Origin of the sequence: Agrobacterium sp. SOY23, assembly GCF_027212525.1 — a bacterium.
GTDB lineage: Bacteria > Pseudomonadota > Alphaproteobacteria > Rhizobiales > Rhizobiaceae > Agrobacterium > Agrobacterium tumefaciens_I.
The window spans coordinates 1-57,145 of the sequence record NZ_JAPWDT010000001.1; the positions used below are offsets into that span (position 1 = coordinate 1).

At 59.7% G+C, this 57,145-nt stretch carries 55 protein-coding genes (1 of these 55 cut by a window edge); 42 read left to right on the forward strand and 13 right to left on the reverse strand.

Features of this window, described 5'->3' with window-relative positions; genetic code table 11:
- Nucleotides 1-110: 110 nt before the first annotated feature.
- From O3S81_RS26585 to O3S81_RS00025, 6 genes are all read right to left on the reverse strand, one after another.
- Entirely contained in the window at nt 111-563 is a 453-nt protein-coding gene (locus tag O3S81_RS26585) for an FCD domain-containing protein (RefSeq protein ID WP_442864870.1), read from the reverse strand.
- Complete coding sequence (gene folD, locus O3S81_RS00005; RefSeq protein ID WP_269340114.1) at nt 511-1,410, reverse strand: bifunctional methylenetetrahydrofolate dehydrogenase/methenyltetrahydrofolate cyclohydrolase FolD; 900 nt, start codon at nt 1,408-1,410, stop codon at nt 511-513. Before folD ends, O3S81_RS26585 begins: the two co-directional genes overlap by 53 nt.
- Before the next feature lie 23 nt (nt 1,411-1,433).
- Nucleotides 1,434-1,970, reverse strand: coding sequence for a sarcosine oxidase subunit gamma (locus O3S81_RS00010; RefSeq protein ID WP_269340115.1), 537 nt, complete (start codon nt 1,968-1,970; stop codon nt 1,434-1,436).
- Nucleotides 1,963-4,926 carry a sarcosine oxidase subunit alpha gene (locus O3S81_RS00015; protein ID WP_269340116.1) on the reverse strand — a complete coding sequence of 988 codons (2,964 nt, stop codon included), beginning with the start codon at nt 4,924-4,926 and terminating at the stop codon, nt 1,963-1,965. The genes O3S81_RS00010 and O3S81_RS00015 overlap by 8 nt, the downstream gene beginning before the upstream one ends.
- On the reverse strand, nt 4,923-5,198 hold the full coding sequence (locus tag O3S81_RS00020; protein ID WP_269340118.1) for a sarcosine oxidase subunit delta: 276 nt from the start codon (nt 5,196-5,198) through the stop codon (nt 4,923-4,925). The genes O3S81_RS00015 and O3S81_RS00020 overlap by 4 nt, the downstream gene beginning before the upstream one ends.
- Before the next feature lie 77 nt (nt 5,199-5,275).
- Nucleotides 5,276-6,526 (reverse strand): sarcosine oxidase subunit beta family protein, encoded by a 1,251-nt coding sequence (locus tag O3S81_RS00025; protein WP_269340119.1) that lies wholly within the window; start codon nt 6,524-6,526, stop codon nt 5,276-5,278.
- An 89-nt stretch (nt 6,527-6,615) separates the two neighbouring features.
- On the opposite strand from O3S81_RS00025, the gene O3S81_RS00030 reads away from it, so the two are divergent.
- From O3S81_RS00030 to O3S81_RS00170, 29 genes are all read left to right on the forward strand, one after another.
- Complete coding sequence (locus tag O3S81_RS00030) at nt 6,616-7,590, forward strand: GlxA family transcriptional regulator (protein WP_269340120.1); 975 nt, start codon at nt 6,616-6,618, stop codon at nt 7,588-7,590.
- Nucleotides 7,591-7,624: 34 nt separating this feature from the next.
- Nucleotides 7,625-8,302 carry a helix-turn-helix domain-containing protein gene (locus O3S81_RS00035; protein WP_269341364.1) on the forward strand — a complete coding sequence of 226 codons (678 nt, stop codon included), beginning with the start codon at nt 7,625-7,627 and terminating at the stop codon, nt 8,300-8,302.
- A gap of 96 nt (nt 8,303-8,398) precedes the next feature.
- Nucleotides 8,399-9,304, forward strand: coding sequence for a class II glutamine amidotransferase (locus O3S81_RS00040; RefSeq protein ID WP_269340121.1), 906 nt, complete (start codon nt 8,399-8,401; stop codon nt 9,302-9,304).
- 37 nt (nt 9,305-9,341) lie between these two features.
- Nucleotides 9,342-10,028, forward strand: a complete 687-nt coding sequence (locus O3S81_RS00045) for a GXGXG domain-containing protein (protein ID WP_269340122.1) — start codon at nt 9,342-9,344, stop codon at nt 10,026-10,028.
- Nucleotides 10,029-10,044: 16 nt separating this feature from the next.
- Nucleotides 10,045-11,373, forward strand: coding sequence for an FMN-binding glutamate synthase family protein (locus O3S81_RS00050; RefSeq protein WP_010973662.1), 1,329 nt, complete (start codon nt 10,045-10,047; stop codon nt 11,371-11,373).
- A gap of 85 nt (nt 11,374-11,458) precedes the next feature.
- Nucleotides 11,459-12,766: a type III glutamate--ammonia ligase gene (gene glnT / locus O3S81_RS00055; protein ID WP_269340124.1), complete on the forward strand. Its 1,308-nt coding sequence runs from the start codon at nt 11,459-11,461 to the stop codon at nt 12,764-12,766.
- Nucleotides 12,767-12,855: 89 nt separating this feature from the next.
- Nucleotides 12,856-13,740, forward strand: coding sequence for a formyltetrahydrofolate deformylase (gene purU / locus O3S81_RS00060; protein ID WP_269340125.1), 885 nt, complete (start codon nt 12,856-12,858; stop codon nt 13,738-13,740).
- A 154-nt stretch (nt 13,741-13,894) separates the two neighbouring features.
- Nucleotides 13,895-14,590 carry a GntR family transcriptional regulator gene (locus tag O3S81_RS00065; RefSeq protein WP_173989702.1) on the forward strand — a complete coding sequence of 232 codons (696 nt, stop codon included), beginning with the start codon at nt 13,895-13,897 and terminating at the stop codon, nt 14,588-14,590.
- A gap of 184 nt (nt 14,591-14,774) precedes the next feature.
- Nucleotides 14,775-15,635 (forward strand): ABC transporter substrate-binding protein, encoded by an 861-nt coding sequence (locus tag O3S81_RS00070; RefSeq protein WP_269340127.1) that lies wholly within the window; start codon nt 14,775-14,777, stop codon nt 15,633-15,635.
- 75 nt (nt 15,636-15,710) lie between these two features.
- Nucleotides 15,711-16,400, forward strand: coding sequence for an amino acid ABC transporter permease (locus tag O3S81_RS00075; RefSeq protein ID WP_269340128.1), 690 nt, complete (start codon nt 15,711-15,713; stop codon nt 16,398-16,400).
- 29 nt (nt 16,401-16,429) lie between these two features.
- The gene (locus O3S81_RS00080; RefSeq protein ID WP_269341365.1) at nt 16,430-17,161 is read left to right on the forward strand and encodes an amino acid ABC transporter ATP-binding protein; all 732 of its coding nucleotides are present in this window, start codon (nt 16,430-16,432) and stop codon (nt 17,159-17,161) included.
- Between the two features lie 80 nt (nt 17,162-17,241).
- Nucleotides 17,242-18,420, forward strand: coding sequence for an iron-containing alcohol dehydrogenase (locus tag O3S81_RS00085; RefSeq protein WP_269340130.1), 1,179 nt, complete (start codon nt 17,242-17,244; stop codon nt 18,418-18,420).
- A gap of 117 nt (nt 18,421-18,537) precedes the next feature.
- On the forward strand, nt 18,538-19,140 hold the full coding sequence (locus O3S81_RS00090) for an amino acid synthesis family protein (RefSeq protein WP_006316014.1): 603 nt from the start codon (nt 18,538-18,540) through the stop codon (nt 19,138-19,140).
- Between the two features lie 11 nt (nt 19,141-19,151).
- Nucleotides 19,152-19,997 (forward strand): alpha/beta fold hydrolase, encoded by an 846-nt coding sequence (locus tag O3S81_RS00095; protein ID WP_269340132.1) that lies wholly within the window; start codon nt 19,152-19,154, stop codon nt 19,995-19,997.
- Nucleotides 19,994-20,932, forward strand: coding sequence for a flavin reductase family protein (locus tag O3S81_RS00100; RefSeq protein ID WP_269340133.1), 939 nt, complete (start codon nt 19,994-19,996; stop codon nt 20,930-20,932). The genes O3S81_RS00095 and O3S81_RS00100 overlap by 4 nt, the downstream gene beginning before the upstream one ends.
- Nucleotides 20,929-21,969 carry an LLM class flavin-dependent oxidoreductase gene (locus O3S81_RS00105; protein WP_269340134.1) on the forward strand — a complete coding sequence of 347 codons (1,041 nt, stop codon included), beginning with the start codon at nt 20,929-20,931 and terminating at the stop codon, nt 21,967-21,969. Before O3S81_RS00100 ends, O3S81_RS00105 begins: the two co-directional genes overlap by 4 nt.
- Before the next feature lie 4 nt (nt 21,970-21,973).
- Nucleotides 21,974-23,440 (forward strand): aldehyde dehydrogenase, encoded by a 1,467-nt coding sequence (locus tag O3S81_RS00110; protein WP_269340135.1) that lies wholly within the window; start codon nt 21,974-21,976, stop codon nt 23,438-23,440.
- Nucleotides 23,441-23,444: 4 nt separating this feature from the next.
- Nucleotides 23,445-23,759 carry an NIPSNAP family protein gene (locus O3S81_RS00115; RefSeq protein ID WP_269340136.1) on the forward strand — a complete coding sequence of 105 codons (315 nt, stop codon included), beginning with the start codon at nt 23,445-23,447 and terminating at the stop codon, nt 23,757-23,759.
- 56 nt (nt 23,760-23,815) lie between these two features.
- Nucleotides 23,816-24,826, forward strand: coding sequence for a polyamine ABC transporter substrate-binding protein (locus O3S81_RS00120; protein ID WP_269340138.1), 1,011 nt, complete (start codon nt 23,816-23,818; stop codon nt 24,824-24,826).
- Between the two features lie 60 nt (nt 24,827-24,886).
- Complete coding sequence (locus O3S81_RS00125; protein WP_269340139.1) at nt 24,887-25,762, forward strand: ABC transporter permease; 876 nt, start codon at nt 24,887-24,889, stop codon at nt 25,760-25,762.
- Between the two features lies 1 nt (nt 25,763).
- The gene (locus O3S81_RS00130; RefSeq protein ID WP_173989717.1) at nt 25,764-26,564 is read left to right on the forward strand and encodes an ABC transporter permease; all 801 of its coding nucleotides are present in this window, start codon (nt 25,764-25,766) and stop codon (nt 26,562-26,564) included.
- Nucleotides 26,561-27,643, forward strand: a complete 1,083-nt coding sequence (locus O3S81_RS00135) for an ABC transporter ATP-binding protein (protein ID WP_269340140.1) — start codon at nt 26,561-26,563, stop codon at nt 27,641-27,643. Before O3S81_RS00130 ends, O3S81_RS00135 begins: the two co-directional genes overlap by 4 nt.
- A gap of 12 nt (nt 27,644-27,655) precedes the next feature.
- A complete protein-coding gene (locus O3S81_RS00140) occupies nt 27,656-29,110 on the forward strand; it encodes an NAD-dependent succinate-semialdehyde dehydrogenase (RefSeq protein WP_269340142.1) in 1,455 nt (484 codons plus the stop codon).
- A 534-nt stretch (nt 29,111-29,644) separates the two neighbouring features.
- Nucleotides 29,645-30,337 carry an aspartate/glutamate racemase family protein gene (locus O3S81_RS00145; protein WP_269340144.1) on the forward strand — a complete coding sequence of 231 codons (693 nt, stop codon included), beginning with the start codon at nt 29,645-29,647 and terminating at the stop codon, nt 30,335-30,337.
- A gap of 209 nt (nt 30,338-30,546) precedes the next feature.
- Nucleotides 30,547-31,137: a TetR/AcrR family transcriptional regulator gene (locus O3S81_RS00150; protein ID WP_269340145.1), complete on the forward strand. Its 591-nt coding sequence runs from the start codon at nt 30,547-30,549 to the stop codon at nt 31,135-31,137.
- Nucleotides 31,138-31,206: 69 nt separating this feature from the next.
- The gene (locus O3S81_RS00155; RefSeq protein WP_269340146.1) at nt 31,207-31,836 is read left to right on the forward strand and encodes a hypothetical protein; all 630 of its coding nucleotides are present in this window, start codon (nt 31,207-31,209) and stop codon (nt 31,834-31,836) included.
- Nucleotides 31,837-31,928: 92 nt separating this feature from the next.
- A complete protein-coding gene (locus O3S81_RS00160) occupies nt 31,929-32,777 on the forward strand; it encodes a cytochrome b/b6 domain-containing protein (RefSeq protein ID WP_269340147.1) in 849 nt (282 codons plus the stop codon).
- Complete coding sequence (locus O3S81_RS00165; protein ID WP_269340149.1) at nt 32,774-33,550, forward strand: molybdopterin-dependent oxidoreductase; 777 nt, start codon at nt 32,774-32,776, stop codon at nt 33,548-33,550. The genes O3S81_RS00160 and O3S81_RS00165 overlap by 4 nt, the downstream gene beginning before the upstream one ends.
- Nucleotides 33,551-33,644: 94 nt before the next feature.
- Complete coding sequence (locus O3S81_RS00170) at nt 33,645-34,220, forward strand: DUF308 domain-containing protein (protein WP_269341366.1); 576 nt, start codon at nt 33,645-33,647, stop codon at nt 34,218-34,220.
- A 74-nt stretch (nt 34,221-34,294) separates the two neighbouring features.
- On the opposite strand, the gene O3S81_RS00175 is transcribed toward O3S81_RS00170, so the two are convergent.
- On the reverse strand, nt 34,295-36,331 hold the full coding sequence (locus tag O3S81_RS00175; protein ID WP_269340151.1) for an NADH:flavin oxidoreductase: 2,037 nt from the start codon (nt 36,329-36,331) through the stop codon (nt 34,295-34,297).
- A gap of 144 nt (nt 36,332-36,475) precedes the next feature.
- On the opposite strand from O3S81_RS00175, the gene O3S81_RS00180 reads away from it, so the two are divergent.
- The 4 genes from O3S81_RS00180 to O3S81_RS00195 all read left to right on the forward strand — a co-directional run bounded on the left by O3S81_RS00180 (nt 36,476) and on the right by O3S81_RS00195 (nt 40,298).
- The gene (locus O3S81_RS00180) at nt 36,476-37,114 is read left to right on the forward strand and encodes a TetR/AcrR family transcriptional regulator (protein ID WP_269340153.1); all 639 of its coding nucleotides are present in this window, start codon (nt 36,476-36,478) and stop codon (nt 37,112-37,114) included.
- Nucleotides 37,115-37,271: 157 nt separating this feature from the next.
- On the forward strand, nt 37,272-37,946 hold the full coding sequence (locus tag O3S81_RS00185) for a response regulator transcription factor (RefSeq protein WP_269340154.1): 675 nt from the start codon (nt 37,272-37,274) through the stop codon (nt 37,944-37,946).
- A complete protein-coding gene (locus tag O3S81_RS00190) occupies nt 37,943-39,394 on the forward strand; it encodes a sensor histidine kinase (RefSeq protein WP_269340155.1) in 1,452 nt (483 codons plus the stop codon). Before O3S81_RS00185 ends, O3S81_RS00190 begins: the two co-directional genes overlap by 4 nt.
- 274 nt (nt 39,395-39,668) lie before the next feature.
- Entirely contained in the window at nt 39,669-40,298 is a 630-nt protein-coding gene (locus O3S81_RS00195; RefSeq protein WP_269340156.1) for an outer membrane protein, read from the forward strand.
- Nucleotides 40,299-40,432: 134 nt separating this feature from the next.
- Here the strand turns inward: O3S81_RS00195 and O3S81_RS00200 are convergent, their stop codons facing one another.
- On the reverse strand, nt 40,433-40,819 hold the full coding sequence (locus O3S81_RS00200; RefSeq protein ID WP_269340157.1) for a hypothetical protein: 387 nt from the start codon (nt 40,817-40,819) through the stop codon (nt 40,433-40,435).
- 142 nt (nt 40,820-40,961) lie between these two features.
- Nucleotides 40,962-41,393: a MarR family winged helix-turn-helix transcriptional regulator gene (locus tag O3S81_RS00205; protein WP_269340159.1), complete on the reverse strand. Its 432-nt coding sequence runs from the start codon at nt 41,391-41,393 to the stop codon at nt 40,962-40,964.
- 205 nt (nt 41,394-41,598) lie between these two features.
- On the opposite strand from O3S81_RS00205, the gene graD reads away from it, so the two are divergent.
- From graD to O3S81_RS00240, 7 genes are all read left to right on the forward strand, one after another.
- Nucleotides 41,599-42,138 carry an FADH(2)-dependent resorcinol hydroxylase reductase component gene (graD, locus tag O3S81_RS00210; RefSeq protein WP_269340160.1) on the forward strand — a complete coding sequence of 180 codons (540 nt, stop codon included), beginning with the start codon at nt 41,599-41,601 and terminating at the stop codon, nt 42,136-42,138.
- 38 nt (nt 42,139-42,176) lie between these two features.
- Entirely contained in the window at nt 42,177-43,406 is a 1,230-nt protein-coding gene (gene graA / locus O3S81_RS00215) for an FADH(2)-dependent resorcinol hydroxylase oxygenase component (protein WP_269340161.1), read from the forward strand.
- 46 nt (nt 43,407-43,452) lie between these two features.
- Nucleotides 43,453-44,436: a gamma-resorcylate decarboxylase gene (gene tsdA, locus O3S81_RS00220; protein ID WP_269340163.1), complete on the forward strand. Its 984-nt coding sequence runs from the start codon at nt 43,453-43,455 to the stop codon at nt 44,434-44,436.
- A 3-nt stretch (nt 44,437-44,439) separates the two neighbouring features.
- The gene (locus tag O3S81_RS00225) at nt 44,440-45,495 is read left to right on the forward strand and encodes a maleylacetate reductase (protein ID WP_269340165.1); all 1,056 of its coding nucleotides are present in this window, start codon (nt 44,440-44,442) and stop codon (nt 45,493-45,495) included.
- Between the two features lie 12 nt (nt 45,496-45,507).
- Nucleotides 45,508-46,395 carry a hydroxyquinol 1,2-dioxygenase gene (graB, locus tag O3S81_RS00230; RefSeq protein ID WP_269340166.1) on the forward strand — a complete coding sequence of 296 codons (888 nt, stop codon included), beginning with the start codon at nt 45,508-45,510 and terminating at the stop codon, nt 46,393-46,395.
- Nucleotides 46,392-46,721 carry a YciI family protein gene (locus tag O3S81_RS00235; protein WP_269340167.1) on the forward strand — a complete coding sequence of 110 codons (330 nt, stop codon included), beginning with the start codon at nt 46,392-46,394 and terminating at the stop codon, nt 46,719-46,721. The genes graB and O3S81_RS00235 overlap by 4 nt, the downstream gene beginning before the upstream one ends.
- A gap of 229 nt (nt 46,722-46,950) precedes the next feature.
- Nucleotides 46,951-48,237, forward strand: a complete 1,287-nt coding sequence (locus O3S81_RS00240; protein WP_269340168.1) for an MFS transporter — start codon at nt 46,951-46,953, stop codon at nt 48,235-48,237.
- A gap of 98 nt (nt 48,238-48,335) precedes the next feature.
- Here the strand turns inward: O3S81_RS00240 and O3S81_RS00245 are convergent, their stop codons facing one another.
- The 3 genes from O3S81_RS00245 to mprF all read right to left on the reverse strand — a co-directional run bounded on the left by O3S81_RS00245 (nt 48,336) and on the right by mprF (nt 53,927).
- Nucleotides 48,336-49,664, reverse strand: coding sequence for a telomere resolvase (locus O3S81_RS00245; protein WP_269340169.1), 1,329 nt, complete (start codon nt 49,662-49,664; stop codon nt 48,336-48,338).
- Nucleotides 49,665-49,944: 280 nt separating this feature from the next.
- Nucleotides 49,945-51,330, reverse strand: coding sequence for a virulence factor (locus O3S81_RS00250; RefSeq protein WP_269340170.1), 1,386 nt, complete (start codon nt 51,328-51,330; stop codon nt 49,945-49,947).
- Complete coding sequence (gene mprF / locus O3S81_RS00255; RefSeq protein WP_269340172.1) at nt 51,327-53,927, reverse strand: bifunctional lysylphosphatidylglycerol flippase/synthetase MprF; 2,601 nt, start codon at nt 53,925-53,927, stop codon at nt 51,327-51,329. The genes O3S81_RS00250 and mprF overlap by 4 nt, the downstream gene beginning before the upstream one ends.
- Nucleotides 53,928-54,204: 277 nt before the next feature.
- Between mprF and O3S81_RS00260 the strand changes: the two genes are divergently transcribed.
- Nucleotides 54,205-54,498, forward strand: a complete 294-nt coding sequence (locus O3S81_RS00260; protein ID WP_269340173.1) for a hypothetical protein — start codon at nt 54,205-54,207, stop codon at nt 54,496-54,498.
- Nucleotides 54,499-54,557: 59 nt separating this feature from the next.
- Here the strand turns inward: O3S81_RS00260 and O3S81_RS00265 are convergent, their stop codons facing one another.
- Nucleotides 54,558-55,598: a dipeptidase gene (locus O3S81_RS00265; protein ID WP_269340174.1), complete on the reverse strand. Its 1,041-nt coding sequence runs from the start codon at nt 55,596-55,598 to the stop codon at nt 54,558-54,560.
- A 234-nt stretch (nt 55,599-55,832) separates the two neighbouring features.
- On the opposite strand from O3S81_RS00265, the gene O3S81_RS00270 reads away from it, so the two are divergent.
- On the forward strand, nt 55,833-57,145 hold the 5' portion of the coding sequence (locus O3S81_RS00270) for an ABC transporter substrate-binding protein (RefSeq protein ID WP_269340175.1). The gene runs 283 nt beyond the window's last position; only the first 1,313 of its 1,596 coding nucleotides appear in the window; the start codon lies at nt 55,833-55,835; its stop codon lies off the right edge, out of view.

Consider the following 57,145-nt stretch of genomic DNA (forward strand, 5'->3'; position numbering starts at 1 on the left):
GATATCACTACGCTATATCATAGGGCTCCGGGGAAACTCGGAGCCCTTTTTGCGTTGGTGCTCCAGCTCAAACTCGCCGGCGCGGAGCTTTGCCAGATAATCGTGCTGCTTCAGCACCTCGGACTGCTTATCCATGATCGTCGGTGATACCTTTTTCTGGGTTGTGTTCTTGCGATGATCCGGTCGCTTGCGAATGATACGGGTAGTCCAATTGGAATGGTATGCGACTGTTTTAAAGGTCGTCGGGCTTGGGGGCGTGACCATCGGAATAGATTGTCGAGAATGGCGCCCAGCCGGCGGCTGCCGGCCATCGCCGCGATCTGCCTGTGAAAACGGGCGTTTGGCTCAAGATGGGCTCGGGCATTACTGCGCTCGAGCCGATAGGCGTCGGTCAATTCGTTGTGGTGGCTTTGCAGCTTCTTGATGGTAGCGGCTTCCGGGCGGCGCGATAGGCGGCCGGAATTTCCAGAAGGAAGCGAAGCGAGAACAGCAGCGTATCCTTTGCCAAAATCAGAGCAGCGGTGGTTTCTCGCCAGCGGCTCGATATGCAGAAATCGCAGTATTTGCCATCAGCATGGCGATCGTCATCGGCCCGACGCCACCAGGAACCGGCGTTATGGCGGCTGCGATGGTCCTGGCTTCATCAAAGGCAACGTCGCCCACAAGGCGTGTCTTGCCTTCTCCCTTTTCGGGTGCGGGTATCCGGTTGATACCGACATCGATGACCGTTGCGCCAGGCTTCACCCAATCACCCTTGACCATCTCAGGGCGGCCGACGGCTGCGACGAGAATATCGGCGTTGCGGCAGATGGCCAGCAGATTCTTGGTACGCGAGTGAGCGATGGTAACTGTGGCGTTGGCGTTTAGCAGTAGCTGCGCCATCGGCTTGCCGAACAGGTTCGAGCGGCCAATGACGACGGCGTTGAGGCCTGAAAGATCCTCCCCGTGCGTGCGACGAACGAAGACCATGGCGCCGGCCGGCGTGCAGGACACCAGGCCGGTTTCAAGATCGCCGGTGGCGAGTTTGCCGGCATTGACGACATGCAGGCCATCGACATCCTTCTCCGGCAGGATTGACTGAATGATCGGCTCGCTGTTCAACGGCTTCGGCAGCGGTAGTTGCACGAGGATGCCGTGGATCGACGGATCGGCATTCAACGAGGCGACAAGCGAGCCTAGTTCCTTCTGGCTGGTTTCCGCAGTCAATGTGTGCTGCACGGATTTGAAGCCGCATTCCCTGGCAATTCGGCTTTTGGAGTTAACATAAGCATGGCTCGCCGGATCGTCACCGACTATGATGACGGCCAGTCCTGGCCTGACGCCGCTGCGTTCTTCGAGCGTAGCGCTTGCCTGCCTGACGGTATCGATCACCGAACTGGCGGTTGCTTTTCCATCAATGATTATTGTCACGTCCGTATCTCTAATTGCGCGTCTCAATTGAACTCGAGGCTCATCCGGGCAAGATCGTCCCACAGGCTTTCGGCAAAACCGCGTAGCACGATGACTTCGAAGACCTGTCCGTCAACGCGGGTGAGGTGGGCGGCGATGTGGCCGATCAGCGTCGTGGTGGAGTGTCCCACCGGGAAGGCTGCGAGAGACAGGTCGACCGCCGTGCCTTTGGCCAGTACCCGGTCGCTCAGCCTGCCTTCGATGCGGATGCGCACGCGCCCCTGGCTCTGGTCGACACCCGTTGCCTGAGGTTCGAGCGCTGTAAGAAGCGCTTTCATATCAGCGTGAGGCAGAGGCTGTTCACCGACGATGAACCATTGGCCCGGTGAGACCGCGCGTACATCGCCTATGGTGAGGCCGCGAAGGCGGGCTTCCAGATCCGCTGCGCCGGGTGCGGCCAGAACGTGGATGATCGCGCCTTCCGGCAAAGGGAAGAGTTTGATGGCGGTGGAGGCAATCGCTCCCTTTGCGCCCAGCACCGGGCGGAGCGCCGGCCGGAAGTCAGACTTGAAATCAGACATGGAGTTTCTCGTTTTGAGGATCGACAAAAACCGGGTTGCAAAGGCGGGCTTGGGTAAATTCGTTGCGCAGGCCGTTCCAGACCATGACCTCCTCACCATGTCTTTCCGGACCGTTCTTGACGAGGGCGAGACCGATGGTTGAGCCTAGATGGGGTGAGAATGCGCTGGAGGTGACATAACCCTGATCGTTCTCCAGCGTTGCCGCGGCATCTCTGGCGAGAATATGCGAACCGGTGCGGAAGGACTGTTTTGGATCAAGCGGCAGGACACCGACGAGGCTCGGACGGTCGGTGGCGGAAAGCCCCTCGCGCTCCAGCATCCGCCGGCCAATGAAATCGGCCTTGGTGGTGGAGACCATCTTGCCGAAGCCGAGGTCGGCGGGCACCGCCGTGCCGTTGATCTCGTTGTGGGTGACATGGCCTTTTTCGATGCGCAGCACGCCAAGCGCCTCGACACCATAGGGCATGATGTTCTCCGGCTTTCCTGCTTCCATCAGTGCATCGGCAACGCTTTCACCGTAACCGGCCGGGACGGCAAGCTCGTAGGCCAGTTCGCCGGAGAAGGAAATCCGGAACAGGCGTCCGTGCAATTGCCCGCCAAATAGTGAGACTTCTTTGGCCGCAAGAAAGGGGAAAGCCTCGTCGGAAATATCCTCATCGACGATTCTTTGCAGAATGGCGCGTGCCTTCGGCCCGGCAATCGCCATTTGCGCCCATTGATCGGTGACGGAGGCAAGCCGAACGTCGAGACCCGGCCAGAGCGCCTGGGCGCAGAATTCCAGATGGTTCATGACACCTGCCGCATAGGCCGTGGTGGTCGTCATGAAGAAGCGGTTTTCCTCCAGCCGGCTGGTGGTGCCGTCATCATAGATCATGCCGTCTTCACGCAGCATCAGGCCATATCGTGCCTTGCCGATGGGCAGCTTTAGGAAAGCGTTGCAATAAACCCGGTTAAGGAATTCGGCGGCGTCGCTGCCGCAAATCTCGATCTTGCCGAGCATTGAGACATCGCAGAGGCCGGCATTTTTGCGCACATTCAGAACTTCGCGGTCAACGCTTTCCCGCCAGCTGCTTTCACCTTTGCGGGGAAACCAGGAGGAGCGATACCAGAGACCGGTTTCAACGAAGATGGCCCTATTTTTTTCGGCCCAACCGTGCAGCGGCGATTTACGTACCGGCTGGAAATGACGGCCGTGATAAGCGCCGGTGAGCGCACCAAAGGAGACGGGCGTGTAGAACGGCCGAAACGTGGTGGTGCCGACATCCGCCGGGGAAACGCCGCGCGCTTCGGCCAGCAGCCCGATGGCGTTGACGTTGGAAAGCTTGCCCTGATCAGTCGCCATGCCGTTCGTGGTGTAACGCTTGGCCAATTCGACATGGCCGTAACCTTCGCTGACGGCGAGACCGAGATCTTTGCGATGAACATCATTCTGGTAATCGACAAAGGCTTTGGCCTTGATGCCGGGGATGGACCAGAGTGCTTTCGCGGGCGGGACAACGACATCGTTTTCCACGCCGCCGAATGTCGGTGTTGTCGCTGTAAAACCGAGATCCTGCGCAAGCGCCGCACCCTTTCGCGCGCCATCCTCAAGGCAGGCGGCGATGCCATTTGTCGCGGAGACTGCGCCGGCGAGTTCTAGCCCCTTGAGATTGGCGGGTGCGAGGAAGGCAACATTGTCTTCCGACCAGACCGGTTTTCCGCCGCGATGGCAGGCAAGATGGACAACGGGGCTGAAACCGCCCGACATGGCGAGCGCATCGATATTCATGCTTTCCGTGCGGCCATTTGCATATATCTCAATGGCGGAAAGCGCCTTGCCACCCTGCGCATTCGAGACGACGCCACCTTTGATGACACGCGTCTTGCCTTCGTAGCGCGGATTACCCTGCTCACGGCTGTCGATGATGGCGGCAAGAGCGATGCCCTGCGCCTCCAGATCGCGGGCAAGCGCATATCCGCTGTCGTTGGTGGTGAAAATCGCCGTCGTCGTACCGGGGCTTACGGCATAACGGTTGAGATAGCTGCGCATGGCGCCCGCCATCATCACACCGGGAACATCGTTACCGCCGAACACCAGCGGCCGTTCTTCCACACCGGTTGCAAGCAGCGCTCGTTTGGCGACGATGCGCCACAGGCGCTCCACGGGCACATGTGCTTTCGGATCGGGCAGGTGCTTTTGCACCCGTTCCACCGCGCCGAAGACGTTGCCGTCATACCAGCCGAAGGCCGTGGTTCGCGTCAGCACCGTTACATTCGGCAAAGCGTCGAGTTCGGCGAAGCATTGCGCCGCGAAATCCGGAGCGCTCTTGCCGCCGATGGCCGCTGTCTCGGAAAGAAGCCCGCCGCCTGCGAGGGAATGTTCATCCACAATGATGACGCGCGCGCCGGCGCGTCCTGCGGCAAGGGTTGCGGCGAGCCCGGCCGCGCCGGAACCGATCACCAGCAGGTCGCAATGCGCCCAGCATTTGTCATAGGTATCCGGATCGGCTTCGTAGCTTGCTTTGCCGAGACCGGCGGCTTTGCGGATGAAGGGTTCGTAGATTTTTTCCCAGAAGGCGGCAGGCCACATGAAGGTTTTGTAGTAGAAACCCGCGCCGAGGAAGGGCGACAGCAGGCCGGTCAACGCGCCGATATCGAAATCCAGCGAGGGCCAACGGTTCTGGCTTTTCGCTTCCAGCCCGACATAAAGATCCTGCATGGTGGCGCGTGTATTCGGCTCCGTTCGGCCGCCGCTGCCGATGGTCATCAGCGCATTCGGCTCGGCGGCGCCTGCCGTCAATATGCCGCGCGGGCGGTGATATTTGAAACTGCGGCCGACAAGTTGCTGGCCATTGGCGAGCAGGGCGGAGGCGAGGCTGTCGCCCGCAAAGCCTGACATCGGCTTGCCGTCGAAGGTGAAGGAAAGTGGTTTGGAGCGGTCGATCAGACCGCCGGTCTTCAGGCGGTTGGAACTCATGCGCTTGTCACTTTCGTCTTGTCGGCCGTGTCGCGGCAGGCGGATATCTCATGGGTGACGGTATCGCGGGCGACGACCAGCCAGCGGCGGCAACCGGAGGTGTGGTGCCAATATTCCTCATAGGCTCCGCGCGGATTGTCGCGCAGATAGACATAGTCGAACCATTCCTCAGTGCCAGCATCTGCCGTGGGCCGGGCGAGGGCAGCACCCTTGATGGTGAATTCTTCCTTGGGTCTTGGCCCGCAATGCGGGCAGGGCACGAGACTTGCCATTTCGAATGTCCTTGATCCGCGAGATAGCGGGATGGCGAAAAGTGTGAGCGGTTTTCGCCTGAAATCCCGCTACAGATTTAGTGGAGGTTGGGCTGCGCGCCCTGGCCCTTTTCATCGATGAGATAACCGCGCCGGAAGCGGTCCAGCCGGAAGGCCGTTGCCGTTTCCTGCGGCGCGCCGCGTGCGAGAAGATGGGCGAAGCAGAAACCGGAGGCGGGCGTCGCCTTGAAGCCGCCGTAACACCAGCCGGCATTGAGATAGAGATTGTCGATCGGGGTCTGGTCGATGATCGGCGAACCATCCATCGACATATCCATGATGCCGCCCCAGGAGCGCAGCACCCGGACGCGGGAGAGTGCGGGTATCATCGCCTTGCCGGCTTCCGCCACATGCTCGACCGTCGCCAGATTGCCGCGCTGGGCGTAGGAATTATAGCCGTCTATATCGCCGCCGAAGACGAGGCCGCCCTTGTCTGATTGCGAGACGTAAAAATGGCCAGCCCCGAAGGTGACGACGCCGTCGATGAAGGGCTTCAGCCCTTCCGACACGAAAGCCTGAAGGACATGGCTTTCGATTGGCAACTTCAGCCCGGCCGTGGCGGCGACCTGAGAGGAATTGCCCGCCGCCGCCAGCGCCAGCTTGCCGCAACCTATGAAGCCGCGGCTCGTCTCGACGCCCACGACCGCGCCGTTTTCCCGGCGAATGCCCGTCACCTCGCAGCCCTGGATGATATCGACGCCGCGGCTGTCTGCGCCGCGCGCATAACCCCAGGCCACGGCATCGTGACGGACGGTGCCGCCGCGCCTTTGCAGCAATCCACCCTGAACGGGAAAGCGTGCATTATCGAAATCGAGAAACGGCAGCATGGTCTTTACCGAGGCGCGGTCCAGCAACTCGGCGTCGACACCGTGCAGCCGCATGGCATTGCCGCGCCTCGTATAGGCATCACGCTGCGCATCCGAGTGAAAGAGGTTCAACACACCGCGCTGGGAAACCATGGCGTTGAAGTTGAAATCCTGCTCCAGCCCTTCCCACAGCTTCATCGAAAGCTCGTAGAACGGATTATTGCCCGGCAGCAGGTAATTGGAGCGGATGATCGTGGTATTGCGGCCGACATTGCCGGAGCCGATATAGTTTTTCTCCAGCACCGCGACATTGGTGATGCCGAATTCCTTGGCGAGATAATAGGCCGTCGCCAGCCCATGCCCGCCGCCGCCTACGATGATGACGTCATAATGCGGTTTCGGTGACACATCCCGCCATGCGGGTTTCCAGGATTTGTTGCCAAAAAGGCCGTTCTTGAAAATGGAAAAGGCGGAATAGCGCATCTGCGTACCTCGAACGATATCGCACAAGCTTACTGAGGCCATTCGAAAGACGATTGCAGATAAGGGACATTATGATCTAGAAAAGAGACATGACGGCTATCGAGCAAAAAAACACGCAGCGTATCGGTTTTATCCTTGTCCCGAATTTTGCGCTGATGTCCTACGCCTCGGCGGCGGAGCCGCTTCGGGCCGCCAATCTCATCGCCGGGACTGATCTTTATGAGGCCGTGCCTTTGTCCTTCGGTGGTGAAGCCATCAGAAGTTCGTCGGGAATCCTCGTTGACTGCCAGTCACTCGCCGTGGTGGGCGAGCGATGCCATACGATCTTCGTTTGCGCCGGCGGTGGACCGCAGGACTGGGTGGTGGCGGAAGGTTCGTTCGGCATGTTGCGGCGACTGGCGCGCCAGGGCGTCAGGATTGGCGGTATTTCCAGCGGCGCTTACCTGCTGGCGGCGGCAGGCCTGCTGGATAATCGCGATTTCACGATCCACTGGGAACACGCGCCGGTGCTCCGGGAAGCGTTCGCCCATCTCACGCCCAGACAAGCCCGCTTCGTCATTGATGGAGACCGCATCACCTGCGCCGGCGGCGTCGCGCCCCTCGACATGATGCATGCGATGATTTCGCAGAGAATGGGCGCCCATTTTGCAAGGCGTGTCAGCGACTGGTATCTGCATACGGCCGTGGCCGAACCCGGTGCACCACAACGCGGCTCTTCGGCGGAGCGTTATGGTACCAACCATCCGGCCTTGCTGACCGTGCTGGAAAAAATGGAAACGACCATTGAAAGCCCGCTCGACCGGCAGACCATGGCAAAGCTGGCGGGCACAAGCGCGCGCCACCTCGACCGGCTTTTCGCGACGCATATGAAGTCGACATTTCTGGAGACATACCGCGCAATCCGCCTCGACCATGCTCGGCGATTGCTGGAGCAAAGCCCGCTCTCCATCGCGGAAGTGGCCTTCGCCACCGGCTTTTCCAGCGCCGGACATTTTTCGGGAAGTTTTAAGGCCCGGTTCGGTCAAACGCCGAATGCCATGCGGCAAAGATTTCCTCGGGATTAAAATAGTTTTCCTGTAAGGAAGGGAAAACACGATACTGCCGGAGGACACCATGGCCAAGGATGCCACCAAGACCGAAGCTGCGTTCCCGTCGCAGGACCCGCATGCCGTTCGCGAGCCAAGGGTCAACAATCTGGAAATGGCGATCGGCCACGAGGTGCGCGCCTACCGCAAGAAGCTCGGCATCACTGTCACCGATCTTGCTTCGGCCACCGGCGTTTCCGTCGGCATGCTTTCCAAAATCGAGAACGGCAATATCTCCCCGTCGCTCACCACGCTGCAGACGCTTTCAAAAGCGCTCGGCGTGCCGATCACGGCCTTCTTCCGCGGTTTCGAGGAGCCGCGCAGCGCCACCTTCGTCAAGGCGGGGCAGGGCGTGAATATCGAGCGCAGGGGCACCCGCGCCGGCCATCAATACAGCCTGCTTGGCCATATCGACAACAATACCAGCGGCGTCACAGTCGAGCCTTATCTCATCACGCTGACCACGGATTCGGATGTGTTCCCGACCTTCCAGCATGAAGGCATGGAGTTTCTCTACATGCTGGAAGGCGAGGTGGTTTACCGCCACGGTGAGCAGCTTTTCACCATGCAGGCCGGCGACAGCCTGTTTTTCGACGCTGATGCGCCGCACGGGCCGGAAGAGCTGGTGAAACTTCCTGCCCGTTATCTGTCGATCATTTCCTATCCGCAAAGGCGGATGACCAACGATTGAGAATTTGCCTTAGAAGAAAAAAATATTCCTGATAGTTGACGGAACGGAATTCCATATGTTAGCCCTTCATTCAGAAACGAATGGAGGTGCCTGTCGATGTGCGGCATTGTTGGACTATTCCTGAAAGACAAAAGCCTTGAACCGCAGCTGGGTCAGCTGCTCTCGGACATGCTGGTCACCATGACCGATCGCGGGCCGGATTCGGCCGGGATCGCGATCTATGGAAGTGCGGCCGATGGCCGTGCGAAAGTGACGATCCAGTCTGCCGATCCCGCCGCTGATTTTTCCGGTCTCGCCGAGGCGCTGAAGGAAAACGGCGTTGACGCCTCGGTCACGGTGAAAAGCACCCATGCGGTTCTGGATATTCCGTCCGAAAAGCTGGATGGTATCCGTGCGGTTCTTGCCGCTATCCGCCCGAATGTGCGGGTGATGGGCTCCGGTGATAGCGTAGAAATCTACAAGGAAACCGGCCTGCCGAAGGATGTGGTCACCCGCTTTGACGTGCGCTCCATGGCTGGCACCCATGGCATCGGCCACACCCGCATGGCAACGGAATCGGCAGTGACGACGCTTGGTGCGCATCCCTTCTCCACCGGCGCCGACCAGTGCCTGGTGCATAACGGTTCGCTTTCCAACCACAATAATCTGCGCCGCGCACTGGTGCGCGAAGGCATGACGTTCGAGACCCAGAACGACTCGGAAGTCGCCGCCGCCTATCTCACGGCGGAGATGGCCAAGGGCAAGGATCTGGGCGAGGCGCTCACGGGCGCGCTCGATGATCTCGACGGTTTCTTCACCTTCGTTGTCGGCACCAAATCCGGTTTCGGCGTGGTGCGGGATCCCATCGCCTGCAAGCCTGCGGTGATGGCCGAGACCGACCAATATGTCGCTTTCGGTTCGGAATACCGCGCGCTCGTCAACCTGCCCGGCATTGAAAACGCCCGCGTGTGGGAGCCGGAACCGGCGACCGTCTATTTCTGGGACCATGAAAAGGCCGCCTGAGACCCGTCATCGGCGCCTGTTTTGAAAGTCATAATCCATGCCAGTTTTTGATCTCTCCCACACGCCTTTGCGTGAATTGAATAGCGCACTTCACGGCCTTTCCTCCGGTGTCAACGATACCGAATTCGAAGTCGTCAATCCGCGCGGCCACCATGCCGTCGCTGTCGGCATCGACAGCCCCGTCACCGTCGATGTGCACGGTTCGGTCGGTTATTATTGCGCCGGCATGAATGATGGCGGTACCGTCACCGTTCACGGCTCGGCCGGGCCGGGTGTCGCTGAAAACATGATGTCCGGTACCGTCGTCATCGAGGGTGATGCTTCGCAATATGCCGGTGCCACCGGGCGCGGCGGGCTTCTGGTCATCAAGGGCAATGCCGCTTCCCGCTGCGGCATTTCCATGAAGGGCATCGATATCGTCGTGAAAGGCAATATCGGCCACATGTCCGCCTTCATGGGCCAGTCCGGTCACCTCGTCGTCTGCGGCGATGCGGGCGATGCGCTGGGTGACAGCCTTTATGAGGCAAAGCTTTTCGTGCGCGGCTCGGTGAAGAGCCTGGGTGCCGATTGCATCGAAAAGGAAATGCGGCCCGAACATCTCGAAAAGCTTGCAGAACTCCTCGAAAAGGCCGGCGTCACGGATGTCAGCCCTGGTGAGTTCAAGCGCTATGGCTCGGCCCGCACGCTCTACAATTTCAACATCGACAACGCCGACGCGTATTGAGGCGAGGGATATTCCGATGAGCTATCACAACCCCTTCACCCCGCCGCGCAAATCCGCAACCTTTGACGATCATACGCTGGCGGAAATCCGCCGCGCGGCGGCGACCGGCATTTATGACATTCGCGGCGCCGGCACGAAGCGCAAGGTTCCGCATTTCGACGACCTGCTGTTTCTCGGTGCTTCCATCTCGCGTTATCCGCTCGAAGGTTACCGCGAGAAATGCGATACGACCGTCACGCTCGGCACACGTTTCGCCAAAAAGCCGATCACGCTGAAAACGCCGATCACCATTGCCGGCATGAGCTTCGGCGCCTTGTCAGGCAATGCTAAGGAAGCGCTCGGCCGCGGCGCGACCATCGCCGGCACGTCTACGACGACGGGCGATGGCGGCATGACGGATGAGGAGCGTGGCCACAGCCAGACGCTGGTCTATCAATATCTGCCCTCGCGTTACGGCATGAACCCGAAAGACCTGCGCCGTGCGGACGCCATCGAGGTCGTGGTCGGCCAGGGCGCGAAGCCGGGCGGCGGCGGCATGTTGCTTGGCCAGAAGATTTCTGATCGTGTCGCCAATATGCGCAACCTGCCGAAGGGCATCGACCAGCGCTCCGCCTGCCGTCATCCCGATTGGACTGGCCCGGACGATCTGGAAATCAAGATTCTCGAACTGCGCGAAATTACCGACTGGGAAAAGCCGATCTATATTAAGGTCGGCGGCGCGCGGCCCTATTACGACACGGCGCTGGCGGTAAAGGCCGGTGCCGATGTGGTGGTGCTGGATGGCATGCAGGGCGGCACGGCGGCCACGCAGGATGTCTTCATCGAAAATGTCGGCATGCCAACGCTGGCCTGCATTCGGCCAGCTGTTCAGGCGCTGCAGGACCTCGGCATGCACCGCAAGGTGCAGCTCATCGTCTCCGGCGGCATCCGTTCGGGTGCCGATGTTGCCAAGGCACTCGCACTCGGCGCCGATGCTGTCGCCATCGGTACTGCGGCGCTGGTTGCACTGGGCGACAATGATCCGCATTGGGAAGAGGAATATCAGAAACTCGGCACAACGGCCGGCGCTTATGATGACTGGCACGAGGGCAAAGACCCCGCCGGCATCACCACGCAGGATCCGGAGCTTGCCGCCCGCCTCGACCCCGTCGCGGCCGGTCGCCGCCTTGCCAATTATCTGAAGGTCATGACGCTTGAAGCGCAGACCATCGCGCGCGCCTGCGGCAAGAACCATCTCCACAATCTGGAGCCGGAAGATCTGGTGGCGCTGACCATGGAGGCGGCTGCCATGGCGCAGGTTCCGCTGGCGGGAACGAACTGGTTCCCGGGGAAAGGCAGCTTTTAAGCCATAAAGAACGGACGGGCGCATTTGGGAGGATGTGCCCGTCTTTTTTCAATGAAGTGTCTGATACCAAAAAAAGGGGAATGACGTGACACTGGACCTCTCCAAATTTGCTGCCGAAAAGGGCATCAAATATTTCATGATCAGCTATACCGATCTCTTCGGCGGCCAGCGCGCCAAGCTGGTGCCGGCGGAAGCGATCGCCGATATGCAAAGGGGCGGCGCGGGTTTTGCAGGTTTCGCCACATGGTTCGATCTGACGCCTGCCCATCCTGATCTTTTCGCCGTGCCCGATGCCTCTTCGGTCATCCAGCTTCCCTGGAAAAAGGATGTCGCCTGGGTCGCTGCCGATTGTGTCATGGAAGACCAGCCGGTGGAGCAGGCGCCGCGTGTGGTTCTTAAGAAGCTCATTGCGGAAGCGGCGGGCGAGGGGCTGCGGGTCAAGACAGGTGTCGAGCCGGAATTTTTCCTGATTTCGCCTGACGGTGCGAAAATCTCCGACGAATACGACACGGCGGAAAAACCCTGCTACGATCAGCAGGCCGTCATGCGCCGTTACGATGTGATCGCCGAGATTTGCGATTACATGCTGGAGCTTGGCTGGAAGCCCTATCAGAACGACCATGAGGACGCGAATGGCCAGTTCGAGATGAACTGGGAATATGACGACGCGCTGCAGACCGCCGACAAACATTCCTTCTTCAAATTCATGGTCAAGTCCGTTGCCGAAAAGCACGGACTGCGTGCCACCTTCATGCCCAAACCGTTCAAGGGGCTGACCGGCAACGGCTGCCACGCCCATATCTCGGTCTGGGACCTCGACGGCAAGGTCAATGCCTTCGCCGACAAGGCAATGCCGTTCGGACTGTCGGCCAAGGGCAAGACCTTTCTTGGCGGCATCATGAAACACGCATCCGCTCTTGCGGCCGTCACCAATCCGACGGTCAATTCCTACAAGCGCATCAACGCGCCGCGCACCATTTCCGGCGCGACCTGGGCGCCGAATACGGTGACCTGGACCGGCAATAACCGCACCCATATGGTGCGCGTGCCGGGGCCGGGGCGTTTCGAACTGCGCCTGCCGGATGGTGCGGTGAACCCCTATCTGCTGCAGGCCATCATCATCGCCGCCGGCCTCTCCGGTGTCCGTTCCAAGGCCGATCCCGGACGGCACTATGATATCGACATGTATCGTGAAGGTCATACCGTCACGGATGCACCGAAGCTGCCGCTCAATCTTCTCGATGCGTTGCGCGAATATGAGAAGGATGCGGAGTTGCAGCAGGCGCTCGGCATGGAATTCTCGAAGGCCTATCTGAAGCTCAAGCAGGGTGAGTGGAACAGCTATTGCGCGCAGTTCACCGCCTGGGAGCATCAAACCACGCTCGACGTCTGAGCCCGGTTTTCCCCGCCGCCCTTGCGGCTTTTCCCGCGCGCCTCAAACCGCGCGGGTTTTTCCCATATCGATGACAGAGAGATCGCCAGATGACGAACTTCGTCCTGACCGTAACATGCAAATCCACCCGTGGCATCGTTGCCGCCCTTTCAGGCCTGCTGGCGGAGAAAGGGTGCAACATCGTTGACAGTTCGCAGTTCGATGATCTCGGCACAGGTCGCTTCTTCATGCGCGTGGGTTTCATCTCCGAGGAAGGCGCGACGCGGGATGAGCTGATGGCGGGGCTGGCACCGATTTCGAAGACATTCGGCATGGAGGTGGCGCTGCACGATCAGGCTGAACGGATGAAGGTTCTGCTGATGGTCTCGCGCTTCGGCCATTGCCTCAATGACCTGCTCTATCGCTGGCGTATCGGCGCCTTGCCGATCGATATTGTCGGCGTCGTCTCCAACCATTTCGATTACCAGAAGGTGGTGGTCAATCACGACATTCCCTTTCACCACATTCCGGTGACGAAGGAAAACAAACCGCAGGCCGAAGCCCGGATCATGGAGATCGCGGAAAGTACCGGCACGGAACTCGTCGTGCTGGCGCGCTACATGCAGGTGCTTTCCGACAGGATGTGCGAGGCCATGTCGGGCAAAATCATCAATATCCATCATTCCTTCCTGCCTTCCTTCAAGGGCGCAAACCCTTACAAGCAGGCCTATCAGCGCGGGGTGAAGCTGATTGGTGCGACCGCACATTATGTGACGGCCGATCTGGATGAAGGGCCGATCATCGAGCAGGATATCGTTCGCATCACTCATGCTCAGTCGGCCGAGGATTATGTCTCGCTCGGCCGTGATGTGGAGGCGCAGGTGCTGGCGCGCGCCATCCACGCCCATATTCATCGGCGCGTATTTTTGAACGGCAGCCGAACGGTGGTGTTTCCGCCCAGCCCTGGCTCTTATGCATCGGAAAGGATGGGATGAGGCATTCTGGGCTGGTCAGGCTGCCCGCCGTGCGTCCGCTGTTGCCATAAAGGTGATGCACGGCTAAATAAGTTGGTACGCCATAATATCAAGAGCCAGAACCTGCTTCGGCGTGCGGCGAGCGCAGGCGGGATGTGCCAAACGAGGTGATACCATGACCGGTGCTTTGCAGGGAACTGCCATTCGTGTTGAGCGTCCGACAAAGACGCTGAGGGAACTCGCGCTCGACAAGGTGCGGGACGCGATCGTGAATGGTTATTTCCGCCCCGGCGACCGTCTCGTGGAGCGTGATCTCTGCGCCCAGCTCGGTGTTTCCCGCACCATCGTGCGCGAAGTTCTGCGGCATCTGGAATCCGAAGGGCTGGTGGCGAACCTGCCGAACAAAGGCCCGATGGTTGCGCTGCTCGATCTCGACGAGGCCAAGCAGATCTACGAAATCCGTGGTGCGCTGGAGGGAATGGCGGCGCGTCTTTGCGCCGAACGCCGGGACCCGGCCATTGTCGAGGCACTGGAGGTTTCGCTCAAGCACATCCGCGAAAGTTATGTCGCAAAGGACATGCCGGGCGTGCTGGCGCATACCTCATCCTTTTACCAGACATTGTTCAGCAAGATTGACCGACATGTCGCCTGGGGCGTCGTCAATCTGCTGACGGTGCGGATCAATCATCTGCGCTCCATGACGATCAAGACGAAAAGCCGTGATACCGAAGGTCCGGCCCAGATGGAAAAGATCGTCGAGGCCATCCGGAAGGGTGACGGGGACGCCGCTTATAAAGCCGCGCTTGATCACGTGACCAGCGCCTGTGCCATTGCCGAAGCCGTTCTGACGGCGCAAAAAACCGCCGACTGACGGATTTTTCGGCTGAAATCTACCCATCCTTGTGGCTTCCCGCCGGGAGCCGCACGGATGGGGTTTTTCTTATTTTATTGTTGTTTTACAATAATTTAGAAAATCAATTTTCCGCTTCTTGACAGGCTAAACCATTTGATGTGATGGTATGCCATAATCAATAATATAAAGAGCGGAGCTTAATATGAACTGGAATCCGATTTCCCGGAAATGCATAGCCGTGCGCGCCAAAACCCTCTTGGCTGGTGCCGCACTCACTCTTTTTGCCGGTGCCGCCGTGGCACAGGACTGCACGCCGAAAATATCCGACGACCACCTCATCAAGCCCGGTCATCTCGTCATGGCCACCAGCCCGACCCTGCCGCCCATGGCCTATGCCGATCAGCAGGGTGTCCTTAAAGGGCTGCGCATCGAGCTGGGATATGAGATCGCCAAGCGGCTCTGCCTGAAACCGGAATATATCAGCACTGAATATGCCACCATGGTGCCGGGTCTGCAGGGCGGGCGCTGGGACATGATCAACGCCGGCCTGTTTGTCACGGCGGAGCGGCGCAAGATCCTGTTCATGATCCCCTATGAAAACCTTGCCATCAGCATTTCCACGGCCGTCGGCGCGTCCGATCCCATCACCAAGGTCGATGATCTCGCGGGCAAGGCCGTCAGCACCGATATTGGCGGTTATGCCGAGCGCAAGATCAAGGAACTGAACGAGGACTTCAAGAAGCGCGGTCTCGCGCCGATGACGATCAATCTGTTCGATAACTACGCGACGGTTTATCAGGCGCTGCGCGCCGGTCAGGTGCAGGCGGCGGTCTCTATCGATCCTGTCGCCAAGCAATATCAGGATCGCGGTGAATTCACCCACGCGCTATCAGGCATGTATCCGACCCCCGGTTCGCTTTCTTTCGGCAGCAAGGACGTGGCCGATGCCGTCTCCGCTGCGCTGAAGGAGATGAGGGCAGACGGTTCGCTCGAAAAGCTGATGGGCGGTTACGGCGTCAGCATGGCGCCGGGCGACCTCGCCGTTCTCGGCCCGGAAGGCTGAATTCCATCCATCTGAACTGTCATCGCGGCGGAAAAGCTTTCGCCGCGACCGTTCCCGCATGAATTGGAGAAAGACGTGAAGGGTTGGAACTGGGAAGGTTTCTTCGAATATCTGACGAATTATTATCTGTTCGAGGGCGCGCTGGTGACGCTCGGCCTCACGGTCTTCGCCATGACGGCGGGTCTTGCGCTAGGCTTCGTCATTGCTGTCATGCGCATGTCGAAATACCGCATCCTGTCCGGGCCGGCCTATTTCTACACCTGGATCTTTCGCGGCACGCCGCTGCTGGTGCAGCTCATCATCATCTATACCGGCCTGCCGCAGATCGGCATCAAGCTGACGGTGCTGCAATCCACGCTGATCGGCCTGTCGCTCTGTGAGGCCGCCTATCTCTCGGAGATCGTCCGGGCGGGTATCGCAGCCGTTCCGAAAGGCCAGATCAATGCGGCGCGCGCCATCGGCATGACCGAGGCGCAGGTGATGCGCTACATCGTTGCCCCGCAGGCCTTCCGCATCATCATTCCGCCGCTCGGCAATTCCGTCAACGGCGTGCTCAAGACGACGTCGATCGCGTCGATCATCTCCATGGAAGAGCTTCTGCGCCGCACGCAGGTGCTCATTCAGGAGAAGTTCCTTGTTCTGGAGCTCTTCATGGTCGCGGCCCTTTATTACCTTGCCATGACGACCGCCTGGGAACTGATCCAGCGCCGGATCGAGAAGCGGTTCGGCAAGGCCTATGGCCCCATGTCGACTGATGTACATTAAGGAGCGGTCCGATGTCGCAAGCAACCAGCATGATCGAACTGCAATCCGTCAATAAATGGTACGGGCCAAGTTTTCAGGTTCTGACCAATTGCAGCCTGAATGTCGCCAAGGGTGAAGTCGTCGTCATCTGCGGCCCATCCGGCTCCGGCAAATCGACCCTGATCAAATGCGTCAACGCGCTGGAGACGATCGGCAACGGCGTCATCATGGTCAACGGGGTGGAGGTGACCAACCCGAAGACCGACATGCCGAAACTGCGCTCCAAGGTGGGCATGGTGTTCCAGCATTTCGAACTTTTCCCACATATGACGATCCTCGAAAATCTCTGCATCGGGCAGGAGAAGGTTCTGGGCCGCTCACCCGCGGAAGCGCTGGCCAAGGCCAATGCGCTGCTTGAGAGGGTGGGGCTGACGGCGCATGCCAAGAAATATCCCGGGCAATTGTCGGGCGGGCAGCAGCAGCGTGTTGCCATTGCCCGCGCGCTGGCGATGGACCCGGTCGCCATGCTCTTCGATGAACCGACATCGGCGCTCGATCCGGAAATGATCAACGAGGTCCTCGACGTCATGGTTTCGCTGGCGCAGGAAGGTATGACGATGATGGTGGTGACGCATGAGATGGGATTTGCCCGCAAGGTGGCGGACCGCATCGTCTTCATGGATGGCGGCGAGATCGTAGAGATCGGGGAGGGTGACAGTTTCTTCACCGATCCGAAAACGGATCGTGCGCGTTCCTTCCTGTCGAAAATCCTGGCCCACTAGGTCCATGCATGCCGGAGCAGGTGTCTAAACCCGCTTCGGCCATTCCGAACAACACAGTCCGATAGTGGCGGAGAACCGCAATGATAAACCGTGTCCTGATGCCCCGCGAAATGCTCATCGGCGGCGGCAGCCGTTTTCGATTGCCGGCCGTGGTAAAATCGCTTGGCGTCCATCGGCCGCTGCTGGTCTGCGATCCTGTGATGCAGAAGCTTGGCCACGCAGAGGCGCTTTTGCAGGCGCTTGCCGGGGAGGGCATCGAAGCCGCCGTGTTCTCCGACGTTGTCGAAGACCCGACGGATATATCCATCGCCGCTCTGGTGAAACGTATTTCCGATGGCGGCCATGACAGTCTCGTCGCACTCGGCGGCGGCAGCGCCATGGATACGGCCAAGACGGGCGCCATCGTTGCAACGAGCGGGGAGGATCTGCGATCCCTGAAAGTGCCGCGGATCGTGGATTTCGCCGTCATGCCGGTGATTGCCATTCCCACGACGGCCGGAACCGGCTCGGAAGTCACGCGCGCCGCCGTCGTGACGGATACGGTCGCGAGTGAAAAAATGCTGATCCTCGGCACTGCCGCTTTGCCGGTCGCGGCCATCATCGATTATGAGCTGACGCTGACATGCCCTTACCGCGTTACGGTCGATACTGGCATCGATGCGCTGACCCATGCACTGGAGGCGCTGGTCAACCGCAACGGCAACGCCCATTCCGAGGCGCTGGCGCTTTCCGCGCTGAAGCTGATCGGCGCCAATCTTGAGAGAGTGGCTGTTAACCCGGATGACAGGGATGCGCGTGAAGCGATGATGCTGGGCGCGACCCATGCCGGGCTTGCCGTCTCCAATACGTCCACCGCACTGGTCCATGGCCTTAGCCGGCCGGTCGGCGCCTTTTTCCATGTGCCGCATGGCATGTCGAATGCGATGGTGCTGCCGCTGGTCACGCAGTTTTCGCTGAACTTCGCCCCTCCGCATTATGCGGCGGCCGCACGGGCGCTTGGCTGTGCCACCGCGGCCGATAGCGACCAGATCGCCGGCGCGAAGCTGATTGAGGCTTTCATCGGACTGAACAGGCGGCTGAAGGTGCCGACCCCGCAGGAATTCGGCATCGACAGGAGCCGTTATGTCGCCCTTGTGCCGGAAATGGTGCGCCAGGGCCTCGCTTCCGGCACACCGGCAAATAACCCCCGGGTGCCCACAGTTGCGGAAATGACGCGTTTGTACGAGCTCGCCTATGACGGAAGCATCGCGGAATTTTAGTCCATAAGTCGCTGTTAAAATTTATGATTTTCGACTTTCTGACGAAAAATCACACGGTACTTGACAGTCATATATTATGGCATACCATAAGACATCATATTTACGGAGAGAACGCCCATGTCCATCCAGATCCGCAAGACCCTGCTGCAGGTCGAAACGACGTTGATTGAGGGAGGCAAGGCCGCCGCAACGCCTCTGAAACTGTTCAGCGCCATCGCGGTGGTGAAAAATCCGTGGGCGGGAAAAGGCTTCGTGGAAAATCTGAAGCCTGAAATTCATGCGGGTGCGCCCGTGCTCGGTGAGTTGCTGACGAAGATGATCCTCGATGCGGTCGGTTCCGGCGAAGCTGTGGAGGCTTACGGCAAGGCGGCGGTCGTCGGGCTGGATGGCGAAATCGAACATGCTTCCGCGCTCATTCACACGCTGCGCTTCGGCAATCACTATCGTCAGGCAGTGGGTGCCAAGTCCTATCTCGCCTTCTGCAACACCCGCGGTCCGGGCAATGCGCCGATCATGATCCCGCTGATGGACAAGAACGACGAAGGTCGCCGTTCGCATTATCTGACGATCCAGACCGCCATTCCCGATGCCCCGGCCGCCGATGAGATCGTTGTGGCGCTTGGTGCCTCCGTTGGTGGCAGGCCCCATCACCGCATTGGCGACCGCTACCAGGATCTGCAGGATCTCGGTCAGGACGTCGCCAATCCGGCCGGCGTCTGAGGGCGCAGCCAATGCAAGATGCCGCCGCTACCTCACGGGTCAATGTTGCAAAGGCAGGTGCTGCCGCGCTCCCTCGCAGGACGACAGAGGGTGGGGCGGCCTATTTTGAAGCCGGTGCCGGCGAGGACCTGATCCTTATCCACGGCGTTGGCATGCGGCTCGAAGCCTGGGAGCCGCAGATCGACGTCTTTTCCCGCACGCACCGCGTCATCGCGGTCGACATGCCGGGTCATGGCGGCAGCGAACGGTTACCTGCGGGCAGCACGCTTACGGATTTTGTCGGCTGGTTCGGCCGTTTTCTGGACGATATGCGGATCACCCGCGCCAATGTCGCCGGGCATTCCATGGGGGCGCTGATTTCCGGCGGTGCGGCTGCGAGCTTCGGTGATCGTGTCGCGCGCGTCGGTTACCTGAATGGTGTCTATCGCCGTGATCCTGCCGCGAAGGCGGCGGTGCTCGCGCGGGCTGCGGCCATCCGCACCGAGGGCGTGGACAAGGAAGGCCCGCTGCTGCGCTGGTTCGGTGATGATGCCAAGAGCCAGCATGCGCGGGAACTGACACGCGGCTGGCTGGAAATGGTCGATCCGGAAGGTTACGCGGTCGCCTATACGGCTTTTGCCGGTGGGGACGAGACCTATGCGGATCGCTGGCCATCGGTCACCTGCCCGGCGCTTTTCCTGACCGGCTCCGACGACCCGAATTCGACGCCGTTGATGGCGGAGCAGATGGCGGCGATCACGCCGCGCGGTTACGCTCGCATCGTCGAGGCGCACCGGCATATGGTCAATCTGACCGCACCTGAAACTGTCAATGCATTGATGGCCGAATGGCTGGCTATTGAGGAGGAGCCGCAATGACTGTTGCAACGCTTGACCCGCGCGCCCTGCGCGACGCCTTCGGCGCTTTCGTGACGGGAGTAACGATCGTGACCACGCGGGATGATGCGGGAAAGCCCGTGGGCTTCACCGCAAATTCCTTCACCTCGGTATCGCTTGATCCGCCGCTGCTGTTGATCTGCCTCGCACGCACCTCGCGCAATTTCGCGACGATGACCGGCGCGCAAAATTTCGCCGTCAACATTCTGTCGGAAAGCCAGAAGGACCTGTCCAATACCTTCGCACGCCCGGTGGAGGATCGTTTCGCCGCCGCTGAATGGTCGGATGCGCCGCAGGGTTCACCCGTGTTCGCCGATGTCGCTGCCTGGTTCGAGTGCACCATGCAGGAGGTTATCGAAGCGGGTGACCATGTCATCCTGCTCGGCCGCATCGGTGCTTTCGACAATAGCGGCCTGAATGGTCTCGGTTATGCGCGTGGCGGTTATTTCACGCCGATGCTGGCCGCCAAGGCGGTGTCGGCGGCGGCTGAGGGCGAAATTGTCGTCGGCGCGGTGCTGGAACGGCGTGGCGAGATTTACCTTGTCGGCGAGGATGTGTTGTCGCTTCCCGGCTGTGTTGTGGCGGGTGGCGATCCGGTCGCTGCGCTGACATCGCGGCTTGAAGAGCTAACGGGATTGTCGATCCGGACAGGCTTTCTCTATTCGGTTTACGAAAACAAGGCGGATGGCCGCCAGCATATCGTCTACCACGCACTTGCCGAGGGTGACGATGCACCGCGTCAGGGTCGCTTCCTGTCGCCCGGCGCGCTCGGCTCCGCAAAATTCGACTCCGGCGCAACAGCGGATATCGTCAATCGTTTCGCGCTGGAAAGCTCCATCGGCAATTTCGGCGTCTACGTCGGCAGCGAGACCGCCGGCAAGGTCCATCCCATTTCCATGAAGGGGGCAAACCCATGAAATTTTCGCTCTTCGTCCACATGGAGCGGCTGGACGCCTCGCAGGATCACAAGACCCTCTATGAGGAGTTCGTTACCCTTTGCGAAATCGCCGATCGCGGCGGCATGCATGCCATCTGGACCGGCGAACATCACGGCATGGATTTCACCATTGCCCCGAACCCCTTCGTGACGATCGCCGATCTGGCTCGTCGCACGAAGACGGCGCGTCTTGGTACCGGCACTATCATCGCGCCCTTCTGGCATCCGATCAAGCTTGCCGGCGAAGCGGCGATGACGGACCTCATCTGCGATGGCCGTCTCGATATCGGCATTGCCCGCGGCGCCTATTCCTTCGAATATGAGCGGCTGCTTCCCGGCCTCGATGCCTGGGGCGCCGGACAGCGCATGCGTGAACTGATCCCCGCCGTCAAAGGCGTGTGGGCGGGCGACTACGCCCATGATGGCGAGTTCTTCAAATTCCCGGCGACGACTTCCGCTCCCAAGCCGCTGCAGCAGCCGTTTCCGCCGATCTGGGTGGCGGCGCGCGATCCGAATTCTCACGAATTTGCCGTTGCCAATGATTGCAATGTGCAGGTGACGCCGCTGTGGCAGGGCGACGATGAGGTGGAAACCCTGATGGGCCGCTTCAACGATGCCTGCGCCAAGAACCCGGAAAAGCAGCGCCCGAAAATCATGCTGCTGCGCCATACCTATGTCGGTTCGGACGAGGCCGATATCGCGCAGGCCGCTCATGAGATGAGCGTCTATTACAATTACTTCTTCGCCTGGTTCAAAAACGAGAAGCCGGTTCATCAGGGGCTCATCGAGCGGATTGCACCGGAGGATATTGCCGGAAATGCCATGCTTTCCGGCGATGTCATGCGCAAGAACAATGTCGTCGGCGATGCCGATGAGGTCATTGCCCGGCTCAAGGCGTACGAGGCCATGGGTTATGACGAATATTCCTTCTGGATCGATACGGGCATGAGTTTCGAGCGGAAGAAGGCGTCGCTGGAACGTTTCCTGTCCGATGTCATGCCGGCTTTTGCGGAGTAAGATGATGCGCCGTTTTCAGTGCTATATCGATGGACGTTTCGAGGATGGCGAGGCGAGTTTTTCGAGCCTCGATCCCGCAACCGGCCAGCCCTGGGCTGAGATGCCGGAAAGCCGCGAGATGGATATCGGCCGCGCGGTCGAGGCTGCGCATCGGGCGCTTTACGAGGATGTCGCCTGGTCGAAACTGACGGCGACGCAGCGCGGCAAGCTGCTTTACCGCCTTGCTGATCTTGTCGCGGAAAATGCGAAGACGCTCGCTGAACTTGAAACCCGCGATACCGGCAAGATCATCCGCGAAACCTCGGCGCAGATCGCCTATGTCGCTGACTATTATCGTTATTATGCGGGTCTGGCCGACAAGATCGAGGGCGCCTACCTGCCGATCGACAAGCCGGATATGGATGTCTGGCTGCGGCGCGAGCCGGTTGGTGTCGTCGCGGCAATCGTGCCGTGGAACAGCCAGCTTTTCCTTGCCGCCGTGAAGATCGGTCCGGCGCTGGCCGCCGGCTGCACCATCGTCGTCAAGGCATCGGAAGATGGGCCGGCACCGCTTCTGGAATTTGCCCGGCTGGTGCATGAGGCCGGTTTTCCTGCTGGTGTCGTCAACGTTGTTACCGGTTTCGGTGCCTCGTGCGGCAATGCGCTTACCACCCATGCGAAGGTCGCGCATATCGCGTTTACCGGCGGCCCGGAAACGGCGCGTCACATCGTTCGCAACTCGGCGGAAAACCTTGCCTCCACATCACTGGAACTCGGCGGTAAATCGCCGATCCTCGTTTTTGCCGATGCCGATCTCGAAAGTGCCGCCAACGCCCAGGTGGCAGGCATCTTCGCGGCGACCGGCCAGAGTTGCGTTGCCGGTTCGCGGCTGATCATCGAAAAAAGCGTCAAGGACCGTTTCCTCCAGATTCTGGCGGCAAAGGCCGAGGCGATCCGCATCGGTTCGCCGCTGGATATGGCGACGGAAGTGGGGCCGCTTGCAACGGAGCGTCAGAGGAAGCACATCGTTTCGCTGGTTTCCGCTTCGGTAGATGCCGGCGCGAAGGTGGTGACAGGCGGCGCACCCGTTGACGGTGATGGTTATTTCTACCGTCCGACTATTCTCGATTGCGACGGTATCCGTTCGCCCTCGATGGAAAAGGAGTTTTTCGGCCCTGTTCTTTCGGTCGTTTCCTTCGAAACCGAAGCGGAAGCCATCGCGCTGGCCAATGACACGGTCTACGGCCTCGCCTCCGGCGTCTTCACGCAGAACCTGACACGGGCTCACCGCCTGATGAAGGCGATCCGCGCCGGTATCGTCTGGGTGAATACCTATCGCGCGGTTTCGCCGATTGCGCCCTTTGGCGGCTTCGGCCTTTCAGGAGATGGCCGTGAGGGTGGGCTTGCGGCAGCGCTCGATTATACGCGCACCAAGACGATCTGGCTCAGAACCTCCGACGATCCGATCCCCGATCCTTTCGTGATGCGGTGAGCCGATGTTTTACGAGATCCGCACCTATCGGCTGAAGAATGGCGCCATCCCGACCTATCTCAAGGTCGTGGAAGAGGAGGGTATCGAAATCCAGAAGAGCCATCTTGGCGAACTGGTGGGTTACTTCTTTTCCGAGATCGGTCCGATCAACGAGATCGTCCATATCTGGGCCTTTTCCAGCCTTGACGATCGCGAGGAACGGCGCGCCCGGCTGATGGCCGATCCGCGCTGGTTATCCTTCCTGCCGAAAATCCGCGATCTCATCGAGGTCGCGGAAAACAAGATCATGAAGCCGGCGCGGTTTTCACCGTTGAAGTGAAAGGCGCCGGCCAAGACGTGCATGCCAACAACAAACTCTAAACGGAGTAAGGGAACATGAGATCGAAACTGGTATTGTCGACATGCGCAGCACTTTTCGCCCTCGCGGCATCCGCTGAGGCGAGTGACCTGGTTTTTTCCAGCTGGGGAGGAACCACGCAGGACGCCCAGAAGGCGGCCTGGGCTGAGAAATTCATGGTCGAAACCGGCATCAACGTGCTGCAGGACGGCCCGACCGATTATGGCAAGCTGAAAGCCATGGTCGAGGCAAACGGCGTGACATGGGATGTGGTCGATGTCGAAGGCGACTATGCAGCGCAGGCCGGCCCCAAGGGTCTTCTGGAAAAGCTCGACTTTTCCGTGATCGATAAAACGAAGCTCGACCCCCGCTTCGTGACGGATTATTCCGTAGGCAGCTTCTATTATTCCTTCGTCATCGGCTGCAATGTCGATTCAGTCGCTGCCTGCCCCAAAAGCTGGGCCGATCTCTTCGATACGGCAAAATTTCCGGGTAAGCGCACCTTCTACAAGTGGTCAGCGCCGGGTGTGATCGAGGCAGCACTTCTGGCCGACGGCGTTACGGCCGACAAGCTTTATCCGCTTGATCTGGACCGCGCTTTCAAGAAACTCGACACGATCAAATCCGATATCATCTGGTGGTCCGGCGGCGCGCAGTCGCAGCAGTTGATTGCGTCGGCGGAAGCACCCTTCGGCAGCGTCTGGAATGGCCGTATGACCGCTCTCGAGCAGAGCGGCGTCAAGGTGGAGACATCCTGGGCACAGAACATTACCGCGGCGGATTCGCTTGTCGTCCCGAAGGGAACGAAGAACAAGGATGCGGCGATGAAGTTTATCGCCTTGGCGACTTCCGCGCAGGCGCAGGCGGATATGGCGACGGCGACGGGTTATGCCCCGGTCAATATCGAATCCGCCAAGCTGATGGATCCGAAAATCGCCAAGTTCCTGCCGGACCAGCAGACGGCGAACCAGGTCAATGCCGATATGAACTACTGGGCGCAGCATCGCGATGAAATCGGCGAGCGCTGGTACGCCTGGCAGGCGAAATAAGATAACGGCGCGGGCTGCCACCGGCGCCCGCGCAATTTTCCACGTCCGGGAGGTTTGGACATGGTCTCGCTTACCGATGAAACAGTCAGGACAAGGCCGAAGGCGTGGACGCCCTTCCGGGCCGGCAATTTTGCCGCCACCCTACCGGCGCTTGGTTTGCTCATCCTGTTTTTTGTCGTTCCTGTCCTCATCCTGCTGTCGCGCAGCGTGACCGAACCCGTCTTCGGCCTTGGCAACTATGCCGAACTTCTGGGCAGTTCCACCTATTTGAAGATTTTCTTCAATACTTTCGCGGTGTCGGCGCTGGTGACTGTCGTTTCGCTGGCAATCGGTTTTCCGGTCGCCTGGGCGCTCGCCATCATGCCTTCGCGGCTTGCCTCCATCGTTTTTGCCATCCTGCTTCTGTCTATGTGGACCAATCTTCTGGCCCGCACCTATGCCTGGATGGTGCTGTTGCAGCGCACGGGCGTCGTCAACAAGACGCTGATGGGGCTCGGTATCATCGACAAGCCGCTGGCGCTGGTCAACAATCTCACCGGCGTGACGATCGGCATGACCTATATCATGCTGCCGTTCATCATCATTCCGCTCTATGGCGTCATTCGCAAGATCGATCCGGCCATTCTGCAGGCGGCGTCTCTGTGCGGTGCCACCCGCTGGCAGGCACTGACGCGTGTTCTCATTCCTCTTGCTGCACCCGGCATGATGGCCGGCGCGCTGATGGTCTTCGTCATGTCGCTCGGTTATTTCGTCACCCCGGCGCTGCTCGGCGGAACGGCCAACATGATGCTGGCCGAACTCATCGCCCAATTCGTGCAGTCACTGGTCAACTGGGGCATGGGCGGGGCAGCCGCCTTCGTCCTGCTGGTGGTTACTCTCGCTCTTTATGCGGTGCAGCTGAAATTTTTCGGCGCGGCCGGGGCAGGGGGGCGCTGACATGCTGTTGAACTATAACAGCCTCGGCCTCTGGAAATGGCTGCTCCTCCTCATCACCGTGCTGACCTCGGCATTTCTGATCCTCCCGATCGTTTTCATCGCCGCTTTGTCCTTCGGTTCGTCACAATGGCTGATCTTTCCGCCGCCCGGCTGGACACTGAAATGGTATGCGGATTTCTTCGCTGACCCCAGATGGCTGGAGGCCGCCTGGACGAGCCTGCGCATTGCGCTGATGGTCACGGTACTCTCTGTGCTGATCGGTCTCGTGGCTTCCTTCGGGCTGGTGCGTGGCCGGTTCATCGGGCGCGGAACGCTGCGCGCACTGTTCATGACGCCGATGATCCTACCCGTCGTAGTCCTTGCGGTGGCGCTTTATGCCTTTTTCCTGAAACTCGGCCTTGCGGGCACCACCACGGGCTTCGTCATCGCCCATCTCGTCGTTGCGCTGCCTTTCTCCATTCTGGCGCTGACCGGCGCGCTTGAGGGTTTCGACAAGTCGATCGAGGATGCGGCGGTGCTGTGTGGCGCGAGCCCGTTGCAGGCGAAAATCCGCATCACGCTTCCCGCCATCAGCCACGGGCTGTTTTCGGCGGCGATCTTTTCCTTCCTCACCTCCTGGGATGAGGTGGTGCTGGCGATCTTCATGGCAAGCCCGACATTGCAGACGCTGCCGGTGAAAATCTGGGCGACCCTGCGTCAGGATCTGACGCCCGTCATCGCCGCAGCCTCCACGCTTCTCATCGCGGTGACCATCATTCTCATGCTGCTTGTTGCGGCTGTGCGAAAAGGACTGAAAACATGACCAAACCGCTCCTGCAAATTCGCGGTATCCGTAAGCAATACGGACCGGTCGTCGCCGTTCAGGATGTCAATCTCGACGTGCAGCCGGGCGAGTTCATGACATTTCTCGGTCCATCCGGTTCGGGCAAGAGCACGACGCTTTATATCCTTGCCGGCTTCGAGCAACCGACGGCGGGCGATATCCTGCTGAACGGTGAGAGCCTGCTGTCGACGCCATCGCACAAGCGCAATATCGGCATGGTCTTCCAGCGCTATACCCTGTTTCCGCATCTGTCGGTCGGTGAGAATATCGCCTTTCCGCTTAAGGTTCGCCGCAGTAGCAAGGCGGACATCGATGCCAGGGTGAAGGAAATGCTGCGGCTCGTTCGCCTCGAAGGTTTCGAGGACAGGAAGCCTGCACAGATGTCGGGTGGCCAGCAGCAGCGCGTGGCGCTGGCGCGGGCACTTGCTTATGACCCGCCGGTGCTTTTGATGGATGAGCCGCTGTCGGCGCTCGACAAGAAGCTGCGCGAGGAAATTCAGTTCGAAATCCGCCGTATCCACCAGCAGACGGAGGTGACGATCCTTTATGTCACCCACGATCAGGAAGAGGCGCTTCGCCTTTCCGACCGGATTGCGGTGTTTTCAAAAGGGGTGATCGACCAGATCGGCACGGGCCCTGAGCTTTATGCTCATCCGACCACCCGTTTTGTGGCCGAATTCATCGGTGACAGCGATTTCATCGCCTGCGACCTGCTCGCAGCATCCGGCGGCAAGGCGACGGTCTCGCTCGGCCGGGATATCGTCTTCGATCATATTCCGATGCATGGCGAGGCTGCGCCGGGTAAGAAAGCGGCGCTGATGCTGCGTCCGGAACGCCTGCAGCTCAGCCGCAACCGGCCGGCTTCCTCCGCCGGTTTTCAGGCCACCGTCAGCGACATCACCTTCCTTGGCAACAACGTCCATGTGGTTGCCCATACCGGTTCGGGTGAACCGCTCGCGGTCCGTCTGCCCTTCGGCCACGAAGCGATTTCCGGTCTCAGCCGGGGTGATCTCGTGCACTTGGCCTTCGACCCGGCGTCAGCCCAGGTTTTCTGTTGAGGGATCGGCTCCATGCATCTGAATGACCCCACGCTTTTCGGTGAAAAAGTGCCCGTGGCCGGACGCTGGATCAGCTGCGATGGCCGCGCAACGGCGACGATCCATAATCCCGCGACGGGGGAAATCGTCGGGCGAGTTCCCGAGCTCGGCGCTGCGGAAACGCAGGCGGCGATCGCTGCTGCCGTGATTGCCCAGAAGGCATGGGTGGGCCGCACAGCCGGCGAGCGTGCGACTATCCTGAAGGCGTGGCACCGGCTCGTCATGGAGAACCGTGACGATCTTGGCATGATCCTGACCCTGGAACAGGGCAAACCCCTCGCGGAAGCCAAAGGCGAAATCGCCTATGGCGCAAGCTTCATCGAATGGTTCGCCGAAGAGGCGCGCCGCATCAATGGTGAGACGGTGCCCGGCCATCAGCCGGACAAGCGCATTCTGGTTCTCCGCCAGCCGGTCGGCGTCGTCGCGGCCATCACGCCGTGGAATTTCCCCAATGCCATGATTACCCGTAAAGTCGGCCCGGCGCTCGCCGCCGGCTGCGCGGTGGTGCTGAAACCGGCGCCGCAGACGCCGTTTTCGGCCATCGCTCTCGCCATCCTCGCCGAGCGCGCGGGCCTGCCGCTCGAACTTTTCAGCATCGTGACGGGACCTGCCGCGGAAATCGGCGGCGTGCTGACGGCAAGCCCGGATATCCGTCTCCTGACCTTCACTGGCTCGACGCGCACGGGAGAACATCTTTATCGGCAATGCGCGCCGACGATCAAGAAACTCGGGCTGGAGCTCGGTGGCAATGCGCCCTTCATCGTGTTTGATGACGCTGATCTCGATGCCGCGGTGGAAGGGGCGCTGATTGCCAAGTTTCGCAACAATGGCCAGACCTGCGTCTGCGCCAACCGGCTTTATGTGCAGAGCGGTGTTTATGATGCCTTCGCTGAAAAATTCGCACGGGCGGTATCCGCGCTGAAGGTTGGCAACGGATTGGAAGAGGGAAACATCCTGGGGCCGCTCATCGATGGCAACGCTGTTGCCAAGGTGGAAGCCCATATCGCCGATGCGCTCTCAAAAGGTGCTCAAATTGCCGCAGGCGGCAGCAGGCATGCGCTCGGCGGCAATTTCTTCAAGCCGACGATCCTGCGCAACGTGACTGCCGGCATGCAGGTCGCGCGTGAGGAAACATTCGGGCCACTCGCCCCGCTTTTCCGTTTCGAAGACGAAGAGGATGTGATCGCGCAGGCCAACGATACCGATTTCGGTCTTGCCTCCTATTTTTATGCACGTGACCTGTCTCGAGTCTTCCGGGTCGCCGAGGCGCTCGAATATGGCATGGTCGGCGTCAATACGGGCGCTATTTCCACCGCTGAAGCGCCTTTTGGCGGTGTCAAAATGTCAGGTCTCGGCCGGGAGGGGTCACGCCACGGCATCGAGGAATATACCGAACTTAAATATGTCTGTATCGGTGGCATCGGCTGAGACCGGACCTTGAAGAATGATGCCTATGTCAGCAGCCCGCGCATGATCAGGTCAAGATGAACCTTAAGAACGGCCTGCCTGCCCGGTACCTGCTGGCGAACCCGTATTTCCGTTTTCTCTCGAAAAGCCCGCTTCCAAGCGGGCTTTTTGCGTTCGGGCACTATCGGCCATCGTTCCTGTCACCTGGCAGCATGACATCGCCGTTCGTGGGCGCACCGATTTCATCAAGAATCCCCACAAAAGGAAGTAGAAACTGGCTGCGGGTTACGGGGATGTTAGCCATGACATCTCGTCGCGATCATGTGGTTGATGTGTTCAATACGCACAATTCAGCGGCAATCGCCACTAGTTAAACTGATGGTTGATTCTGAGGAGGCGAGACAAGCGACTGCGCTGCCAAGCGTAGCGAGCGTCGGCGGGGCCGAGATAGGTTCTTTCCGTGCCACTTGTTTTTGCCTATGTTGCAGGCCCACCTGCGGCCGGATCAAACTCCAAGATTTAACGGCCTTTGAAACCTCCTGACGGGTTCATGTGATGAAAGTCATCGGCATATTGGGCGGCATGTCGGCCGCCTCGACGCAGATCTACTACCGCAAACTTTGTGAGATCACCCGAGACCGGCTTGGTGGCCTCCATTCCCCCGAGCTTTTGATCCGCTCCCTCGATTTTGCGAAAATAGAGGCCTTGCAGGTGAGCGGCAATTGGGATGAAGCCGCACGCATATTGAATGCAGAGGCAAGGGCGCTGGAGCGCGGCGGCGCGGAAGTCCTGGTGCTTGCTACTAACACGATGCACAAGCTCGCTGAAGCGATGATGGAGGCCGTGTCCATTCCGCTGCTTCATATCGCGGACGCCACTGCGGAGCGAATAGTCAAGGCAGGCCTCAAACGGCCAGGGTTGCTGGCGACGGCTTTTACCATGGAGCAGGGCTTCTATGTGGACCGGCTAAAGGCGGCATCGCTGCATCCGGTTCTCCCGGACGCAGCTGATCGCGGAGAGTTGCATCGCATCATCTATGAGGAGCTTTGCAGGGATATCACCACAGATGAGAGCCGATCCATCTACGAAAACATCGCGCGGCGCGTGGCTGAAGCGGGCGCTGACTGCATGATCCTCGGCTGCACCGAGGTCGGTATGCTGCTCCACGAGGGGAATGTCCCGGTTCCGGTCTTCGATACCACGCTGATCCATTGCGAGGCCGCCATAGATATGGCTTTGTCAGGGTGACGAGCGATCGCATCCCTGCGATCCTCTCATGCCGTTTGACGACTTTTTGGATGACGAAGCTGAGGGGATGTCCTCCGTCAGATGCGGATCGAACTCTCAGCCACGTCCATGAACAGCAGCAGCCGGTGGTGGGAAGTGGATTGAGCCAGCCGGAATACGATCAGACTTAACGCTTGACATGGCTACCTACCGGAAGGTAGGTTGACGATATGAGCAATTTATCGACAACCTCCGACGACATTCTGGCTTCCGCACGGGCTCTGATCATGAGCGGTGGGTATAATGGTTTCAGCTATGCCGATATTGCCGAGGTTGTTGGCATCCGCAAGGCGAGCATTCACCATCATTTCCCGAGCAAGGTTGACCTTGTCCGGACGCTCGTCTCACGTTATCGCGAAGACGCTCAAAACGGTGTCGCCGCGCTTGAGCGGAATGTCGAGCAACCGCTTGAGATTTTGCGAGTCTATGCGGATCATTGGGCGAAATGCATAGAGGATCAAAGCCGGCCTTTCTGCGTCTGTGCCTTGCTGGCAAGTGAACTGCCTTCGCTGCCACCGGAAGTCGCCACCGAGGTAACCGCTTTCTTTCGTTTTCTTTCAAAATGGCTGATCACGGTCATGGAGCGTGGTGCGGAAGCGGGCACTTTGGCCCTGTCTAGCACGCCTGAGGTCGAGGCCGAGGCTTTCATGGCCTGCGTGCATGGTGCGATGCTGTCGGCTCGCGCCTATGGGCGGGCGGATGTGTTTGCCAACATACTTGCGCCGACATTAAAGCGCCTGTCCGGAGCCGCCGTTCAGTAATTCCTTTGGCGAAAGTCGCCAAAGGTAAAACTGCGCATCGTAAACCTATCAACTAGTAGGGAGATTCTAATGATCAAGAAATCCATTTCCGCTATGGCCCTCGTGCTTTCAGCCATGTCGCTGGTGACGATGATGTCTGCACCCGTCCGCGCCGAGGGTGCCGCAGGCAAGCATGTCAATGTGCGGGGCAGCATCGTATCCCACGCTGGTTCCACCTTGACCGTGAAAACCCGCGAGGGCGAGACCCTTGATATCAATCTTGCCGAAGGCTTGCAGGTCTCGGCTGTCGCGAATGCCAGGATCGAGGATATCAAGCCGGGTGACTTCGTCGGCATCGCATCTTTGCCCAAAAAGGATGGCGGCGACGGCGCGCTTGAGGTTCTCATTTTTCCGCCGGCGCTCAAGGGGGCGGGCGAGGGCAGCTATGGCTGGGATTTGAAGCCCAACAGCAGCATGACCAACGCAACCGTTGCCGATGCCGTCACGGGTGTCGATGGCCGAACGGTCACGGTCTCCTACAAAGGCAAGGAAAAGAAGATCTCGATCCCTGACGGGACGCCGGTTGTTACCCTCGCGCCAGCCACAAAGGAGGATCTTGTTCCGGGAGCCGTCGTTTTCGTGCCGGCCGAGAAGGCTTCCACCGGCACTGTGGCCCAGCGGCTTGTCGTCGGAAAGAATGGCGTGGTTCCGCCCATGTAACCACGTCGGAGGCCGGTCGGCCGGAGTACTCTCCCATCGACCGGCTGCCACCCCCTTCGCAAACGTAGACAATGCAAGGAGCAGGGTCGGACATGGATGCTACCGACGACAACATTCAACATCCGCGGACGATCTTCATCCGTCGCCACGCGCTTGTGACCCGCATCACGCACTGGCTGAACGTGCTTTGCCTGAGTTTTCTGCTGATGAGCGGCCTGCAGATATTCAATGCGCATCCCGAGTTGTATTGGGGACAATATGGCGCGGACGGCGACCCTGCCTTCCTGACGATCGGTTCCGCAGGGGGTGGTCCTGACGCCCGAGGCTTCCTGCGGATGGCTGGCCTCGAAGTTACGACCACGGGCGTGCTCGGAATTTCCTATATGGATGGCCAGGCGGTGGCGCGAGCGTTTCCGGCCTGGGCGACAATTCCCTCGTTTCAGGATCTGGCGGCCGGCCGCCGCTGGCACTTCTTTTTTGCCTGGCTGTTTCTCATCAACGGCCTTGTCTATGCGGCCTCTGGTGTTCTTGGCGGCCACTTCAGGAAAGATCTGGCGCCGAAGGCCAGCGAACTTTCTCCTCGCCATCTCTGGCATGAGATCGTCGATCATGCGCGCCTGCGTTTCCCCAGGGGAGAAGAGGCAAGACACTATAATGCATTGCAGAAACTGACCTATCTCGCGGTGATCGCGGGTCTTCTTCCACTGATGATCCTGACGGGCCTGACGATGTCACCCGGCATCAATGCCGCTCTCCCCTGGCTTGTCGATCTCTTTGGCGGTCGGCAGTCCGCGCGGACGATCCACTTCATAACGGCGTTGCTACTGGTGCTCTTTGTCATCGTGCATATCGCAATGGTCGTGCTGTCAGGCACCTGGAACAACATCCGGTCGATGATCACCGGCCGTTACGCCATCAAAGAAACGGGGCCGAATTCATGAGCCATCTTCTTACCCGCCGTCGGTTTCTGATCGGCAGCACACTCGGCGCCGGTGCCGTGACCATTTCCGGCTGCGATCTTCTCGATCAGAACACCGACGTCTTGAACCTCGTCCGCTCGGCAGAAACGCTGACGATGAAGGCGCAGCGCCTGCTGCAAGGGCGTGATGCCCTGGCCCGGGAGTTCACCGAAGCTGACATTTCTCCATCCTTTCGTGTCAACGGCACGAGCGCTCCCGATAGCGAGGAATATGCGGAACTCGTCGAAAGCAAGTTTGCGAATTGGCGGCTCAGGATCGATGGGCTGGTCGAAAGGCCGCTGCAGATTTCGCTTGCCGAACTCAGGATGCTGCCGGCCCGCACCCAGATCACCCGCCACGACTGCGTGGAAGGTTGGAGTGCCATCGGCAAGTGGACAGGCGTGCCGTTGGGCATGCTTCTGAATACGGCTGGACTTGCGCCAACCGCCCGCTTTGCCGTTTTCCATTGCGCCGACGAACTCGAGAAGACGCTGGACGGAAGCGGCCGCTATTATGAAAGCATCAACCTGGTCGACGCCTTTCATCCGCAGACCATCCTTGCATACCAGATGAACGGACAGGATCTCACTGTCGGTCACGGTGCGCCGCTGCGGCTGAGGGTTGAGCGGCAGCTTGGGTACAAGCAGGCCAAATATCTCATGCGGATCGAGATCGTGGACAGTTTCACCGGCTTCTGGGGCGGTAATGGCGGCTTCTGGGAAGACCGCGGATACGAATGGTACGCCGGGATCTAGCGGCTTCAGCGCTTGCGCATGTCCCGACCCGGCAGAACAGGAATGGCCTTTCTCGGACAGAGGCCGGAACCCTCCAAGAACAAGGAATAACGCCATGGGCAACCGAACATCAGCCATCGTCAATGACAATGAATATTGGCTGAAGCGCTATTATTTCATCCGCGCGGCATTCTCCATCATTTGGGTTATCGCAGCACTCACCGCGGGAAGGCAGTCCTTTGGTATCGCAGCTTTCCTGCTGGTCATTTATCCCGCGTGGGATGCGGTGGCGAATTTGATCGATGCCATGCGAAACGGCGGGCTGGCGAAAAATCACAGCCAGACGTTTAATGTCGCAGTCAGTTCGCTGATGACCGTGATCGTGATCTTCGCCTTGTGCATGAGCATGAATTGGGTGCTCGCGGTCTTCGGGCTATGGGCGATTTTTTCAGGCCTGCTCCAGTTGAGCGCCGCCGTTCGCCGTTGGAAACATCATGGCGGGCAGTGGGTGATGATCCTGAGTGGCGGACAATCCGCCGTCGCAGGCATCTTTTTCATTCTGCAGGCGCGCATGCCGGATGAGCCATCGATCGCGACCATCGCCGGATATGCGGGACTGGGTGCATTTTATTTCCTCGTCTCTGCCATCTGGCTGAGCGTCAGCCACCTGCGGCGCGAGGCAAAAGCATAAGGTCATCCGCAATGTGATGGCCGATTGCCGTGGATGGCGGTATTTACCTGACCTCACGGCAGGGTTTGCGGGCCTCAGATGTCCTTTGCCAGACGCAGCGCATCGTAGATCGCCGCATGGGTATTGCGTGCGGCGACCGCATCACCGATCCGGAAGAGCTGGTAAGTGCCGGCCGGATTACGCTCCACCGTCTGGGCCGTTCCTTCCAGCAAGTCGTCATAGGAGATTTCGCCGAGGTTCTTCGAACCGGGTTTCAATTCGAAATAAAGGTCGTCCAGCGGAACCGTGCCATGATTGACGACGATCTGATCCACGGTCCGTGATTTCGTCACGCCACCATAGTCGCTGCCGACGCGGGCGACGAGTTGATTGCCGTTTCTTTCCGCCGCTTCCAGCCGATAGGTGACGGTGAAGGTGACATCGAGTTTTTGCAGCGCCCGCATATAGGGAACGAGGTTCATGGCCATTACTTCCGGGGCGAAGGCCCGGTCCGGGGTCATGATCTCCACTTTCGCGCCCGCCTTTGCCAGGAATTCGGCGGCCTGCAGGCCGGCATGATCGCCGGCATCGTCGAAAACCAGCACATTCGCGCCCGGCTTGACGTCCCCGGAAATGATATCCCATGCCGAAACGACGAGATCGTTGCCCTTGGAAAGCACCTCGGTATGCGGCAATCCGCCGGTGGCGATGATGACCACGTCCGGGTTTTCCGAAAGGACCGTATCCGCCTCCGCCCAGCTGTTGAAATGGAAGGTGACGCCAAGCCTTTCGCACTGGCTCATGCGCCAGTCGATGATGCTGATCATCTCACGGCGGCGTTCGCTTTGCGCGGTGAGGCGGATCTGGCCGCCGGGATCGTTCGCGGCCTCGAAGACGACGACCTCATGGCCACGCTCGGCGCAGACACGTGCGGCCTCAAGGCCTGCCGGGCCGGCGCCGACGATCACTACCCTGCGCCGTTCCGCCGCCCTGGCGATCTCATGCGGCATGGTCTCCTCGCGGCCCGTTGCCGCATTATGGATGCAGAAGGCGAGGCCGCCCTGATAGATGCGGTCGAGGCAATAATTGGCGCCCACGCAGGGGCGAATGTCGTCCTCCCGTTTTTCCATGATCTTGCGCACGATATGCGGGTCGGTCATGTGGGCGCGCGTCATGCCCACCATGTCCACCTTGCCGGAGGCGATGGCGTGGCGGGCGGTGGCGACATCGGGGATCTTGGCGGCATGGAATGTCGGGAAACCGGTCGCGGCGCGGATTTCACCGGCAAAGTCCAGATGCGGCGCATTGGCCATGCCCTGAATGGGAATGACGTCCGTCAGGCCCGGATCGGTGTCGATGTGACCGCGAATGACATTGAGATAGTCGATCAGGCCGCTATCCTTCAGCCGTCTGGAGATTTCGAGGCCCTCCGCCTTTCCGGTGCCACCCTCAAGACATTCGTCGGCGGTATAACGAACGCCGAGGATGAAATCGTCGCCCACGCGTTCGCGCATCGCCCTGAAGACGTCAAGACAGAAGCGCATGCGGTTTTCCAGCGAGCCGCCATAGGGGCCATCCAGCTCGTTGGTCAGCGGTGAGACGAACTGGTCGATGAGGTGGCCATAGGCCTCCAGCTCCACCCCGTCCATGCCGCCCGCCTTCATGCGTTCCGCGGCGTCGGCGAAGTCCTTGATGATACGTTCGATATCCCAGTCCTCGATCTTCTTCGGAAAAGCGCGGTGGGCGGCTTCCCGATGATGCGAAGGGGCCAGCACCGGCAGCCAGTCGCCCTTGTCCCAGCGGGTGCGGCGGCCGAGATGCGTCAGCTGGATCATGATCGCCGCGCCCTGTTCATGCACGGCGTCGGTCATCTCCCGGATCCACGGGACGATTTCATCCTTGTAGGCGAGCAGGTTGTTGAAGACGGGTGGGCTGTCCCTGGAGACGGCGGCCGAGCCAGCGGTCATCGTCAGGGCCACGCCGCCCCTGGCGCGCTCCACCGTATAGGCGCGATAGCGCCCTTTCGGCATGCCGTCTTCGGGATAAGCGGGCTCATGCGAGGTGACGATGATGCGGTTGCGCAATGTGAGATGCTTGAGCCGGTAGGGCTGAAGAAGGGGATCATTCGACATGGGCCGTTCTCCGGGTGGGGCTGATGGGAGAAGGCTAGAAGGAAATGTACATAAGTGTCAATTAATAAAACACATGTGTTTGTAATTTTGACATGAGTGGACATTCGCCTTGTCGCAACCCGGCGGATTTGCTAGAAAACCGTCATGGAAGCGACATTGAACGAGACCGGCTGGCGCGGATCGCAGGAAGGATGGCTGGAGGCCGCCTATCAGGCCCTGCTGGAATCGGGCGTGGATTCCGTCAAAATCCTGCCCTTGGCGAAAAAGCTCAATCTGTCGCGCACCAGCTTCTACTGGTTCTTCAAGGACCGGGAGGAATTGCTGGCCGCGCTGCTTTCCCGCTGGCGGGAAAAAAACACCGGCAACATCGTCAGGCAGTCTGAGGCTTATGCGGAGAGCCTGGCGGAAGCAATGTTGAATATTTTCGATTGCTGGCTCGATCCCGCCCTCTTCGACAGCAGGTTCGAATTCGCGGTTCGCAGCTGGGCGCTTCAGTCGGATGATATTCTTGCCGAGGTGCGCAAAGCCGACCAGACCAGAATGGACGCGCTTTCGCGCATGTTCGTGCGTTTCGGCCATTCCGAAAACATGGCGGATGTACGCGCCCGAACCACCTATCTCGTGCAGATCGGCTATATCTCCATGCAATCCGAAGAGGATGTGGCCGTGCGGATGAAAAGAATCCCGGACTACATTGCAATCTATACCGGCGAGGTGGCGCAGCAGCGCGAGCTTGATCGGTTTTATGCAAGGCACGGATACAGGCCGGGGCCAGACAGCTAGGGGCTGTCCCGGCGGCCTTGTGAAAAGCATGCGATGCCGGTCGGCTTGTGCCCGGCAAAGTGGTAAGGAGAACGGTCCGGCTCCCCGCCCTGCAATGTAACTGCAATATTCACCGGCCAGTGGTGGGCTGCAAGAACGCATCTCTGAGGAAAAGTCGTTGCGAATCCTGCTTCTTGAGGATGAACCCGAAATGGCGCGAGCGCTCCTCGAGGCCTTGCGCCGACGCGATGTGCTCGCGGATCACGTCAGCACCATCGGCGATGCCGATGTTCTGGCGCGCGACGGGGCCTATGACGTGCTGGTTCTCGATCGCCGCCTTCCCGATGGCGAGGGGCTGAACCTCGTGTCCTCGCTTCGCCGGAGAAAACACACCGTGCCGATCCTTGTCCTGACGGCGCTTGGCAGTGTCGATCATCGCGTCGACGGGCTCGATGCCGGGGCAGATGATTATCTCGCCAAACCCTTTGCGATTGAGGAATTGCTCGCTCGTCTTCGCGCGCTCCACAGGCGCGGCCCCACGCTTTCCGACAAATATGTGAGTTTTGGAAATCTGAGCATCGATCCGAAGAGCAGCGAAATCAGCGTCGCCGGTTCCATTATCGAGTTTCGGCGTCGCGAATATCTGGTGCTCGAGGCGCTGATGCGACGGCCGAACCGCATCGTGACGCGCGCCAATCTGGTCGAGGCGGTTTACACCCTGGACGACGAGATCGAGTCCAATGCTCTCGATGCCCATATCTCCCGGATCAGGAAGAAGCTGGCGCAGGCCGGCGCCACGGTCGAGATCAGGGCCGTGCGCAATATCGGTTATCTTATCCGGTTGAATACATGAAGGAAAAACGCAACCGATCGCTGCGATGGGCGCTGATGAAGCGCCTTTTCGTGTTGCAGGCCTTCCTGCTCGTTCTTTTTGTCGTCCTCCTCATCGGCTGGATCTGGATCATCAATCCGCAACTGGAAGACGCCAATGAAGAGGCGGTCCGTATCGTTGCGGAAAGTGTGGCAAGGGATGGGCAGGGCCGGGTGCAGGTGGTGGCTACATCCGGATTGGCGGCATTAAAACAGCGCTACCCGAACCTTTGGTTCGTGGTACGGGACGCCGATGACGTCACCCTGCAATATGGAGAGGTCCCGTCGCTCGCTTTGACGGCGGTTTTCCCCCGCACCATCGAGAGGGCGCGTCTGGAAGCTGCGGAAACAGTCCGGGCCACCATGGAAAACCGCGATACGTCCGCCGGGCGGCTGCAGTTCATCGCCGGGACGGAAAAAAGCACCCCGAATGACGGCCTCAGCCTCTGGATCAGCATGCAGCTGGATCTGGAAAAGGATGCCAACGGCGCCATCCGCTGGCTGACCGTGTTGCCCGGCGTGGGCTTCATCATCCTTATCGTTGTCGTGCCCATGTTGATCCTGACGGGCATCGCGACGCTGCTCGTCACCCCAAGGGCGGTCGGGCGCTCCCTGGGCGGCCTCATGGAAACAGTCAAACAGGCGAAATCGATCGATTTCGAAAACCGTTCCGACCGCATCGATCGCTCGAAGGTGCCCCATGAAATCATTCCCCTGGTGGATGCCTTCAACATTGCGCTTTCCAGGCTGGATGAGGGATACAATCGCCGTAACCGCTTTCTTGCCGATGCCGCACATGAATTGAGGACGCCGATTGCCATTGCCCGTATTCGGGCCGATCTCTTGCCCGATGACGCGCTGAGCCGGCAGCTCCGGGCCGATATCGACCGTCTCACGCGCGTCGCGCATCAGCTTCTTGAAATGCAGGCTGTCGGCGCGGTGGAATTGCCCGCCGTGCCGCAGGATCTCAACAGCCTTGTCGAGCGCATCGCGACCGATCTTGCGCCGATTGCGATGGATGCCGGCTATGAATTCGATTTCGAGCCGAGCGAAGGGCATGTCGTGCTCACCATGCAGATCTCGATCATCGAGATGGCGGTGGTCAACCTTGTCCGCAACGCGATCGATCATGGCGGCGGCAAAGGCGCTATCACGATCCGGGTCGGTGCGACGGGCGTCATAGATGTCTGCGATGAAGGGCCGGGCATACCCGTCTCGGAGCGCGAGCAGGTTTTCGAGCCGTTTCACCGCGTCAACGCCAATGCGCCGGGAGCCGGCCTTGGGTTAAATCTGGTCCAGAAGGCGGCCGAGCTTCATCACGGGCGTGTTTCGTTCCTCGATCTCAATCCCGGCTTCTGCGTTCGGCTGGAAATTCGATCCATCGCTTCCAAGGAGGCTGCGACCGCAAAGGCCGGGCTGCCGGGGTTTTGAACGATCGGATGTGCTCCGACAATGAATTTCCTTACTATTTGGTTAAGGAAATTCGGATAACTCATTTAAATAAATAAATTATTTCTAATAAAATTCGTTTCGTGCAATGCAAGCGCAATTCTCGTCGGGAAAATCCCCTTATCTGCTGAACGCATCCGCACCCCGTGCCAGGCCGTGCAGCAGACGAACGGGAGCCGGTTTCCGGTTCTTCAACGCAAACTGAAACCCAAGAGGCGCCGGACGATGGCGCATCGGTTTCGTCTGGAGTCTTTTCATGTCGATAATCAGAAAATCGCTTGCCGCCGGGGCTATTGTCATTGCGGTGGCAGGCCATGCCTATTCGGCCGACCTCACGAACTACAATACGCAGCAATCCTTTGACTACGGCAATCCGCCTGCTTTTTCATGGGACGGAGCCTATGTCGGTGTGCATGGTGGCGTCGCCTCACCGAGATTTAACCCATTGGCCAGCGGCCGCGGTCTGACGGGCGGTGTTCAGGCCGGCTATAACGCCCAGTTCGGCTCTGGCGTTATCGGCGCGGAACTGGAAGGTTCTTATCTCGGGAACGAGGCGCGTGTGCCGAACGGCCGGCTGCGGGAGCGTTTCCGGGGTGCGGCCAAGGTGAAGGCCGGCGTGGCGCTCGATCGCACGCTTCTTTACGGCACCGCAGGCCTGACAACGACGAAGTTCAAGGATGGCAATGGCGTGACAGGTCCCGATGGCTGGAAGCAGGGATATCTGGTCGGGGCAGGTGTCGAACAGAGCTTCGGTGGCGGCTTGTCGGCCAAGTTTGAATATAATTATGTGAGCACGGGAAATGTGGCCACGACGACCGCCAGCGGCAAATCGAAGACCGATGTCAGCGATCATGTCATCAAGGCCGGTCTGAACTATCGTTTCTGATCGGCCCATCCCATGACGGCTTTCAGGGAGAATTCACAAAAGAACGCCGCCGCTTTCCGCTTGGAAGCGGCGGTAAAACAGGGGCATGGCGCAAACATGCGCTACCGGGCCGAAATCCGGAATACCGGAAACGGTCATTCGCATTCGAGCGATGGTTGCCGGAAACTCGTCACATACCATTCGCTGCCGGAATTGCGGGTGTAGAACGTATAATAGCAGTCGATCCGTTCGACATAACCCGGCGTTTCCGACACTTCATAACGTTCGCCACGCCGCGTTGTCCGCACCTCACCGCTCGATGAGCCGGCGACGACCTGTGTCTTGTTCTTGCGCCATTGATAGGCCTGCTGGCCGGGACCCAGGCCGTAGATATTGTCGGGCGGCCCATAGTCCAGCATGACGCTGGTGATGGGTGCGCCGATATAGCTTTTCATGACGGTCGAGGCGCAGGCCGCGAGCAGGGCCGATGCGGTGATAAGGGCGATCGCCGCCGGGAAGGCGGGTGACGATCGGTCGGTCATGGGCATTCTCCTCCGCTGTGGTGGGTTTCCACAGGGATAGGAACCGGCCATTACAAGTACATTGCACGCGACGATCGTGAAGGCGGCCGTGGATTCCCGTCGGCTCTCAGCCGGAGAAGATCTCCTAAGCCGGCTATCTCTATCAAAGACCGGCGATATTGAGGCCGATATGGCGCAGGATGCTTTTGAAAAGTTTCACTTCTGCGGGATCGAGGCCTTCGATCGCGGTTTTTTCGAACATGGCGGCGATGGGCATCAGCTCGTCGGCAAGTTCCTCGCCCTTCGGGGTCAGCGTGATGCGCACGATGCGCGCATTGTCGGCCGGTCGCTCGCGGCTGACGAGGTTGCGGCGGACCATCAGGCCGACAAGGCGGGAGAGGGTGGAAATTTCCACCGACACCATGTCCGAAAGCTCGGTCAGGGTCTTGCTTTCCTGTTGCCTGAGCGTCGCCAGCACGCGGTACATCGGCAATGTGATGTCATAGGAGGCCAGTCTCACGGAGAAGCGCTCGCCCAGCCGAACGCCCACCCAGTTGAGCAGGTAGGGTACCGAGTCGGTGAACTGATAAGACACGAGCAAATCCCCGTTTGAGAACCATCTGCGCAGATGCTGATGTGCGCCTATCGGCTGTACCGGCACAATCCATCCGTTTCAATAGCTTCGCTCCACAAGGCCGGGGAATGGCGGGTTTCCCAACCACAGAAAATGACGAAAAACATTTGCATTGACAAATGTTGCAAATGAAAATAAATAAGATTGCAGGATTTGGGAGGATCTCATGACATCAGCATTGTTTGGCCTGAGCAGTCTTGCGCCTGAAGGCGTCGGCCAGAATTTCCGTTCGACGATGCGTCGTTTTCCGGCAACCGTAACGGTCATCACCGCCTGTGCTACAGGTGATCAGCGCGATCACGGCATGACCGTGACGGCCGTTACCTCCGTCTCGATGGAGCCGCCTTCCCTGCTGGTTTGCCTTAATAACCGCACGCTGCTGCATGAATTGCTGCTGTGCCGGCCCGATTTCATCGTCAATGTGCTGACGCAGGACCAGATCGCGCTTTCGGATGGCTTTAGCGGCAAGGTGCCGCCGGAGGAGCGTTTCCGCGACGGCAACTGGCAGCGCCACGATAATGGCGTTCTTTACCTGCCCACGGCCCATGCCGCCATCGCCTGCCGCCGGGTTGCGGCCATGCCCTATGGAACCCATACCGTCTTCATCGGACAGGTGGTTTCAGCCGATGTCAGCGAGACGACACGGCCGCTGCTTTACGAAAACGCCCAATATTGCGCCGCAAGCCCCGCGAGCGAACCCGCCTGAATTTTTAGCGGTTAGATCATTCCCGCAAGGAGATAATCATGAACGATATGAGCCATGCGCCGCAGCCGGCGCAAACGAACCCGCATGTCCGTCTAGCCAGCCGCGTTGCCGGCATAGCCGATCTTTTCCGCTCAAGCGCCAGGCAGACGGAGGAAGCGCGGCGCGTGCCCTCCAGCCATATCGAGGCACTGCGTGGCATCGGTTATTTCGATATCGTCAAGCCCCGCGCCTTCGACGGCAAGGGTGGCGATTTCGCCGAGCTGGTGGAAGCCAATATCGAACTTTCGGCGGCCTGTGCGTCGACGGGCTGGGTCGCCGGCCTGCTGTCTGCCCATCAATGGCTGCTGGCGATGTTTCCCGAAGAGGCGCAGGCCGATGTCTGGGGTGAAAATCCCGACGCGCTGCTGTGCGGTTCCTATGCGCCGGTGAAGATGGCCGAGGCTGCCGATGGCGGTTATCGCCTCGGCGGCAAATGGGCCTTCGCTTCGGGCTGCGAAAACGCACAATGGTCCCTCTGCGCCGCCATTCTGCCGCCGAAGGGTGAAGGAAAGCCGGTTCCCGCCTTTCTGCTCGTTCCCGCCAGCCAATATGTCATCGAAGACACTTGGCATGTGGTGGGGCTGGCCGGCACAGGGTCGAAGACGCTGGTTCTCGACGATGTCTTCGTGCCCGAACACCGGGTTCTGACCTTTCCGGACGCCACCAGCGGCCGCACGCCGGGCGGACGATATTATGCGGAAGAGGGCCTGTTCAACATGCCGCTTCTGACCGGTATTCCCTCCTGTCTCGCGGCGGCCGGTGTCGGCGCCGCCAAGGGCGCGCTTGCCGCCTATGTCGATCATGTCGGCGGCCGGGTCACACGCGGCGCCGTGGCGGGTGGCAACAATCGCATGGCGGAATTCCCGACCATTCAGCTGCGCGTCGCGGAAGCGGCGGCGAGTGTGGACGCGGCTTGCGAGATCCTGCTGCGCGATGTGGCGAGGGCACAGGCGCTGGCGCAGGCCCGCATTGAAGGCCGGGCGGAATTTACGGTGGATGACCGTCTTCTGAGCCGTCGCGGCCAGTCCTTTGCCGTGTCTCTCTCGTTGCGTGCGGTACAGGCGCTGAACGATTCCACCGGCGGCGTCGGGCTCGATCTGGCGAACCCGGTGCAGCGCGCCTGGCGGGATGCCAATGCGGTCGGCCGCCACATCAGCATGAACTGGGATGCCGTCGGCACGATGATTGGCCAGAGCATGCTCGGCCTCGAACCCAAGGGCCAATTTTGATCGCCACTCCGGCGGCAGACCAACAGAGAATTTCGGAGGAAACCACATGCAAGGCAAGGTCGCTCTCGAGGAGCATTTCGCAATCCCGGAAACGCTTCAGGACTCAGCCGGTTTCGTGCCCGGCGATTACTGGAAGGAACTGCAGCACCGTCTGCTCGACATTCAGGATACACGCCTGAAGCTGATGGACGCGCATGGCATCGAGACCATGATCCTGTCGCTGAATGCCCCGGCGGTGCAGGCCATTCCCGACACGAAGAAAGCGATTGAGATCGCGCGGCGCGCCAATGATGCGCTGGCAGAAGAATGCGCCAAGCGGCCGGATCGTTTCCTCGCCTTTGCCGCCCTGCCTCTACAGGACCCCGATGCGGCGACGGAGGAGCTTCAGCGCTGCGTCAGCGATCTCGGTTTCGTCGGTGCGCTCGTCAACGGCTTCAGCCAGGAAGGTGACGGCCAGACGCCGCTTTATTACGACCTGCCGCAATATCGCTCTTTCTGGGGTGAAGTCGAAAAGCTCGACGTGCCGTTCTATCTGCATCCGCGCAACCCGCTGCCGCAGGATTCGCGTATCTATGACGGCCACCCCTGGCTGCTCGGCCCCACCTGGGCCTTTGCGCAGGAAACGGCCGTCCATGCGCTGCGCCTCATGGCGTCCGGCCTGTTCGATGAGCATCCCCGCCTCAATATCATTCTCGGCCATATGGGCGAGGGACTGCCCTACATGATGTGGCGCATCGACCATCGCAATGCCTGGGTGAAGCTGCCGCCGCGTTATCCCGCCAGGCGTCGTTTCGTGGATTATTTCAACGAGAACTTCCACATCACCACCTCGGGCAATTTCCGCACCCAGACGCTGATCGATGCCATTCTAGAAATCGGTGCGGATCGCATCCTGTTTTCCACCGACTGGCCCTTCGAGAATATCGACCATGCCTCCGACTGGTTCAACACGACGAGTATTGCCGAGGCTGACCGGGTGAAGATCGGTCGTACCAATGCACGCCGCCTCTTTAAGCTCGACGGACGCTGAGCCATGCAGCCTTTCGTTTATATGGCGGTGCCCGCCCGCATTGTCTTTTCGGCGGGCAGCTCGGCGGGTGTGGCGGAGGAAATCCACCGCCTCGGCTTCTCGCGGGCGCTGGTACTATCCACGCCGCAGCAAAAGGGTGATGCCGAGGCGCTTGCCGCCCGGCTTGGCCCGCTTTCGGCGGGTGTTTTTTCCGAAGCAGCCATGCATACGCCGGTCGAGGTAACGAAAAGCGCGGTTGAGGCCTACCGCGCCGCGGGTGCCGATTGCGTCGTCTCTTTGGGTGGCGGTTCCACCACCGGTCTCGGTAAGGCAATCGCCCTGCGCACCGATGCGGCGCAGATCGTCATTCCCACGACCTATGCCGGCTCGGAAGTCACGCCCATTCTCGGCCAGACGGAAAATGGCGTGAAAACCACCATACGCGGGCCGGAAATCCTGCCGGAGGTGGTGATCTACGATGCGGAACTGACGCTCGGTCTGCCGGTTGCGATCAGTATGACGAGCGGGCTCAACGCCATGGCGCATGCGGCGGAGGCGCTTTACGCACAGGACCGCAATCCTATTGCCAGCCTGATGGCGGTCGAGGGGCTGCGGGCGCTGATCGAGGCGCTTCCGGTCATTCGGGAGGCGCCGCAGGATATCGACGCGCGTGAGACGGCACTTTATGGCGCATGGCTTTGCGGCACCGTGCTGGGTGCGGTCGGCATGTCGCTGCATCATAAGCTCTGCCACACGCTGGGCGGCAGTCTCGATCTGCCGCATGCGGAAACCCATGCGGTGCTGTTGCCGCACACCATCGCTTATGTGGAAGAAGCGGTGCCGGAACTGCTTTTGCCGCTTGCTGCCCTTGTCGGCGGCCGGGCAGGGCCGGGGCTTTTCGATTTCGCCGCCAGGCTTGGCGCGCCCGCGAGTCTGGCCGCTCTTGGCGTGGGAGCGGCCGATCTTGACCCCATGGCCGAGCTTGCAACGGCCAATCCTTACTGGTGCCCGCGGCCGATCGAAAAAACCGCGATCCGCAACCTTTTGCAGCGTGCCTTCGAGGGTACGCGGCCGGAGTGATGGGAGGAGACTATGGATATGAAGATGACCAGCGACGACGGCTACTTCGTTGAGGAACGCTCGGCTGAAACCGTGATTGCCCGCATGCGCGATTGTGACGATCCGCGCCTGAAGGAGATCATGGCGGTCGTAACCCGCAAGCTGCACGAGGCAGTGAAGGAAATCGAGCCGACCGAGGAGGAATGGATGAAGGCCATTCATTTCCTCACCGAAGTCGGGCAGATCTGCAATGAGTGGCGGCAGGAATGGATCCTGTTTTCCGATATTCTCGGTGTTTCCATGCTGGTCGATGCCATCAACCACCGCAAGCCGAGCGGCGCGTCGGAATCCACCGTTCTCGGGCCCTTCCATGTGGCCGATGCACCGGAAATGCCGATGGGCGCCAATATCTGTCTCGATGGCAAGGGCGAGGATATGGTCGTGACCGGCCGCATTCTCGATACCGAAGGTGCGCCGGTCGCCGGTGCGCGCATCGATGTCTGGCAGGCCAATGATGAAGGCTTTTATGACGTGCAGCAGAAGGGCATCCAGCCCGATTTTAATCTGCGCGGCGTCTTCGTGACCGGCGAGGACGGGCATTACTGGTTCCGGGCCACGAAGCCGAAATATTATCCGATCCCGGATGACGGCCCGGTGGGGCAGCTGTTGCGGGCGATGGGGCGGCATCCTTACCGGCCGGCGCATCTGCACTACATCGTTTCGGCAGAAGGTTTCAGCCCGCTTGTCACGCATATATTCGATCCTGACGATCCCTATATCCGTTCGGATGCGGTGTTCGGTGTGAAGGAAAGCCTGCTGGCGGATTTTCAGCGGGTGGAGGATGCGCAAAAGGCGCGGGACTTCGGCTTCATCGGCGACTGGTTCTGGTCGGTGAACCACGATTTCGTGCTTGCCCGATGAGCGGCGCAAGCAATCGACCCAGGCTTTACGTGCGTTTTGCCGAAAGCGATCCCGATGCCACGCGGCAGCGGGTGGCACAGCTGGAAGCGCACAAGGCCCATTTGCGCAATGGCGAGGCGATGGCCGAAGGGTTCCGGATCCTTGTTTCCGGTCCGATGAGCGCTGTTGCGGAGGGTCCGTCTGCCGCGCTCATCATCGCCGAGGCACGCTGTATTGAAGACGTTATCGCCTTCAGCGACGCTGATCCCTTCGTCATTCACGGGGTCTACAATCGCGTTCGTATTTTGAACTGGACGCCGACGCTATCGATGATTTCCGGGCTGTAATCCCGCTGATTTCAGCCACCGTAGGATGGTTGGCATTTATCAATATTTCATTTGCAATTTTTGCAAATGCAACATTTAATCGACGGCGGGTGATACCGGCGACATGTGGCTTGACAGAAGCAGGGCACATATCAGGGTGGAACAAGCCGGGCACTCACGGAGGATAATGCAGGGACGGGGAGACGCTGATCCATTCCGGATGGCGCGTTCATGCGTGAAAGGGAGGAATATGTCCACGAATTATCTGAGCGCCGCCTCTGCGCGGACGAAAAACCCGGCCGGCGTCATTGCGACATGCGGCCTGATGATCATGTTCGACGGGTATGATCTGGTCGTTTATGGCGCGGTCGCACCGGCGCTGCTGAAAGAAAGCGCTTGGGCACTCAATCCGGCCATGGTGGGCCGTGCCGCTGCCTTGACGCTCGTCGGCATGCTGCTTGGCGCGCTGTTTGCCGGCACCATGGCTGACCGTATCGGCCGCCGGAAGGTGGTGCTTCTCAGCCTCGCCGGATTTTCGGCGATGATGATCGCCTCGGCCATGACACCGAATTTTCTCGCCTTCGAAATCACCCGCTTCTTCGCCGGTCTCGGGCTCGGGGCGCTGTTGCCGACGGTTACCGCGCTGGTGCTGGAGTTTTCGCCACCACAGCGCCGGGCGCAGGCTAATTCGCTGTCCTTCCTCGGTTATCTTATCGGCGGCATCATTTCCGGCGTCATGGGCATGCTGCTCCTGGAGAGCTATGGCTGGCGCCCCTTGATGCTGATCGGTGGCCTGCCCCTCATTCTGCTGCCGATCTTCATGCGGTTCCTGCCGGAATCGCCGGAATGGCTGGCGAGCAAGGGCAGGCAGGCGGAGGCTGACGGCATTTGCGACAGTTATGGCCTGCAACGCATCGTGCCCCATGCAAAAATCCAGAAGGGTGGCGTCGGCGCGCTGTTTTCAGAAGGCCGGCTGGTTTCGACGCTGAATGCCTGGGGCATTCACTTCTGCTCGCTGCTGCTCACTTTCGGCATGGTCAACTGGCTGCCCACCATCATGAACAAGATGGGTTATGACATCAGTTCGGCGCTCAGTTTCTCGGTCATGCTCAATGTCGGCGCCGCGATCGGCATCCTTATCGGTGGGCGCTTCGCGGACAAGGGCAACGTCAAGGTGGTGGTGGCGATCCTGTTTGCCATCGGCGCCGGATCGATCTTCGCCCTGACTGTGAACAAGGGTCCGCTTCTTTATGCCTTCGTGGCGCTTGCGGGTGCCGGAACCATCGGAACCCAGATTCTTGCCAATGTCCTCGTCGGGCGGCTTTATCCCGTCCATATTCGCGGCACGGGTCTCGGCTTCTCGCTGGCGGTCGGGCGGCTTGGCGGCATCGCCGGCCCGATGATCGGCGGCCTCGTGCTGCAACGGGGTCTGGCGCCGGAGTGGAATTTCTACATTTTCGGCTCGGTCGCGCTGGTAGGGCTGGTGCTGACGGTGTTGACCCTGCTTTACCGCACGTCCGGTGATGCACGGGCCTGATGGGGAACGACTGGCCGCGGGACTGGAATTCGCGGCCGGATACCAGGGTATCTCTTTACAAGCCCGGACGGAAAGCCGGGCTTTTTTGCTGAGATGCTCTAGGCTTTGCGGGAAACCGGTGCGATTGCCGCCATTTGCTGCAATGCCCTTTCATTCGTGCGTTTGGCCCGCGCCAGCGCGTCGTCGCGATCTTCGGGCAGCGTATAGGTCATGTAAGACAGCGAGGTTTCGAGGTCGTTATTGTTATGGCCGAGAATGGCGGCGAAATAGCTGTTCTTGGTCACATGTGGCGGCGCGAAATTGTGATAGGCCACCTCGGCATAGAGATGTCTGAGGCCATAGGGCTTGGGAAGTTCTTCCTTCGGCCAGAGATCCTCGAACAGGCTGAAAACCGTGTCCCTGAGCAGCAGGCGGGTTTCCGAGGAAAAATCGTCGATCGACATGCCATGCCACAATTTTCCCTGGCCGCTTTCGCGCAGGCGCCCATAGGCGGACAGGATCGTTTCGGAGCGGGTCAGGACCGGGATTTCATAGGTAATCCCGAATTTCGTACCCTCGCCCTGTTTTGTCTTGGCCTGGCCATTGAATAGAAGGCTCCATTTGGAAACGCCCTTGCCATAGGGGGCAGGCGTAAATTCGGCCTGGGTGAAGACTTCGTAGGGTCGGCGTCCCGTCATGCCGATCAGGCCGATGCCAATCATCAGCGGATCGCTGGACCTGAGACAATCCTCGCAGATTTTCAGAACCTGCCGGTAATTCTCGAATGTGATCAGCGCGCCGTGCTTTTTCGCGATCTTTTCCATCTTCACCCGGCGTGCATCGTCATACATTGCGGCATCGCCGGTGGCGATCTTCAGCATCGGGTGTTCGTCGCCGAAGGCTTCGCGGATAGCGTTGCGATATTTCGTAATGTAGGAAATGATCGTCGTCTGGGCCCTGCCTTTCATGGTGCTGATTTCAGCGTTCCACAGGGTCTGCATCTCGTCCTTCGTCCCGATGCCGTTCATCGCCAAAATGAAATCCGCGATGCGCAGAAGAACGGTCGGCTTGCGGCCGGCGGTGTTGAATTCCGCCCGCTCGATTTTTTCGATAATCGATATTGCGACGCCGGTTTTGGGGTAGTCGGCCCGTTCGATATAGGTTTTCAGCCGTTCGCGCAGCTTCTTCATGTTGCAGATGGCAAGCGGGGTGCTCTTCGGGCCGAACTCGGCCTTCAGTGCATAGCGATATTTCATGATGTAAAGTTCGAGCGTCTTTTCCGTGCGGCCATTGTCGAAATGGTAGCGGACCTCGGCATCCCACAGGTCACGGATTTTTCTGTTTCGCGAGGCGTCGTCGCTCTTCATCGCCTCCCTGACCTCGCCAACGAATTGATCGATGCGCTCCACGAGGACCGGTGTTTTTGTTTTTCGTTTTAAGGCGGGCATGCGGCGGCTCCCTGAACCGGTCCGGAAATATAAAATCCATGGTTGGCTATCGACAACAGCACGGTTGCGGAAACGCGATGAACATTCGCCGCAGGCCAGCTTCTTTTGAATAATAGTTTAACCGATTCCGCAAGCACGGCCGCGATGGGGAGAAGCATCAAAGACGGTTTGCGGGCGGCATCGTTCGCCCGCAAACCGCGAATATTGGTTCAGGTGGATAAAATCTAGCGGAATATTCGCGTGGCTTCGGACTGTTTCCGAAGCCACCAGGACTGAAAGCTTATTTCTGCAGCCGGGTTTTCAAGGACGCCACGATCTTGTTGGCAAGCGCCTCGTAATCCTCGTCGAAATGGTGGCCGCCCTCGATGCCGAGCGTTTCCACGCCCTTTGCCTTCAGGCCGGGGCAGGGGTCTTCATCCTCTTCCTCCGTGCCATAAATGCACTGCACCAGCTTCGGGTCGATCTTGGCGATGTCGTCGACGGTCTTGCCGCCCTTGCCTTCACCCGCCACGCCAAGCCAGCCCTGAACGGAAATCTCGAAATCCACTTCCGTCGACAATCCCATGAGGGTGAGCTGCACGACATGCGATTTCGCACGTTCCGGCAGCCGGTTGAAGGTTGCGGGAATGATATCGGCCCCGAAGGAATAACCGATCAGCACGACGTTTCGAACCTTCCATTCCTTGCGATACGTGTCGATGATGCGCGCAAGGTCGTTTGCGACGTCCTGCGGCTGTTTTTCCTTCCAGAAATAACGCAGTGCATCGACACCGATCACGGGTATGCCCTGCTTCTGCAGCGCGCCGCCCACTTCCTCATCGAGATCGCGCCAGCCACCGTCGCCGGAATAGATCACCGCCATGGTGTCCATCACCGGGCTTGTTTCGAGAACCTTGATCGGCAGGCCGAGCGGGTTGTCTGTATCGCCGGCGGCATCGACCTGGTCGGACAGGGTCTGGGTGAGAACCTCGTCCGCCTTGTCATCCACATCCGTCACGTCGATATCGGGATGCAGCTTGACGAGCGCGTTGACGTGGTCGCGGCCCTTCTGGTCGGCAGCGGGCGTGAACAGCACGCTGACCGGCGCCGGCAGCGGGCCGTCGGTGAGGCCATAGACCGTCTCGCCATCCACCTTGTCCTTGGTGGCGGGCGTGCAGAGGATCTTCTCAAGCGGAAGGCCGGCCTTGGGGTCGACGGCGATGGCTTCCCGCACGGTGGAAACCGGGCTTTGCGCGATCATGGCCAGTGCGAGCGTTCCGCCCTTGCCGATGCCGGTGAGGATGGGCTGGCGATAGCTGCTGGTGCCGGCGGTGCGCTGGATCTGCTGCGACAGCGACTCGATGTCCGAAATCATGTAGATGCACTCGTCCTCGTCGGCTTCGAGTGCCTTCAAATATTCCTTGAAGTCGATGCCGACCACGGCGGCGCCTTTTCCCACCAGCGTCTTTGCACGTTCCTCATCGGCGGCGGTCCAGCCGTCCGCGTCGGAAATCAGGAAAACGCTGGCGAGAATATCGCCGTCGGGCACCATGATGTGCTCGGCCGGGATCATGCCGGTCTCATAGGCGGGCTTGTCCTGCCCAAAGGCGGCGCCGGAGGAAAATAACGGGGCGGTAAACAGGGCGGAAGCGGCAAGGATTGCCTTCAGCATGCTGGATTTTCTCATTTTCCGATTACTCCTCTGACACCGCCGCTGATCAGAACCGTCGCGTCCATCAACGCCAGAGCGGCGTCTGCACCGTTCTGCACGGCAAGGTAACGCGGTTCCCATTTCGGGTGGAACTTCGCCTTGAAGGCGCGAAGGCCCTTGAAGTTGTAGAAACGTTCGCCGTGTTCGAACAGCGTGCTGCCGATACGATCCCAGACGGGGGCCGTATCGCGCTTCGACATGCCGGACATGGGCGCCATGCCGAGGTTGAAGCTCTCATAGCCCGCCTCGCGCAGATATTGCATGATGCTGACGAAGAGGAAATCCATCGCGCCGCGCGGCGCATCCGGCGAAAAGCGCATGAGGTCGACGGTGGCTTCCTTTTTCGTCTCCGTTACCATCAGATTGGCGAAGGCGGTGATTTTTCCATCCTTGCGCAGCACGGCGACGGGTTGCGACAGAATGTAATCCGGTTCGAAAGCACCGAGCGAGAAGCGTTTTTCACGCGTATTGTGGTGTGCGAGCCAGCCGTCGGAGACCTGTTGCAGCTCATCCAGAATATCGGGCACCTGCACCTTTTCGACAACCTCGAACGTCAGGCCGTCGCGCGCACCGCGGCTCAGCGACTGGCGAAGGGTCGCGAGCTTGCCGCCCTTCAGTTCGAACGCGGTAAGATCGACCAGCGCCAGTTCGCCGAGCTTGAAGGCGCGCAGCCCTGCATCGGCGCAATGGGAGAGAAGGAAAGGCGAAATCTGGTAGAAGGCGGCGCGTGCGCCGGCCGCACGGGCGGCTTCCACGAATTGCCAGACGAGGTCCGGAAAATCCTCCTCGTCGCCGACCGGATCGGCAAAGGCGATCCAGGAGCGGCCCTGAATGCCATACATGATGAAAGCATTGCCGCTTTCGGAGAACATGACGTGTTTGTCGCCCATGCGCACCAGATTGGCGTCGGCCGCATCCTGTTGCGTGACGATGCCAGTGGCGCGTTCCACGTCCTCGGGCTGGATGGAATCCGGCTTGAAGATAACCGGCCGCATCAGGCTGAAAATTGCGATGGTCGAGGAAGCGAGCACCAGGCCAAGGAGGGCGCGCAGCCCGCGGGGGGCTTCTTCGGAGAACTCGAATTCCCACCACAATGTATGACTGTAATCGGTATCACGATAGACGAACAGGAGGATCGTTGCCGCGCCGGCGATGATGACGGCCATTGCCGCGAGCCAGCTTGGTCCCAGTGCCTGTTTGACCAGTGAGGCGTGCCGGTTGAAGCTGCGCACATTGAGGGCGAGTGCCGCAATGAAGATGCCAAGGAATACCGCCTCGAAGACCGCGATGGCCTTGAGGATGGAGAGGATGAGGGCGAGGGAGGCCGCGATGAGGGCGATCCACCAGGCGCCGTCCAGTCTCTGCCCGAGGCCGCGTGAGGCGACGACGAGGCCGAGGCCGAGAATGCTCGTCAGAAAATGCGCCGCTTCGATGATCGGCAAGGGCACGAAATTCGAGAGGAAATCGAGGTTGCTGTCCGGCGTCGGCGTCACGCTCGAAAAAATCAGCATGGTGCCGAGAATGATCGCGAAGGTGGAGAGCAGCGGCGGCGCCAGCCGCACGGCAAGCTGGCTGATATCCGAAACCACGGGCTTGGCCGCGAACTGCTTCATCTCGGACAGGATCATGACCAGGATGGCGACGACCAGAGGCAGAACGTGATAGATGACGCGGTAGAGCACGAGGCTTCCGAGCAACTCATCGACGCTGATCGCATTGCCGAGGCCCGCCACCATGACGGTTTCGAAGACGCCGAGACCCGCAGGGACATGGCTGAGAACGCCGAGGCCCACGGCGGTGGCATAGATCGCGAAGAAGGTTGGCCAGCCGAGATGCGTTTCCGGCAACAGCACGTAGAGAACGGAGGCAGATGCAGCGATGTCGAACGCCGATACGAGGAACTGCCGCGACGACGTGCGGCTGTCGGGGAGGCGCAGCCGCCATTTGCCGATGCGGATCGCCTTGCCGTCGCGGCCGATATAGGCCGTGATCACAAGAATGGCGATGACGGCAAGGGCCGCACCCCTCAGCACCAGCGGGTCGAAGCCGACGATGGCGGCGATGCGGGGTGCAACGATGAAGGTCGAAAGCGCGCTGACGGAGAGAAGCCCGAGGCCGAACGACAGGGTGACGAAGGCGATGACGCGGGCGATATCACCCGGCGAGAGGCCGAGCCGGGAATAGGCGCGGAAGCGGATGGCGCCACCGCTCAGCGGACCGAAACCTGCCGTGTTGCCGATGGCATAGGCCGCAAAGGCCGTGGCCGCCATCGACGGGAACCGGACTTTCTTGCCGACATATTCGATGGCATTCGCATCGTAAAAGATGAGGGACAGGAAGCTCAACGCCGTAAACACGATGGCGAGCAGAATGGAGGAAAACGATGTGCCAAGAAGGGCGGCGATCACATCGTCATATCGTACTTCCGATGTGAGGCGGTAAATCGCAAACGTCATCATCACGAAGATGAGCGTTATGGCGATGGCCGTCAGATAGGGCCGGTTTCTGGCAAAAAAGCTTTCAACCGGGGATTCGCTAATATCGGTCTCTATAATTTCGCTCTTGTCTGCCATTTACTTTTTCCAGCGCCGGTCCCGTTGGTTGGCGAACCACAGGATTGTGTCGCTAATTCGTTTCGGTTGAGGAAATTTGCTTAGCAGAATTGCGTGACGTGTCGATGTGAAGTTTGTCTCCGGCGTCGATCGATTTTGCCAAGTGTAACGGCGAAAATGCAACCGGGAAATGTGAGATTTCCAAGTCCGGTAAAAATACGACAAAATTGAACGTGGCGGTTGCCTGGTGACGGCATTTGATGCAACTACACGCTCCTTTCGATTGAAGGAGATGCCAATGAACATGCCCACAAGAATAGTTGTTTCGCTCGTTGTCGCCCTCGCTGCCGGTGGCGGATATATGACGATGGATAAGATGCGCGGTGCCGAATGGGTGGTTTCTCCGCAACAGATCGCCGAGGCCAAGGCAAAGGGGCAGATGGGTTATGAGTCCCGTCCGGGCACGGTGACCGTGCTGCCGATCCGCAGCGAGACGGCGGACGTGCTGCCGATGAAATGGGCGATGGTCGGCCTCGTCGCCGGGCTTCTGGCTTTCCGGGCGACCGGCAAGAAAAAAGCGGCAAAGGCTTAAGGGCCCGCCGCTTCCATGTCTCCGGCGCATGGCGCCGGAGATGAAATTCACCTTTTGCCTTATGCGCCCCAGGTTTTTTCCAGCACGCGGATCCAGTTGCCGTGGCAGATCTTGTTGAGCGCCTCATCGTCATAACCGCCCTTGCGCAGGGCCTCGACCAGCAATTGCAGATCGCCCGCATCCTTTATGGCGGCGGGAATGGTGGTGCCGTCGAAATCCGAACCGAGCGCGACGTGGTCGATGCCGATGCGGTTGACGATATAATCCACATGGCGGACCAGTTCGCCAAGATCGGTATCCGGGTTCTTCACGCCGTCCTGACGCAGGAACAGAACGCCGAAATTGATGCCGGCAAGGCCGCCCGTATCGCGGATGGCGTCCAGCTGGCGGTCGGTCAGGTTACGGCTGTGATTGCACAGCGCGTAGGCGTTGGAGTGCGAGGCCACCAGCGGCGCGTCGGAAATCTTGGCGATATCCCAGAAGCCCTGTTCGTTCATGTGCGAGAGATCGACCATGATCTTCAGCTCGTTGCAGGTTTTGACCAGCCGCTTGCCGGTATCCGTCAGGCCCGGGCCGATATCCGGCGTCGAGGGGAAACGGAAGGGAACGCCGTAAGCGAAGATGTTCGGGCGGCTCCAGACCGGTCCGAGCGTGCGCAGACCCGCCGCATGCAGAACGTGCAGCCCGTCCAGGTCGTCACCGATCGCTTCCGCGCCCTCGATATGAAAGACCGAGGCGAAGGCGCCTTCGGCCATGGCGCTGCGGATATCGGCGGCCGTGCGGCAGACTTTCAGCGCACCATTGGATTGTTTCTCGGCGCGGAACAACAGGGCCGCCATGCCAAGCGTCGCCTTCAGCGCGTCTGCCTCAGACGGTGTCGAGAAATCACCGTTGGTGTCCTTTTCCATGCTTGGCGAGGGCACGTAGATGGCGCAGAGACCGCCGGCGAGGCCGCCTTTTTTCGCGCGCGGCAGGTCGATATGGCCAACCGTATCACCTTCGATCAGAAGCGTTTCGGGAGAGGCATTGCCCGATCGCCATAACCGCAGAAGCACGTCGTTGTGGCCGTCGAAGACGGGTACGGTTTTTTGATCGGTCATGGTCATTCACCTTCGGATAGGGGGAGGGCGCGAACGCGCGTCCATCAGACTTTTGGGAATTGGTAGAGGAAAGGTCAAGGCAGGAGCAAATGCAATCCATGCATAGGCTCTGCCAAATTTGGAATTGGTCGGGCCTCGTTTGCTCGTGGTAATCGCGGGAAAACATAAAAAAAACGACTGGATTGGGGCAAGCCCACCATTTTCCGAAAAATAAGGTCCGAAAGGGGATTTTCGATGATTTCAAGACGCAACCTGCTGATTGCCGGCGCTGCCGTTCCGTTCCTGTCCTATGCGCGCATTCCGGCCTTTGCCGCAACGCCCAAGGATATTCTGGTCGTTGCCCAGCAGCTGGACAATATGACGAGCCTTGACCCGCATGAAGGTTTCGAGGCCGTCGGCGGTGAAATCATCTCCAACATGTACCAGAAGCTGGTGCGCGCCAACCGCGAAGATTCCACCAAGGTCGATCCCGTCATCGCCAAGTCCTGGGAAGCCGATGCGGACAGCAAGGTCTTCACCTTCGTGATCGGTGATGAAGCGACCTTCGCGAGCGGCGCGAAAGTGACCGCAGAAGACGTTGTCTTCTCGCTGCAGCGCGCCATCAAGATGAACAAGAGCCCGGCCTTCATCATCAGCCAGTTCGGCTTCACACCTGAGAATGCCGAGACGACCATCGTTGCCGCCGACGACAAGACGGTGAAGCTGACGACGGCAAAGCCAACCGCCATCTCCTTCCTGCTCTATTGCCTCTCGGCCAATATCGGCGCGATCGTTGAAAAGAAGGCGGTTCTTGCCAATGCATCTGGCGAAGACCTCGGCAATGGCTGGCTGCAGAAGAACAGCGCCGGCTCCGGCGATTTCGTGCTGCAGGCCTGGAAGCCAAGCGAAAGCGTTGCGCTCGCGGTCAACCCGAACGGCCCCTACAAGGGCAATATCAAGCGTATCGTGCTGCGCCACGTCACCGATCCGTCTTCCCAGCTTCTGATGCTGCAGAAGGGCGATATCGACATTGCCCGCGACCTGACGTCCGAGCAGCTGCGCACCGTCAAGGACGATGCCAATATCGAGCTGGAGCGCAAGTCCATCGCTTCGCTGGTGCTGATCTCGCTCAACCAGGGCAATGAGAACCTCGCCAAGCCGCAGGTCTGGCAGGCCATCAAGTGGGCGCTGGACTACAAGGGCATGCAGGAAAACATCGTGCCGCTGACGCATGAAGTGCACCAGAGCTTCGAGCCGAAGGGCTTCCCTGGTGCCGTTAACGACATTCCGTTCCAGCGCGATGTCGAGAAGGCCAAGGCGCTGATGGCCGAAGCCGGTCTCGCCGATGGTTTCGAAATCAGCATGGACCACTATTCGGCACAGCCTTATCCGGATCTGGCGCAGGCCATTCAGGCGAACCTTGCCGATATCGGCATCAAGGTGCGCCTGCAGTCGGCGGAAAACCGTCAGGTCCTGACCAAGATGCGCGCCCGCGAACATCAGATGGCGCTTTCCGCATGGGGCACGGATTATTTCGATCCGCATTCCAACGCCGATGTTTTCAACAT

Bases quoted from the DNA above. Each gene is read 5' to 3' on its own strand.
- O3S81_RS00145 (WP_269340144.1), top strand. From the start codon at position 29,645: ATGAAAGTCATCGGCATATTGGGCGGCATGTCGGCCGCCTCGACGCAG.
- O3S81_RS00110 (WP_269340135.1), top strand. From the start codon at position 21,974: ATGCGCCGTTTTCAGTGCTATATCGATGGACGTTTCGAGGATGGCGAG.
- O3S81_RS00140 (WP_269340142.1), top strand. From the start codon at position 27,656: ATGCATCTGAATGACCCCACGCTTTTCGGTGAAAAAGTGCCCGTGGCC.
- O3S81_RS00025 (WP_269340119.1), bottom strand. From the start codon at position 6,526: ATGCGCTATTCCGCCTTTTCCATTTTCAAGAACGGCCTTTTTGGCAAC.
- O3S81_RS00090 (WP_006316014.1), top strand. From the start codon at position 18,538: ATGTCCATCCAGATCCGCAAGACCCTGCTGCAGGTCGAAACGACGTTG.
- O3S81_RS00010 (WP_269340115.1), bottom strand. From the start codon at position 1,970: ATGTCTGATTTCAAGTCTGACTTCCGGCCGGCGCTCCGCCCGGTGCTG.
- O3S81_RS00020 (WP_269340118.1), bottom strand. From the start codon at position 5,198: ATGGCAAGTCTCGTGCCCTGCCCGCATTGCGGGCCAAGACCCAAGGAA.
- O3S81_RS00155 (WP_269340146.1), top strand. From the start codon at position 31,207: ATGATCAAGAAATCCATTTCCGCTATGGCCCTCGTGCTTTCAGCCATG.
- O3S81_RS00030 (WP_269340120.1), top strand. From the start codon at position 6,616: ATGACGGCTATCGAGCAAAAAAACACGCAGCGTATCGGTTTTATCCTT.
- O3S81_RS00050 (WP_010973662.1), top strand. From the start codon at position 10,045: ATGAGCTATCACAACCCCTTCACCCCGCCGCGCAAATCCGCAACCTTT.
- O3S81_RS00115 (WP_269340136.1), top strand. From the start codon at position 23,445: ATGTTTTACGAGATCCGCACCTATCGGCTGAAGAATGGCGCCATCCCG.
- O3S81_RS00240 (WP_269340168.1), top strand. From the start codon at position 46,951: ATGTCCACGAATTATCTGAGCGCCGCCTCTGCGCGGACGAAAAACCCG.
- purU (WP_269340125.1), top strand. From the start codon at position 12,856: ATGACGAACTTCGTCCTGACCGTAACATGCAAATCCACCCGTGGCATC.
- O3S81_RS00125 (WP_269340139.1), top strand. From the start codon at position 24,887: ATGGTCTCGCTTACCGATGAAACAGTCAGGACAAGGCCGAAGGCGTGG.
- O3S81_RS00065 (WP_173989702.1), top strand. From the start codon at position 13,895: ATGACCGGTGCTTTGCAGGGAACTGCCATTCGTGTTGAGCGTCCGACA.
- graA (WP_269340161.1), top strand. From the start codon at position 42,177: ATGAACGATATGAGCCATGCGCCGCAGCCGGCGCAAACGAACCCGCAT.
- O3S81_RS00165 (WP_269340149.1), top strand. From the start codon at position 32,774: ATGAGCCATCTTCTTACCCGCCGTCGGTTTCTGATCGGCAGCACACTC.
- O3S81_RS00135 (WP_269340140.1), top strand. From the start codon at position 26,561: ATGACCAAACCGCTCCTGCAAATTCGCGGTATCCGTAAGCAATACGGA.
- O3S81_RS00195 (WP_269340156.1), top strand. From the start codon at position 39,669: ATGTCGATAATCAGAAAATCGCTTGCCGCCGGGGCTATTGTCATTGCG.
- mprF (WP_269340172.1), bottom strand. From the start codon at position 53,927: ATGGCAGACAAGAGCGAAATTATAGAGACCGATATTAGCGAATCCCCG.
- O3S81_RS00100 (WP_269340133.1), top strand. From the start codon at position 19,994: ATGACTGTTGCAACGCTTGACCCGCGCGCCCTGCGCGACGCCTTCGGC.
- O3S81_RS00260 (WP_269340173.1), top strand. From the start codon at position 54,205: ATGAACATGCCCACAAGAATAGTTGTTTCGCTCGTTGTCGCCCTCGCT.
- O3S81_RS00265 (WP_269340174.1), bottom strand. From the start codon at position 55,598: ATGACCGATCAAAAAACCGTACCCGTCTTCGACGGCCACAACGACGTG.
- tsdA (WP_269340163.1), top strand. From the start codon at position 43,453: ATGCAAGGCAAGGTCGCTCTCGAGGAGCATTTCGCAATCCCGGAAACG.
- O3S81_RS00150 (WP_269340145.1), top strand. From the start codon at position 30,547: ATGAGCAATTTATCGACAACCTCCGACGACATTCTGGCTTCCGCACGG.
- O3S81_RS00085 (WP_269340130.1), top strand. From the start codon at position 17,242: ATGATAAACCGTGTCCTGATGCCCCGCGAAATGCTCATCGGCGGCGGC.
- graB (WP_269340166.1), top strand. From the start codon at position 45,508: ATGGATATGAAGATGACCAGCGACGACGGCTACTTCGTTGAGGAACGC.
- O3S81_RS00120 (WP_269340138.1), top strand. From the start codon at position 23,816: ATGAGATCGAAACTGGTATTGTCGACATGCGCAGCACTTTTCGCCCTC.
- O3S81_RS00130 (WP_173989717.1), top strand. From the start codon at position 25,764: ATGCTGTTGAACTATAACAGCCTCGGCCTCTGGAAATGGCTGCTCCTC.
- O3S81_RS00235 (WP_269340167.1), top strand. From the start codon at position 46,392: ATGAGCGGCGCAAGCAATCGACCCAGGCTTTACGTGCGTTTTGCCGAA.
- O3S81_RS00080 (WP_269341365.1), top strand. From the start codon at position 16,430: ATGATCGAACTGCAATCCGTCAATAAATGGTACGGGCCAAGTTTTCAG.
- O3S81_RS00105 (WP_269340134.1), top strand. From the start codon at position 20,929: ATGAAATTTTCGCTCTTCGTCCACATGGAGCGGCTGGACGCCTCGCAG.
- O3S81_RS00015 (WP_269340116.1), bottom strand. From the start codon at position 4,926: ATGAGTTCCAACCGCCTGAAGACCGGCGGTCTGATCGACCGCTCCAAA.
- O3S81_RS00200 (WP_269340157.1), bottom strand. From the start codon at position 40,819: ATGACCGACCGATCGTCACCCGCCTTCCCGGCGGCGATCGCCCTTATC.
- O3S81_RS00245 (WP_269340169.1), bottom strand. From the start codon at position 49,664: ATGCCCGCCTTAAAACGAAAAACAAAAACACCGGTCCTCGTGGAGCGC.
- O3S81_RS00190 (WP_269340155.1), top strand. From the start codon at position 37,943: ATGAAGGAAAAACGCAACCGATCGCTGCGATGGGCGCTGATGAAGCGC.
- O3S81_RS00095 (WP_269340132.1), top strand. From the start codon at position 19,152: ATGCAAGATGCCGCCGCTACCTCACGGGTCAATGTTGCAAAGGCAGGT.
- O3S81_RS00225 (WP_269340165.1), top strand. From the start codon at position 44,440: ATGCAGCCTTTCGTTTATATGGCGGTGCCCGCCCGCATTGTCTTTTCG.
- O3S81_RS00250 (WP_269340170.1), bottom strand. From the start codon at position 51,330: ATGAGAAAATCCAGCATGCTGAAGGCAATCCTTGCCGCTTCCGCCCTG.
- graD (WP_269340160.1), top strand. From the start codon at position 41,599: ATGACATCAGCATTGTTTGGCCTGAGCAGTCTTGCGCCTGAAGGCGTC.
- O3S81_RS00040 (WP_269340121.1), top strand. From the start codon at position 8,399: ATGTGCGGCATTGTTGGACTATTCCTGAAAGACAAAAGCCTTGAACCG.
- O3S81_RS00045 (WP_269340122.1), top strand. From the start codon at position 9,342: ATGCCAGTTTTTGATCTCTCCCACACGCCTTTGCGTGAATTGAATAGC.
- O3S81_RS00160 (WP_269340147.1), top strand. From the start codon at position 31,929: ATGGATGCTACCGACGACAACATTCAACATCCGCGGACGATCTTCATC.
- O3S81_RS00070 (WP_269340127.1), top strand. From the start codon at position 14,775: ATGAACTGGAATCCGATTTCCCGGAAATGCATAGCCGTGCGCGCCAAA.
- O3S81_RS00180 (WP_269340153.1), top strand. From the start codon at position 36,476: ATGGAAGCGACATTGAACGAGACCGGCTGGCGCGGATCGCAGGAAGGA.
- O3S81_RS00175 (WP_269340151.1), bottom strand. From the start codon at position 36,331: ATGTCGAATGATCCCCTTCTTCAGCCCTACCGGCTCAAGCATCTCACA.
- O3S81_RS00170 (WP_269341366.1), top strand. From the start codon at position 33,645: ATGGGCAACCGAACATCAGCCATCGTCAATGACAATGAATATTGGCTG.